The sequence below is a fragment of the Apibacter adventoris genome, from assembly GCF_002964965.1.
GTDB lineage: Bacteria > Bacteroidota > Bacteroidia > Flavobacteriales > Weeksellaceae > Apibacter > Apibacter adventoris.
In genome coordinates this window covers 1-57,671 of sequence record NZ_PSZN01000010.1, presented here as the reverse complement: position 1 = coordinate 57,671, position 57,671 = coordinate 1, and the positions used below count along the sequence as shown (strand labels likewise).

General features: G+C 29.0%; 58 protein-coding genes, 1 tRNA gene and 2 riboswitches (1 of these 61 running past the window's edge). Of the genes, 32 read left to right on the top strand and 27 right to left on the bottom strand.

From position 1 onward, the window contains the following. On the top strand, positions 1 to 857 hold the 3' portion of the coding sequence (locus tag C4S76_RS05510; RefSeq protein ID WP_105193451.1) for a S66 peptidase family protein. The gene continues 64 nt to the left of window position 1, outside the view; only the last 857 of its 921 coding nucleotides appear in the window; its start codon lies off the left edge, out of view; it ends in the stop codon at positions 855 to 857. A gap of 4 nt (positions 858 to 861) precedes the next feature. On the opposite strand, the gene C4S76_RS05505 is transcribed toward C4S76_RS05510, so the two are convergent. Continuing rightward, positions 862 to 1,320, bottom strand: coding sequence for a GtrA family protein (locus C4S76_RS05505; RefSeq protein ID WP_245915798.1), 459 nt, complete (start codon positions 1,318 to 1,320; stop codon positions 862 to 864). A gap of 131 nt (positions 1,321 to 1,451) precedes the next feature. Between C4S76_RS05505 and C4S76_RS05500 the strand changes: the two genes are divergently transcribed. Together C4S76_RS05500 and C4S76_RS05495 are read left to right on the top strand one after the other, a co-directional pair. Beyond that, positions 1,452 to 2,540 carry an agmatine deiminase family protein gene (locus C4S76_RS05500; protein ID WP_105193449.1) on the top strand — a complete coding sequence of 363 codons (1,089 nt, stop codon included), beginning with the start codon at positions 1,452 to 1,454 and terminating at the stop codon, positions 2,538 to 2,540. A gap of 18 nt (positions 2,541 to 2,558) precedes the next feature. Next, entirely contained in the window at positions 2,559 to 2,996 is a 438-nt protein-coding gene (locus C4S76_RS05495; RefSeq protein ID WP_105193447.1) for a GNAT family N-acetyltransferase, read from the top strand. Positions 2,997 to 3,353: 357 nt separating this feature from the next. Here the strand turns inward: C4S76_RS05495 and C4S76_RS05490 are convergent, their stop codons facing one another. The 3 genes from C4S76_RS05490 to C4S76_RS05480 form a co-directional block, all read right to left on the bottom strand. Then, entirely contained in the window at positions 3,354 to 4,754 is a 1,401-nt protein-coding gene (locus C4S76_RS05490) for an NADH-quinone oxidoreductase subunit N (protein ID WP_105193445.1), read from the bottom strand. 278 nt (positions 4,755 to 5,032) lie between these two features. Further along, complete coding sequence (locus tag C4S76_RS05485; protein ID WP_105193443.1) at positions 5,033 to 6,136, bottom strand: YncE family protein; 1,104 nt, start codon at positions 6,134 to 6,136, stop codon at positions 5,033 to 5,035. A gap of 11 nt (positions 6,137 to 6,147) precedes the next feature. Then, the gene (locus tag C4S76_RS05480) at positions 6,148 to 8,172 is read right to left on the bottom strand and encodes a TonB-dependent receptor (RefSeq protein WP_181044066.1); all 2,025 of its coding nucleotides are present in this window, start codon (positions 8,170 to 8,172) and stop codon (positions 6,148 to 6,150) included. Between the two features lie 127 nt (positions 8,173 to 8,299). Then, a riboswitch (cobalamin riboswitch) is annotated at positions 8,300 to 8,502 on the bottom strand. A gap of 89 nt (positions 8,503 to 8,591) precedes the next feature. On the opposite strand from C4S76_RS05480, the gene C4S76_RS05475 reads away from it, so the two are divergent. The 7 genes from C4S76_RS05475 to msrA all read left to right on the top strand — a co-directional run bounded on the left by C4S76_RS05475 (position 8,592) and on the right by msrA (position 12,888). Continuing rightward, positions 8,592 to 8,924 (top strand): MerR family transcriptional regulator, encoded by a 333-nt coding sequence (locus tag C4S76_RS05475; protein WP_105193440.1) that lies wholly within the window; start codon positions 8,592 to 8,594, stop codon positions 8,922 to 8,924. A 20-nt stretch (positions 8,925 to 8,944) separates the two neighbouring features. Further along, a complete protein-coding gene (locus C4S76_RS05470) occupies positions 8,945 to 9,178 on the top strand; it encodes a hypothetical protein (RefSeq protein ID WP_105193438.1) in 234 nt (77 codons plus the stop codon). A gap of 349 nt (positions 9,179 to 9,527) precedes the next feature. Next, positions 9,528 to 10,127, top strand: coding sequence for a hypothetical protein (locus C4S76_RS05465; RefSeq protein WP_105193436.1), 600 nt, complete (start codon positions 9,528 to 9,530; stop codon positions 10,125 to 10,127). A 14-nt stretch (positions 10,128 to 10,141) separates the two neighbouring features. Continuing rightward, entirely contained in the window at positions 10,142 to 10,444 is a 303-nt protein-coding gene (locus C4S76_RS05460; RefSeq protein WP_105193434.1) for a winged helix-turn-helix domain-containing protein, read from the top strand. 71 nt (positions 10,445 to 10,515) lie between these two features. Continuing rightward, positions 10,516 to 11,922: a cell envelope integrity protein CreD gene (creD, locus tag C4S76_RS05455; RefSeq protein ID WP_105193432.1), complete on the top strand. Its 1,407-nt coding sequence runs from the start codon at positions 10,516 to 10,518 to the stop codon at positions 11,920 to 11,922. 101 nt (positions 11,923 to 12,023) lie between these two features. After that, positions 12,024 to 12,398 carry a methionine-R-sulfoxide reductase gene (locus tag C4S76_RS05450; RefSeq protein WP_105193430.1) on the top strand — a complete coding sequence of 125 codons (375 nt, stop codon included), beginning with the start codon at positions 12,024 to 12,026 and terminating at the stop codon, positions 12,396 to 12,398. Further along, positions 12,391 to 12,888 (top strand): peptide-methionine (S)-S-oxide reductase MsrA, encoded by a 498-nt coding sequence (gene msrA, locus C4S76_RS05445; RefSeq protein WP_105193428.1) that lies wholly within the window; start codon positions 12,391 to 12,393, stop codon positions 12,886 to 12,888. The genes C4S76_RS05450 and msrA overlap by 8 nt, the downstream gene beginning before the upstream one ends. A 111-nt stretch (positions 12,889 to 12,999) precedes the next feature. On the opposite strand, the gene C4S76_RS05440 is transcribed toward msrA, so the two are convergent. The 3 genes from C4S76_RS05440 to C4S76_RS05430 form a co-directional block, all read right to left on the bottom strand. Next, positions 13,000 to 14,181, bottom strand: a complete 1,182-nt coding sequence (locus C4S76_RS05440) for a homoserine dehydrogenase (RefSeq protein ID WP_105193426.1) — start codon at positions 14,179 to 14,181, stop codon at positions 13,000 to 13,002. 25 nt (positions 14,182 to 14,206) lie between these two features. Beyond that, a complete protein-coding gene (locus C4S76_RS05435; protein ID WP_105193424.1) occupies positions 14,207 to 15,343 on the bottom strand; it encodes a trans-sulfuration enzyme family protein in 1,137 nt (378 codons plus the stop codon). Between the two features lie 160 nt (positions 15,344 to 15,503). Continuing rightward, a riboswitch (SAM riboswitch) is annotated at positions 15,504 to 15,604 on the bottom strand. 236 nt (positions 15,605 to 15,840) lie between these two features. Beyond that, the gene (locus C4S76_RS05430; protein ID WP_105193422.1) at positions 15,841 to 16,167 is read right to left on the bottom strand and encodes a MerR family transcriptional regulator; all 327 of its coding nucleotides are present in this window, start codon (positions 16,165 to 16,167) and stop codon (positions 15,841 to 15,843) included. A gap of 123 nt (positions 16,168 to 16,290) precedes the next feature. On the opposite strand from C4S76_RS05430, the gene C4S76_RS05425 reads away from it, so the two are divergent. Continuing rightward, positions 16,291 to 17,058: an SDR family NAD(P)-dependent oxidoreductase gene (locus C4S76_RS05425; RefSeq protein ID WP_105193420.1), complete on the top strand. Its 768-nt coding sequence runs from the start codon at positions 16,291 to 16,293 to the stop codon at positions 17,056 to 17,058. 72 nt (positions 17,059 to 17,130) lie between these two features. On the opposite strand, the gene leuS is transcribed toward C4S76_RS05425, so the two are convergent. From leuS to C4S76_RS05400, 5 genes are all read right to left on the bottom strand, one after another. Next, positions 17,131 to 19,986 carry a leucine--tRNA ligase gene (leuS, locus tag C4S76_RS05420; RefSeq protein ID WP_105193418.1) on the bottom strand — a complete coding sequence of 952 codons (2,856 nt, stop codon included), beginning with the start codon at positions 19,984 to 19,986 and terminating at the stop codon, positions 17,131 to 17,133. A gap of 311 nt (positions 19,987 to 20,297) precedes the next feature. After that, positions 20,298 to 20,933, bottom strand: a complete 636-nt coding sequence (locus tag C4S76_RS05415) for a DUF6348 family protein (RefSeq protein ID WP_105193416.1) — start codon at positions 20,931 to 20,933, stop codon at positions 20,298 to 20,300. A gap of 318 nt (positions 20,934 to 21,251) precedes the next feature. Further along, complete coding sequence (locus C4S76_RS05410; protein ID WP_317045838.1) at positions 21,252 to 22,517, bottom strand: Y-family DNA polymerase; 1,266 nt, start codon at positions 22,515 to 22,517, stop codon at positions 21,252 to 21,254. Further along, a complete protein-coding gene (locus tag C4S76_RS05405; RefSeq protein WP_105193414.1) occupies positions 22,517 to 22,984 on the bottom strand; it encodes a LexA family protein in 468 nt (155 codons plus the stop codon). The genes C4S76_RS05410 and C4S76_RS05405 overlap by 1 nt, the downstream gene beginning before the upstream one ends. Before the next feature lie 48 nt (positions 22,985 to 23,032). Further along, entirely contained in the window at positions 23,033 to 23,695 is a 663-nt protein-coding gene (locus tag C4S76_RS05400; protein WP_105193412.1) for a response regulator, read from the bottom strand. Between the two features lie 646 nt (positions 23,696 to 24,341). On the opposite strand from C4S76_RS05400, the gene C4S76_RS05395 reads away from it, so the two are divergent. Together C4S76_RS05395 and C4S76_RS05390 are read left to right on the top strand one after the other, a co-directional pair. Next, complete coding sequence (locus tag C4S76_RS05395; protein WP_105193410.1) at positions 24,342 to 24,536, top strand: hypothetical protein; 195 nt, start codon at positions 24,342 to 24,344, stop codon at positions 24,534 to 24,536. Positions 24,537 to 24,557: 21 nt separating this feature from the next. Beyond that, positions 24,558 to 25,466: a DUF5655 domain-containing protein gene (locus C4S76_RS05390; RefSeq protein ID WP_105193408.1), complete on the top strand. Its 909-nt coding sequence runs from the start codon at positions 24,558 to 24,560 to the stop codon at positions 25,464 to 25,466. A gap of 666 nt (positions 25,467 to 26,132) precedes the next feature. Here C4S76_RS05390 and C4S76_RS05385 read toward each other — a convergent pair. From C4S76_RS05385 to C4S76_RS05370, 4 genes are all read right to left on the bottom strand, one after another. Further along, entirely contained in the window at positions 26,133 to 26,480 is a 348-nt protein-coding gene (locus tag C4S76_RS05385) for a hypothetical protein (RefSeq protein WP_146105694.1), read from the bottom strand. 62 nt (positions 26,481 to 26,542) lie between these two features. Beyond that, on the bottom strand, positions 26,543 to 27,199 hold the full coding sequence (locus tag C4S76_RS05380; protein ID WP_146105693.1) for a hypothetical protein: 657 nt from the start codon (positions 27,197 to 27,199) through the stop codon (positions 26,543 to 26,545). A 473-nt stretch (positions 27,200 to 27,672) separates the two neighbouring features. Beyond that, a tRNA-Ile gene (locus tag C4S76_RS05375) sits at positions 27,673 to 27,746 on the bottom strand. Positions 27,747 to 27,869: 123 nt separating this feature from the next. Beyond that, positions 27,870 to 28,736, bottom strand: coding sequence for a sigma-70 family RNA polymerase sigma factor (locus C4S76_RS05370; protein WP_105193402.1), 867 nt, complete (start codon positions 28,734 to 28,736; stop codon positions 27,870 to 27,872). 206 nt (positions 28,737 to 28,942) lie between these two features. Here C4S76_RS05370 and C4S76_RS05365 point away from each other — a divergent pair, with 206 nt between their 5' ends. The 4 genes from C4S76_RS05365 to C4S76_RS05350 are packed head-to-tail and all read left to right on the top strand — an operon-like array spanning position 28,943 to position 32,099. Continuing rightward, positions 28,943 to 29,884, top strand: coding sequence for a LysR substrate-binding domain-containing protein (locus C4S76_RS05365; protein ID WP_105193401.1), 942 nt, complete (start codon positions 28,943 to 28,945; stop codon positions 29,882 to 29,884). Positions 29,885 to 29,907: 23 nt separating this feature from the next. Then, positions 29,908 to 30,960, top strand: coding sequence for an NAD(P)/FAD-dependent oxidoreductase (locus tag C4S76_RS05360; RefSeq protein ID WP_105193399.1), 1,053 nt, complete (start codon positions 29,908 to 29,910; stop codon positions 30,958 to 30,960). An 18-nt stretch (positions 30,961 to 30,978) separates the two neighbouring features. Beyond that, the gene (locus C4S76_RS05355) at positions 30,979 to 31,311 is read left to right on the top strand and encodes a 2Fe-2S iron-sulfur cluster-binding family protein (protein ID WP_105193397.1); all 333 of its coding nucleotides are present in this window, start codon (positions 30,979 to 30,981) and stop codon (positions 31,309 to 31,311) included. A gap of 17 nt (positions 31,312 to 31,328) precedes the next feature. Then, positions 31,329 to 32,099: a TIGR02757 family protein gene (locus tag C4S76_RS05350; RefSeq protein WP_105193395.1), complete on the top strand. Its 771-nt coding sequence runs from the start codon at positions 31,329 to 31,331 to the stop codon at positions 32,097 to 32,099. A gap of 9 nt (positions 32,100 to 32,108) precedes the next feature. Here C4S76_RS05350 and C4S76_RS05345 read toward each other — a convergent pair whose 3' ends face one another. Next, entirely contained in the window at positions 32,109 to 32,957 is an 849-nt protein-coding gene (locus C4S76_RS05345; protein WP_105193393.1) for an EamA family transporter, read from the bottom strand. 233 nt (positions 32,958 to 33,190) lie between these two features. Here C4S76_RS05345 and C4S76_RS05340 point away from each other — a divergent pair, with 233 nt between their 5' ends. Both C4S76_RS05340 and rsgA read left to right on the top strand, forming a co-directional pair. Beyond that, on the top strand, positions 33,191 to 34,270 hold the full coding sequence (locus tag C4S76_RS05340; protein ID WP_105193391.1) for a bifunctional 3-deoxy-7-phosphoheptulonate synthase/chorismate mutase type II: 1,080 nt from the start codon (positions 33,191 to 33,193) through the stop codon (positions 34,268 to 34,270). 65 nt (positions 34,271 to 34,335) lie between these two features. Continuing rightward, positions 34,336 to 35,256 (top strand): ribosome small subunit-dependent GTPase A, encoded by a 921-nt coding sequence (gene rsgA, locus C4S76_RS05335; RefSeq protein WP_105193389.1) that lies wholly within the window; start codon positions 34,336 to 34,338, stop codon positions 35,254 to 35,256. A gap of 64 nt (positions 35,257 to 35,320) precedes the next feature. On the opposite strand, the gene C4S76_RS05330 is transcribed toward rsgA, so the two are convergent. The 6 genes from C4S76_RS05330 to C4S76_RS05305 all read right to left on the bottom strand — a co-directional run bounded on the left by C4S76_RS05330 (position 35,321) and on the right by C4S76_RS05305 (position 43,206). After that, a complete protein-coding gene (locus C4S76_RS05330; protein ID WP_105193387.1) occupies positions 35,321 to 36,709 on the bottom strand; it encodes an efflux transporter outer membrane subunit in 1,389 nt (462 codons plus the stop codon). Positions 36,710 to 36,748: 39 nt separating this feature from the next. Continuing rightward, positions 36,749 to 39,910, bottom strand: coding sequence for an efflux RND transporter permease subunit (locus C4S76_RS05325; protein WP_105193385.1), 3,162 nt, complete (start codon positions 39,908 to 39,910; stop codon positions 36,749 to 36,751). Positions 39,911 to 39,956: 46 nt separating this feature from the next. Beyond that, positions 39,957 to 41,096: an efflux RND transporter periplasmic adaptor subunit gene (locus C4S76_RS05320; protein WP_105193383.1), complete on the bottom strand. Its 1,140-nt coding sequence runs from the start codon at positions 41,094 to 41,096 to the stop codon at positions 39,957 to 39,959. A gap of 22 nt (positions 41,097 to 41,118) precedes the next feature. After that, positions 41,119 to 41,652 carry a MarR family winged helix-turn-helix transcriptional regulator gene (locus C4S76_RS05315; RefSeq protein WP_105193381.1) on the bottom strand — a complete coding sequence of 178 codons (534 nt, stop codon included), beginning with the start codon at positions 41,650 to 41,652 and terminating at the stop codon, positions 41,119 to 41,121. A gap of 72 nt (positions 41,653 to 41,724) precedes the next feature. Beyond that, positions 41,725 to 42,204: a MarR family winged helix-turn-helix transcriptional regulator gene (locus C4S76_RS05310; RefSeq protein WP_105193379.1), complete on the bottom strand. Its 480-nt coding sequence runs from the start codon at positions 42,202 to 42,204 to the stop codon at positions 41,725 to 41,727. A gap of 126 nt (positions 42,205 to 42,330) precedes the next feature. Then, positions 42,331 to 43,206: a mechanosensitive ion channel family protein gene (locus C4S76_RS05305; RefSeq protein WP_105193377.1), complete on the bottom strand. Its 876-nt coding sequence runs from the start codon at positions 43,204 to 43,206 to the stop codon at positions 42,331 to 42,333. 239 nt (positions 43,207 to 43,445) lie between these two features. Between C4S76_RS05305 and rbfA the strand changes: the two genes are divergently transcribed. The 13 genes from rbfA (at position 43,446) to C4S76_RS05240 (ending at position 55,545) form a co-directional block, all read left to right on the top strand. Beyond that, positions 43,446 to 43,808 (top strand): 30S ribosome-binding factor RbfA, encoded by a 363-nt coding sequence (gene rbfA / locus C4S76_RS05300; protein ID WP_105193375.1) that lies wholly within the window; start codon positions 43,446 to 43,448, stop codon positions 43,806 to 43,808. A 3-nt stretch (positions 43,809 to 43,811) separates the two neighbouring features. Next, the gene (locus C4S76_RS05295) at positions 43,812 to 45,005 is read left to right on the top strand and encodes an ABC transporter permease (RefSeq protein WP_146105692.1); all 1,194 of its coding nucleotides are present in this window, start codon (positions 43,812 to 43,814) and stop codon (positions 45,003 to 45,005) included. Positions 45,006 to 45,435: 430 nt separating this feature from the next. Continuing rightward, entirely contained in the window at positions 45,436 to 46,755 is a 1,320-nt protein-coding gene (locus C4S76_RS05290; protein WP_105193372.1) for a glycerate kinase type-2 family protein, read from the top strand. A 204-nt stretch (positions 46,756 to 46,959) separates the two neighbouring features. Further along, positions 46,960 to 48,471 carry a YARHG domain-containing protein gene (locus C4S76_RS05285; RefSeq protein ID WP_105193370.1) on the top strand — a complete coding sequence of 504 codons (1,512 nt, stop codon included), beginning with the start codon at positions 46,960 to 46,962 and terminating at the stop codon, positions 48,469 to 48,471. Positions 48,472 to 48,546: 75 nt separating this feature from the next. Beyond that, a complete protein-coding gene (aroC, locus tag C4S76_RS05280) occupies positions 48,547 to 49,608 on the top strand; it encodes a chorismate synthase (protein ID WP_105193368.1) in 1,062 nt (353 codons plus the stop codon). Positions 49,609 to 49,626: 18 nt separating this feature from the next. Further along, positions 49,627 to 50,079 (top strand): cupin domain-containing protein, encoded by a 453-nt coding sequence (locus C4S76_RS05275; RefSeq protein ID WP_105193366.1) that lies wholly within the window; start codon positions 49,627 to 49,629, stop codon positions 50,077 to 50,079. A gap of 18 nt (positions 50,080 to 50,097) precedes the next feature. Then, the gene (locus C4S76_RS05270) at positions 50,098 to 50,709 is read left to right on the top strand and encodes a thioredoxin family protein (protein WP_105193364.1); all 612 of its coding nucleotides are present in this window, start codon (positions 50,098 to 50,100) and stop codon (positions 50,707 to 50,709) included. A 7-nt stretch (positions 50,710 to 50,716) separates the two neighbouring features. Continuing rightward, positions 50,717 to 51,241: a TlpA family protein disulfide reductase gene (locus C4S76_RS05265; RefSeq protein WP_105193362.1), complete on the top strand. Its 525-nt coding sequence runs from the start codon at positions 50,717 to 50,719 to the stop codon at positions 51,239 to 51,241. A 249-nt stretch (positions 51,242 to 51,490) separates the two neighbouring features. Then, positions 51,491 to 52,390: a hypothetical protein gene (locus C4S76_RS05260; protein ID WP_105193360.1), complete on the top strand. Its 900-nt coding sequence runs from the start codon at positions 51,491 to 51,493 to the stop codon at positions 52,388 to 52,390. A 159-nt stretch (positions 52,391 to 52,549) separates the two neighbouring features. Next, complete coding sequence (locus C4S76_RS05255) at positions 52,550 to 53,167, top strand: TetR family transcriptional regulator (RefSeq protein ID WP_105193358.1); 618 nt, start codon at positions 52,550 to 52,552, stop codon at positions 53,165 to 53,167. Between the two features lie 55 nt (positions 53,168 to 53,222). Next, positions 53,223 to 54,329 (top strand): MBL fold metallo-hydrolase, encoded by a 1,107-nt coding sequence (locus C4S76_RS05250; protein WP_146105691.1) that lies wholly within the window; start codon positions 53,223 to 53,225, stop codon positions 54,327 to 54,329. 41 nt (positions 54,330 to 54,370) lie between these two features. Further along, positions 54,371 to 54,772 (top strand): nuclear transport factor 2 family protein, encoded by a 402-nt coding sequence (locus tag C4S76_RS05245; protein ID WP_105193355.1) that lies wholly within the window; start codon positions 54,371 to 54,373, stop codon positions 54,770 to 54,772. 5 nt (positions 54,773 to 54,777) lie between these two features. Further along, on the top strand, positions 54,778 to 55,545 hold the full coding sequence (locus C4S76_RS05240) for an SDR family NAD(P)-dependent oxidoreductase (protein WP_245915797.1): 768 nt from the start codon (positions 54,778 to 54,780) through the stop codon (positions 55,543 to 55,545). A gap of 287 nt (positions 55,546 to 55,832) precedes the next feature. Here the strand turns inward: C4S76_RS05240 and C4S76_RS05235 are convergent, their stop codons facing one another. The 4 genes from C4S76_RS05235 to C4S76_RS11760 all read right to left on the bottom strand — a co-directional run. Beyond that, complete coding sequence (locus C4S76_RS05235; protein ID WP_105193353.1) at positions 55,833 to 56,303, bottom strand: hypothetical protein; 471 nt, start codon at positions 56,301 to 56,303, stop codon at positions 55,833 to 55,835. After that, positions 56,300 to 56,593 (bottom strand): hypothetical protein, encoded by a 294-nt coding sequence (locus tag C4S76_RS05230; protein WP_105193352.1) that lies wholly within the window; start codon positions 56,591 to 56,593, stop codon positions 56,300 to 56,302. The genes C4S76_RS05235 and C4S76_RS05230 overlap by 4 nt, the downstream gene beginning before the upstream one ends. Positions 56,594 to 56,670: 77 nt before the next feature. Then, positions 56,671 to 57,414: a hypothetical protein gene (locus tag C4S76_RS05225; RefSeq protein WP_105193351.1), complete on the bottom strand. Its 744-nt coding sequence runs from the start codon at positions 57,412 to 57,414 to the stop codon at positions 56,671 to 56,673. A 77-nt stretch (positions 57,415 to 57,491) separates the two neighbouring features. After that, the coding region (locus C4S76_RS11760) for a hypothetical protein (protein ID WP_181044065.1) at positions 57,492 to 57,671 on the bottom strand (180 nt) is incomplete at its 5' end.

Below are 57,671 nucleotides of genomic sequence, written 5' to 3'. Positions count from 1 at the left end.
AACAAATAAAATCTACAATAGACAAAATTCTCTCTAAAGGTTGGAACTACGAGATAGGCAAAAATACATTTAATCATTATACATTTGGATATAATTATTCAGGAACACCACAAGAAAGGGCAGAAGATATGCAATGGGCTCTAGATCATCCTAAGGCAAAAGCTATTTGGTGTGCCAGAGGCGGATATGGAGGCGTGCAAATTATAGATTCATTAAATTTTGATAAATTTAAAAAATATCCTAAATGGTTAATAGGATATTCTGATAATACAGTGTTTCATCAACATATGAATAGAAGAAAGATACAAACATTACATGCAACAGTATGCAAACCCCTTTCTCAGGGGCATTCTGAAGAGTCTTACCTTTCTATCTTTGATGTGTTGGAAGGGAAATCTCTACAATATAATATTCCACCTTCCATTTTTAATCAGATAGGAGAATGTAAGGGTATAATTACAGGAGGAAATTTATCTATTTTATATAGTTTGATCGGAAGTAAATCTCAAGATAACTATAAAAATAAAATACTTTTTATAGAAGATTGGTATGAGAATTATTATCATATAGACAGAATGCTTATAGCTATGGAAAGGGCAGGAATTTTTATGGGAATAAAAGGTTTAATTGTAGGAGCATTTACTAAAATGGATGATGAAAAAAATAATAAGAATTATCATGAATCATTTGATGAAGATGTTTATAAAATAATATCGGAAAGATTTAAAAAATATGATATACCAAAAATCTTTGGCTTTCCTTCCGGACATATATATGATAATAGAGCTATAATTTTAGGTGGAATGATAAATCTTCAAGTAGATAATTTAAAAGTAGTTTTGACTAATAAAATATGAAATTTTAGTTTGAAAATATAATTTTCTTTTTAATTATATAATTTACAGAAGAAACTAAAAATATTGCCATACCTTTACATAACACAATATCTCCTATAGTTATTATTCCAAAGTTTGCAGGTTTATAAATAAATGAATGGAAAAAACCAAAAATAGCCCAACTTAGAAACATTGTAATTATAGAAAGAATAAGAAATAATGAAAATTCCTTTTTCTTTGAATGTTTACCTCTTTCAAAAACAAAGTAAATACTAAAAAAATAATTACTGAGTATACCACTACCCGTAGATAAAATATTTGATAAAGGATAAGCATTTGTTTTATTTTCAAATGAAAATAAACGAGGAAGTATTTGGGGAAGGCTTAGTAACTTCATTAATGAAATTTCAATAATAGCACTTAATACTCCTGCAATAAAAAATAAAGTAATTTGTTTTTTATGTTTTTTTATAGATTGAATCACGTTTATTATTCTGATAAATGCTTACAAAATTAACTTTTTTAACTTAAAATCCTAGAAAACTAATGATAAAATTTTATATAAAAATAATTAAATTGCAGTTTTTTTAATGTTAAATAGACATTACATTTACTATGTCCATAAAAGATTATAAAAAATATACACCTGAAAATTTCATAGGAAAAACTCCTAAAGAACTAGGTTATTTTTTTCCAGCAGAATTTACAACTCATAAAGCTACATGGCTATCCTGGCCACATAAAGAATTATCTTGGCCCGGAAAAATAGAAAAAATATATTTACCTTATGCAAAATTTATTGCAGAATTAACAAAAGGTGAATTAGTAAACATTAATGTAGTAAGTGTTGAAATGAAGGAATTTGCACTTACATATATAAAGAAAACAACAGCTAATTTAGATAAAATTAATTTTTATATCCATCCTACCAATGATGCATGGTGTCGAGATCATGGGCCCGCATTTCTTATAAATCCAGGTGCTGTTAAATATAAAAAAGCAATAGTGAATTGGGAATATAATGCATGGGGAAATAAATACCCACCATATGATTTGGACAATCAAATACCACTATGTATAGCTAAAGAAAATAGATTACCTGTTTTTTCTCCGGGAATTATTATGGAAGGAGGAGCGGTGGAATTTAATGGGAAAGGTACCGTTTTAACTTCCAAATCCTGTTTATTAAATAAAAATAGAAATCCAAAATTGTCACAATCAGAAATTGAAAAATATCTGAAAGATTATTATGGAGTTGAACAAGTTTTATGGATTGAGGAAGGCATAATAGGAGATGATACAGACGGACATATAGATGATACTGTCCGATTTATTAATGAAGACACCGTTTTAACAGTAGTTGAAGCTAATCCTGAAGATGAAAATTATAATATTCTGCAAAATAATTTATCTCAGTTAAAAAGAATGAAATTACTTAATGGAAAATCTTTAAAAGTAATTGAATTACCAATGCCGGAACCTGTATTTTATCAAGGAGAAAGATTACCGGCTTCTTATGCTAATTTTTATATAGCTAACACAAGTGTTATCGTTCCTATTTATAATTGTGAAAATGATACAATAGCACTAGAAATCATTCAAGAACATTTTCCAGATAGAAAAGTAATAGGGATAGATTCTACTGATATTATATGGGGATTAGGCAGTTTCCATTGTTTGAGTCAGCAAGAACCAGCGATATAAATAAGAGAATTTATTATTATGAGTATTAGAAAGGCCTATATTTCTGATTATTATAATATTAAAAAATTATTAGATCAGTTAGATTATCCACAAACAGAATCTTTTGTGAAAAAGAAAATGGAAATCTTATTAAACCATCCCGACGCAGAGTTATTAGTTTACGAAGTAAACGAAAAAGTTGTGGCTTTTATATCTTTACATTACATACCTCAAATAGCAAGAGAAGGGGATTATTTAAGAATAAATTATTTTGCAGTAGATCAAGATTTCAGAAGTAGGGGTATCGGAAAAGAAATAGAAGAATATTGTGTGAAATTAGCTCAAGAAAAAAAGTGCGATAGAATTGAGCTACATACTCAGGAACGTAGAAAATTAGCGCAGAAATTTTATGCACGTCAGGGATATAAAGAAGATCCTAAATACTTAGTTAAGATTTTAAAAAATAAAAATACTTAAATATTAAAAAATATAACTTTATCATTTATATTATCAATATACCCCTATAATGTTATTTTAATAATAATTTTTCAATAATAAATTTACTATTCTCATTTCAATGGTTTTGTTTTAATAAAAGGAGGATGATAATATTAATAATGCGAAAAGTCATGTAATTTGTCTTTTTTATAAAAGAAGAAATCAATTAAAAATTCAGAGTATAATAAAACTCAAACATGGATATAAAAAAACGGCTACAATACCTATCGATAACTATAATTAAATATAGCCTAATTAAATGTAATATAAATGATATAATAATGCTATAAAATTTACATTTCGTTTTACCGCCTATAAATAAAATAAATTTTATACTTATCTTAAAGAGATAAGCTCTAAGCAATTAAATAAAGGTTCAGGATATACACCTAATGCGATAATTAAAACAATAACGATTATAGCAACTAGATTATAGGTAAAAGGAGCTTTTTTTGCCACTGTTAATTCTTTATATTCGGAATTAAAATACATGGCTATAATTATTTTTAGATAATAAGCAATACTTATAGCAGAACCTAAGATAGCAACAATAACCAAAATAGGTTGAGTTTTTAAAGTTTGAGTAAATAAACTAAATTTAGCAATAAATCCGGAAGTTAAAGGAATACCGGCCATTGATAAAAGAGAAATAGTTGTAGTTAATGCTAAAATAGGTTGTTTTTTAGCTAAACCATTAAACATACATATATCAGTCATACCATGTGATACTCTTTCAATATAAATTAAACTGGCAAATACCCCAACAGTAGATAAAGAGTATGCTAATAAATAGAAAGCTAAAATATATATAGAATTGGCATCCGAATTAAAATAAATAAGAAGTAAATATCCGGCATGAGATATACTTGAATAAGCCAACATCCTTTTAGCATTCCTTTGCAAAACACCAATAATATTGGCAGTAAGTAAAGTTATAATTGCTAAGTAGAATATAATGTATTGCCAATCGTTCAGTTGACCTACAAAAACAAATTCTAATAATTTATATAGAGCAACAAAACCGCATATTTTTATTACAGAAGCCATAAAAGCAGTAATTAGAGAAGGGGAACCTTCATAAACATCCGGTGCCCAGAAATGAAAAGGAGCAATAGATATTTTAAAAAGTAAACCTACTAACATAAGAATAATCCCTGTAATATATATTGTAGGAAAATGCAATGTATTGATACTATATTGTCTGATAGTAGAAATGTCAAAAGAACCGGTAGTACCATATATTAAAGCTATTCCAAATAACAAAAAACCTGTAGCAAAAGCCCCCATTAGAAAGTATTTAATTGAAGCTTCATTGGATCGTAAATCTATTTTATTACTTCCGGCTAAAACATATAGAGGAATAGATAAAATTTCTATTCCAAGGAATAAGGTTACAAGATTTTGAAAACTAAAGAGTATAATTCCTCCACAAAGGGAAAATAATAAAAGGCTGTAAATTTCTGCCTGATGGTGGTCTATCAATTTAAAAGCAAATCTCCCTAATGCAAAAATTAATAAAGTAGTGATAATTGAAATTTGTGTAAATATTTGAGCACTATGATCAAAATTGAACATAAACTTATATTGTTCAAAAAAAGAAAAATCTCCATAAAAAGTACCCATAAAAGCTATAATTAAACCCATAATGGATATCGGCTGAGAGTATTTTCCTGTCCCTAAAACTCCTGAATATAACGCTAAAATAGCTGTTATAAATAGTATAATAATAACACTCATTTAAATTACGATTTACTTTACCTAGTTTGTAGGAGGCAAAGTTAATATATTTCATTCAAAGTGCGAAATTTAAGTAATCAATTTTGTGCTAGTAAAAAAGAATAATTTATCAAATAAAATATATTCATTTACAGACTTTAATAAAGAACAAATCGGCATCAAATAATAATTGTGAATAACACTTTTAATTTATAATAAAGAAAAAATAATAATTTAGGGAAGTAAATAAAAATCTTCCACAAATAAGTTTGTGGAAGAATAGATACTTAATTTTAAATTTATTTTAAAAATTCAAAATGAGCTGGCATTACACCCGTTGTTTGCGAATTTTTTAAATTACCGTTTTTATCAAACCAAAATATTTTTCCGGGGTTGACGTAATTTGATGCATCTCCTATAAATATATCGCCATTCTCTTTATTAATAACTAAACCATAAGGAGACTCAATTTTATTTTTATCTGCTTCACTAATAAAACTTCCTGAAATTTTTTCTTTGGTAATAATATTGATTTTACCATAAGTACTTTTAGGTTGGTTTGTAGACCAGTCAACGCTATAATAATAAAGTTCATTTCCATAGAAATCAAAATTGCTTACCGGAATATTTATAGTTTTAATTACAGTATCCGTAGATGGATCAATAGCAGAAATACTTCCTGGTATTGTTTTATAATTTCCTAAGGAAGTTATCCATATTACATTATTCTTATCTTTTTTAACTTTGGAAAGATTAGTAGCCACTTCTATTTTTTTTATTTCTTTAAAACTATCGAGATCAATAATAGATACTCTATTATCATAGTTTGTAAGATATCCTCCAGAGTTAGCTACATAGAGTTTATTATTGGCAATCGTAAGCCCTTCCGGTTGATAACCTACAACAACCTTATCTTCCGTATTCTTTATATTTGCAGTGTCAATTCTATAGACATACCCTAATTGTTTAGTGCCAACCATAGGTCCCGCATAAGAAGTGATGTATGCATATTGATTGTGAAAAGTGATATTTCGTCCATTTGCTATACCCTCAATTTTTCCTATATGCTCTCCGGTTTTTAAATTGATAACCTCTACATAATTAGAAGCGTTTACAACAATATATAATCTGTTTCCATAAGCAGCAATATCATTCCCTGTATCTCCTAAACCTGCTTGTTGTGGATTTATTTGAGTAAAAAAAGATAAGGTATATTTGCCGGTATTAAAATTCCAAAAATCTAAAGTAGAATTATTTTGTCCATATACCCCTTCGTTTAAAATATAAATACCGGAAGATTGTTTGTTTATAACTGGAGGAGAATTGTTCCAATCATCATCATCATTACACCCTATTAAGCTAAAGAGTGGTAGTAAAAGAAAAAGTAATTTTTTTAGTTTCATATTATTAATTTTTATATGTTAATTTTAAGTGAAAGCCTGTAATTTCGTCCGGGCATAGGATAGTTTCTTACAATTGCGTATTGTTTATTAAAAATATTATTTATTTCGATTCCTGCTTTTAGGTTCATAATTTTTAAAGAAATATCATGTGTTAATGAGAAATCATGAGTATACCATTCTTTCTCATAATTAGCAGGAATATTAGCCGGCTGGTTATATCTTTCTCCTGTATAAATAAAACTGTAATTCAGATTCCATTTTTTATATAAAATACTTATCAATAAACTTCCACTATTCCATGGTATATATGGAATCTGATTTTTGTAATTATATAGAGTAGGGGAAGATATATCCTGAGCATCTTCATAGGTATATGTTGCTTTTAGATTTAGTAATAGGTTTTTGTATAGTTTGTAGGAGGTTAAGGCCGATATATCGATTCCGCGTATACGAACTTTTCCTAAATTTAACATAGTCCAGCGAAATTGTTGACCTTTAGGATATGCTATAATTTTATCTCTAACTTCGTTATAATAAACATCTGTTTCTAATTCTACCTGATAAAATATCCCAGAGTTAAAATATTTGCTATAATTAATGCCTGCATCATATTGGGTGGTATATTCAGGTCTTAAAAGAGAGTTTCCGAAATCTGTATAATATAAGTCGTTAAATGTAGGCATTCGGAATATTCGCTTATAAAATGCATGAACATCAAAATCTAAAGCTCTGAATGGTTTAAAATAAATAAAAACAGAAGGTGTATATTCCTTTTTGTTTGGAGATGCTTGAGATAAAGAAGTTTTTTTAATTTTTTCCTGAATATAAGTACCTAGCAAACTAGCCTGAAATTTAAATCTAGAAAAATGTAAAGAAGTAGCTGCGGCAATTAGTTCCGAATTTCTATCAGGGAATGCAAAAAAAGGAAGATCTGCATCTAAACTGTTATATTGATAATCTGCTGATAATGAGGCATCCCAAAATGAAAAAAACGAATATTGCTGAACCCATGAAAAATAAAATTCCTTCTGTTTGAAAGTATTGTTTATATATTTGCTTTTAATATCGTTTTGCAGGTAATGTGTATGATCATAGGCATATTTTGCATTAAAAGAAAATTTATATTTAGAAGTAATTTTTTTTTCTAAAGATCCTTGAATAAAAAAATTTCTGTCCCATTGTTTTTCATATCTATGGTATACATTTTTAACAATTGCTCCTGGAATTTGTCTTTCAGAATCATAATAATAAGCTTTGATATTCCATATTCCTTTAGATAATTTACCAAAAAGTCCAGCTTCTGCCCGAAAGGCGTTTATATTTCCATTTTGACGAATTGCTGTGGTATCCCATATGATCGATCCATTACTGGCTCTTTCACTTTGGCGGAATTTGTATTTTCCGTTGGAATTAACATATTCAAAATTTAAAGATGAATTTAGAGATTCAGATAATTTCTGTTCCCAATTAATAGAAGGATTTATTAAATTAAAGGACCCGGAACGGTAGTTCATACTTAAATTTGTTTTCTTCTGTTCTTTAAATTGAGGAATTTTGCTTTTTAAATAAATGCTGCTTGCAGATCCAAAATCTTTTGCAGGTTGGAATATTTCGCTTTTTTGTCCATTGTAAAGAGATATAGATTCTAGATTATCTAATGAAAATTTTCCTAAATCTACGGTCCCATTTTGAGCGTTACCTAGCTGAATACCATCATAAAAAACTCCCACATGTTGACTTCCCATTCCTCTGATATTTACGGTTTTCATTCCACCGACTCCTCCATAATCTTTGAGTTGAACCCCCGAAAAAAATTTAAGCGCATCAGCTACAGATAGGCTGTTTAAAGTTTCCAATTCTTTACCCTCTAATTTTTGATAAGGAATAATTGCATTTTTTTCAATTTTTCCGATAGAAATGACCTCGGGGATTTCAAGTATTTGTGTAGTATCTTTTTTTTCCTGAGAAAATACAATTAAACAAGGAATACAGATACACAGAAATATTAAAAAAATTGTAGAATTGTATTTAGTCATTTGTAAGCCAATCTGTTATAATATTAAGTAATATATTATTAAAGGCTAACATGAAATATAAACAGAAAAAGTAATCTGTAAAAAACTTTTAGATGTTTTAGCTTCATTCCACGAAAGCGTTTAACTTATATCATTTTCAGAATTGGCAGGTTTTCTGACTTACTTCATTTTAAGAAAACCTTCCCAAATATTAAGCTATTCAGTGGTTGTTTTTTTATTCTTAAAACTATTTAGAAGCTTACAGCAGCGGGCCTGTTTTGGATTTTCACCAAATTCCCTATTAAGTTTAATATTTTATATATAAAAAACACCAAAACTCAACAAATATAAAAAAATTATTTAAAAATGTATTTATTTTTCAATTCTTATAAATTTGTTAAATTAGCACATTGCAAAATTTAAAAATATAGATTTGTTGCATGAATATTCAACTTCCAGATAAATTATATTATTCTATAGGAGAAGTATCTAGAGCTTTTAACGTAAATACATCTCTAATTAGGTTCTGGGAAAAAGAATTTGATATAATTTCTCCTAAAAAAAATAAAAAAGGAGATCGTTTTTTTACGCCAAAAGATATAGATAACCTAAAAATTATTTATCATTTAGTTAAAGAAAAAGGTTATACTTTAGAGGGAGCAAGAACGGTTTTACAAACGGAAAAGAATTTAGAAAAAAAAATTGAAATTATAACAAGGCTGCAAGCAGTAAAATCCGAATTATTAAAACTTAAAAATTTACTTGAAGATTAACAATATAAATATAATAATTTATGAAATTACCAAAATTTTTAATGGCAGATAACTCTGATTTTCCTGATGATTTATATGTCGTTCACACCGAGTTTCCTAGGTTTATTTTAAATGTTGAAGAGGAAGAAGTTGAATGGTTTGATGAGTTAGAAGGTGAGGAAGAAGAAATAACTAATGAAGTAAATCATCTTATACAACAAGCATTTGACTTTTGTGATGATGAAATTGATAAATATGAAGAAGAAGAGGAATAATTTATTTTAATATATCCAATCAAAAAGCTGTATCTTATTGATACAGTTTTTTTGTAAATAAAAAATTATATTGCAATTTAATTATTTTACTTTAAATTAATTACACGAAATTTTGTTTTTGTTATAGTATAATCTCATGCTCATATAGATATTTATATAAGAAACAATTGTTTTAATTTCTTATATATTCATATATTATATTAAAAATTATTGTTAGTTATAATAATGATAACTCATTAGAATTCTGTTCTATAAATTTTACATTTTAAAGTTTAATAAATATTTTTCAATATAATTAAAAAAAATATAAAATATAATTTATAACTTTGTTTTTCAAAGTACTTTATATATGAATAGTAATTTAAACCCTTTAGAAAGTATTCAGGAGATTAGAACTTATATTAAGAAATCTTCTCAATTTTTAAGTATGAGTGGCTGGAGCGGGATTTGGATAGGTTCATGTGGCCTAATATCTGGTTTTATTGCTATTTATTTAGTAAAAACAACTTTCATTCCGCCATCCAAATCTAGTTCTTATAATGTTTTATTATATTTAGCATTGATCACCTTATTTTTAGCCGTTATCGGAGGAATTTATTTTTCAATAAGAAAAGTTATAAGAAAGGGAGAAAAACTAATAAACCATGTATTTAAAAGAATGTTTATAAATTTTTCTATACCCTTGTTTACTGGTGGGATGGCTTCTATTGCTCTTATAAATTATAATTGTACAATTTTAATACCTTCAGCTACTTTAATTTTTTATGGATTGTCTTTATTTACAGTATCTAGAGATACTTTAGATGAAGTAAGAATAGTCGGAATATTAGAAATAATGTTGGGTATATTATCCACTTTTTTCATCACTTATTCTTTAATATTTTGGATTATAGGTTTTGGGGTATTACATATAATTTATGGTATAATTTTGTGGAAAAAATATGATTGAAAAGAAAATATATAATGGAGCCTATTAATATAAATAGTTTAAATAAAATATTTGATAATCGTATTCGTGTTGGAATTATGAGTATACTTTCAGTAAATTCAGTCTTGGCATTTAATGATTTGAAAGAATTATTACAATTAACAGATGGAAATTTGGCCTCTCATTTGAAAAACTTAGAAGAAAATGAATATATATCTGTAAAAAAAGGATTTATAGGAAGGAAACCTCATACAACTTATAGTGCAACAAGTAAAGGTAAAGAAGCTTTTCTCAAACATTTAGATGCATTAGAAAAAATAATAAAAAAAATGAAATAATTTTTTTTGACTAAATACTTTGTAATTCAAAGTACTTTTATATATAATATTTAAAATTAATACTTATAACCATGGAAAATCAAAATCAACCAGAAGATCAAAAATTACAAACCAAAAATGAATTATTTGCTAATAAGAATTCAGAAACTAAAAAGACATTACAAAAAAAGAAACAAAAAATAAATGAAAATATATTGGTTAAAGGACTTATTGTTATAGTACTTATTTTAATCATGCTTATTCCTACTCCTTTTATACTCAATTTAATAAAAGAAAGAAAAGAAAGAAAAGAAATAGTAATAAATGAAGTAGGAGCAAAATTTGGCACAGAGCAAACGTTATATGGCCCATTTATAAAAGTTCCCTATAAAATTATAGACCCCGATAAAAAGATAAAAATAGATTATGTGTATCTTTCTCCTAATAAATTATCTATTATGGGTAATTTAGATGCATTGCCAAAATATAGAGGAATTTTTGATGTTATGCTTTACCAAGCGAAAATGAATATAAGTGCCGATTTTAATTATAAAAATTTAATAGAAGCAGACAATGATATAAATTATGAATGGGAAAAAGCAAAAATAGTATTTGGAATAAGTGACAGCAACGGATTGAATGAAAATTTGAATTTTATTATAAAAGGGAAAACATATTTAGCAGAAGTAGATGGCACTATAGATACTGGTGAAAAAATATCTTCAAAAGATTCAGAAGAGCCGATTCAAATTAAATGGATTGACGAATTTGCAGTTCCGGTAAATCTTGCAGATACTAATAATATTAAAATTGAGATACCTCTATCTGTAAAAGGAATGAACTCTCTGAATTTTTTACCTATCTCTAAAAATACAAAAATTAGTTTACAAACAGATATTAAAGATTTAAAATTTGATGGAAACGAATCTCCCATAGTAAAAAATATAAATAATAAAACTAAAAAAATAGAATGGACAGTTCCGGCTCGGAAATCAGAAGAAATTTTAAAAAGTACAAATAATCTTCAAAAAGCTAAGTTTTGGGTACAAATTATACAGCCTAATGATGAATATGGCAAAACAAATCGAGTAGCTAAATATTCAATACTCTTTATAGGATTAACCTTTGTAACCTTTTTCTTTATAGAAATTATTAATAAATTAAAAATACATCCTATACAATATATATTGGTAGGATTGGCCCTAACTGTATTTTATCTTTTGCTTCTTTCACTTTCAGAATATATAGGATTTAATAAATCTTACATTATTTCAGCAACAGCTACTGAATTGTTAATTTGTTGGTTTATAAAAGGAATTGTGAAAAATACAAAAATAATGGGAGGCGTTTTTATAGTGCTAACTTTATTGTATGGCTATATATTTATAATTATTCAATTAGATGAATTAGCTTTATTGGCAGGAAGTATAGGGCTCTTCATTATTATTGGTTTATTAATGTATTTTTCACGAAAAATAGAAATAAAAATAGTTGAATGACAGATATTTAAACAAACAAGATCTAAAAGCTATCCATTAACGGATAGCTTTTTTGGTTTAAATTTTGCAATTACATTAATCACATAAAAAGTTTTAATAAAATGAAAAAAGAATATAATATTTTAACTCCTGAAGAAGAAGCGGTTATATTACATAAAGGAACAGAATATCCTTTTACAGGAGAATATTTAAACAATAAGAGGAAAGGTACTTACGTATGCAGACGCTGTGGAACACCTTTATACAGATCTTCAGATAAATTTGATTCTCATTGTGGTTGGCCTTCTTTTGATGATGAAATACCCGGAGCTATAAAAAGAGTTTTAGATGCAGACGGACATAGAATAGAAATCGTTTGTAATAATTGTGGGGCTCATTTAGGGCATGTTTTTGAAGGTGAGAGACTTACTCCTAAAAATACACGCCACTGTGTGAATTCTATTTCTTTAAAATTTATTCCTGAAACAGATGAGTAACAACCTAAAAAAAGCATATTTTGCTTCCGGATGTTTTTGGGGAACAGAATATTATTTTATGAAAGCTTCTGGAGTGGTTCATACAGCAGTAGGATTTATGGGAGGATATGTAGATAACCCCACTTATGAACAAGTATGTAAAAAAAATACTGGGCATTTGGAGACGACGGAAGTTTCTTATGATCCTTATAATAAGACTTCTTATGAAGAATTAGTAAAATTATTTTTCGAAACCCATGATTTTACTCAAACCAATGGTCAAGGTCCAGATATTGGTCCACAATATCTTTCATGTATATTTTATTCAGATGAAAAGGAAAAAGAAATTGCAGAAAAATATATAAATATATTACTTAATAGAGGTTATAAAGTAGCAACTTTGTTAAAGCCGGCCAGTACGTTTTGGAAAGCAGAAGAATATCATCAACAATATTATGAACATAAAGGAAGCCTACCATATTGTCATAGATATAAGAAAATATTTGATTAATAAAGTAGGCGATATCTCTAATCTTTTTGTAAGAGAAGAAGCGAAGTATATTTAAATATTTCGCTTCTTTACTTCATTTATGGATAATTAAAAGAAATACTATTTCAAAAATTAACTTATAAAAATTATATTAATATTTTTATTTTTAATCCATTGAGATTTTGATAAAGTTTCAAGATTAATACTACCTATAAAATAGTTACCATAAGGACTGGTAAATTTTTCTTCAATAGAACTAAAGTCTTCAAAATTTGAGAAAGTATCATTATATCTTACATATACTTTATAAGTGCCATTATTAACAAGCTTCAGATTTTTATCAACATGTTTATATTTTTTATTTTCATATTTATAATCATAAGTTAAGGCAGATATATCTGATAAAACTGCAGAACCAGTAGGCTTATCACCAGCTCCTTTTCCTATCATAAGTTGATTTTCAGAAAAAGCACTCTCCAAAACCACTCCATTATATTCATATTTCACATGCGCCAAAGGATCTTCCTTTTCTATAAAAGTAGGAGCACAAAAGCCGGTTATTTCATTACCGTTTTTATTACATTTGGCTATTAATTTGATAGCATAATTCCTTTGTTGGGCAAAATTAAGATCAAAATCACTAATTCTGGAAATACCAAAATTGAAAATATCTTTGGGTTGAGTTATAAGTCCAAAAGCATGAAAAAGTATTATACATAATTTATATTTAGGATCAATTCCCTCAACATCCAATGTTGGATCAGATTCTGCAAATCCCTTTTCTTGGGCTTCTTTTAAAACAACCGGATAAGATACATGATCATTTATCATTTTAGTAAGAATGAAATTAGTTGATCCATTAAAAATACCGGATACAGAGGTTAATAAATCATTATCATAATATTCTTCAAGATTTCTTATGATGGGGATACTGGCACATACTGAGGCTTCATATAAAAAAGGAACCTTATAGGTTTGTTCCAGTTTTAATAACTCTGGCAGACGTTCCGCTATCATCTTTTTATTTGCTGAAACTACCGCTTTTCCGTTTTTCATAGCTTTAGAAACTATTTCAAAAGCAGCTTCAGCATCATCAATTAATTCTACAATCACATTAATTTCAGGGTCTAAAAGTAATTCTTTCTTATCGGTTGTAAAATATCTTTTATTTATTGGTCTGGGTTTATCGGCATGTTTAATACATATTTTTTTGATATTGGCTTCCACACTTCCGGCTTCTTCCAAAACTTTATATAAACCGGTACCCACACAACCAAAACCGAAAATGCCCAGTTTTAATCTTTTTTTTGTCATAATCTATAATTAGAACCTAAGTTTTTTAAGATAAGGCTTGTTTTAAATCTTCCAGTAAATCTTCTATATCTTCTATACCTACAGATAAACGAATAAGAGAATCTTGTATTCCTGAGGCTTTTCGCACTTCTATAGGGGTAGATTTATGAGTCATACTTACAGGGTGGCTTACTAAACTTCTTACATCACCTAAATTTTCCGCCAAAAGAAATATTTTTGTACGAGTTAAAAAATCTGTAGCAGCAGCAATAGTATCATCTTTCAAACTAAATGAAACCATACCTCCGAATGCTTTTTGTTGCTTTGCTGCAATTTCATGATTTTTATGTCCTTTTAAGCCCGGATAATATACTTTATCTACTTTAGGATGATTAACCAGAAATTCTGCTACTTTTAGCCCATTTTCAGAATGTTTTTTCATTCTTAAAGGAAGTGTTTGTATTCCCCTTAGGGTAAGCCAACTATCAAAAGGCGACAAAACTCCTCCGGTTGTGTTTTGTATATATTTTAGTTCTTCAGCTAGTTTGGGATCTTTTACAACTAGAAAACCACTTAAAACATCTCCATGTCCGGATAAATATTTGGTACCGCTGTGTACCACTATATCCGCACCTAATTCTATAGGGTTTTGGAGTACAGGAGATAAAAATGTATTATCTACTATCAGCAAAGCACCTACACTTTTTGCTAGTTTTGAAATTTCGGCAATATCTGAAATTTTTAAAGTCGGATTTGTAGGAGATTCCAACCATATAAAGCGGGTTTTAGAAGAAATCGCATTTTTAACATTTTCAATATCTGTAGTATCAATAAATTTAGAAGTGATTCCCAAACGATTATATATAGTAGTTAATACTCTGTAAGTACCCCCATAAACATCGTTTACAGCTACTACTTCATCTCCTTGTTTTAATAATTTCAACACGCAATCTGTTGCAGCTAATCCCGAGGCAAAAGCAAACCCGTTAGTACCCATTTCCAATTCAGCAATAGCCTCTTCTACTACTTTCCGAGTGGGGTTTCCGGTACGTGTATAAGCAAAACCTTTATTTACATCGGGTGCTTCCTGTACATAAGAAGATGTTTGGTAAATAGGAGTAGAGATTGCTCCCGTTAATTCATCTGGTTTAGAAATGTGTACAATTTTTGTTTCTAATTTCATGATGTGGTTGTTTTTTACAATTAATAAATTAAATTCATTAATCACAACAAAACAACTTATACAAGATTTTCCTATTTTTTTCAGAAGAAGCTAAAAAAAGCTTCTTCCGATAGGTCGAAAGAAGCTTAATATATTTAAATCGGGTTATAAAGCTATTCTCGACTTATCTTTCCCATAATGGGGTTGGATGCAGCACCTTCTCATATAAGAGGGTTGCTAAGGTATCATTGGGCCAATTCCCTCCACCTTTCTTGATAAGTAATTTTATTAATGATCCAGTTAATATGCAAATATAGATTTATTTTTTGAAATTTCAATAAAAAATAAGAGATAATATTATTATAGTTTTTTAAAAATAATTTAAATCTGCATTATTAACAAGGATATGAGTGCACAAACAAACTAACAAACTAACATAATAAAGCTTATGAACACTTAAAGCATCTATCTAAAGAATTTATCTATTGATAGAATTGGAAAATGAAAAGGATAATATTTTATTTTTCATCAGATTCTTCATCAAAATTCAGCTTTTTCAAAGCGCTTTCAATCATTTGCATTCTGCTTTCCAGTTTTTTAGCTGAAGCATCTAAAGTATATCCTTCTTCTAATAATTCTTTAATAAGTAATATTTTTTTGATGTTTTCATAATTATATCTCCTGTTTTTTCCTTCTTCTTCTGTAAGGCTTTTTATTATTCCTTTGTCTTCCCAATACCTGATTTGACGACAAGGGATTCCGGTTATTTGAGAAACCTCTCCAATACCTATAATTAATTTCTCTAAAAACTTAAAATCAAAAGAAAGATTTTTATTATCACTCATTTTGTAAATAATTTACAAATAATGTTGTAAATATAAAAAATAGTTTATTTCTTTGCAATTGTAGATTATTTACATTTTTTGTAAATAAATTAATATTATTAACCAAAAATTAAAATTTATAAGATGTTTACAAACAAAAATGTTATTATAACCGGCGGTACAGATGGTATAGGTTTAGGAATCGCTCATGCATTTGCCAGACAAAAGGCACATGTGGTTTTAATAGCCAGAGATATCCAGAAATTACAGAAAGTAAAAGAAGAACTAACTATTTATAATTCTCCGGTATCGGTGCTTTCGGCTGATTTATCTTTAATTAAAGAAATACCCGATTTAAGTATATCTATTTTAGGACAGGTTTCGGGAGTAGATGTTTTAGTAAATAATGCAGGAATCGGTCGTTTTATTTCTTTTGAGGAAACAACAGAAGATTTATTAGATATGCATATTAACCTTAATGTTAAAGCCCCTTATTTACTAACGCAAAGTTTGTATAAATCACTAAAAGAACGTAGGGGAAATGTCATAAATATATCTTCTTATTTTTCTCATCGTATGCTTCCCGGTCGGGAATCTACGGCTTATTCACTTACTAAAGGAGGATTAGATTCTTTTACCAAATCATTAGCATTTGAAGCTGGTAAACAAGGGGTAAGGGTAAATGCTATAGCCCCCGGAAGTGTAGATACCCCTCAGCTACGATATAATATAGAACAACTCCCGGAGCAGGGACGGTCACGTTTTTATGATATGATACAAACGATTTATCCGATGGGAAAAATTGGTTCTATAGAAGATATAGGAAATGCTGCTGTTTTTTTGGCATCAGAACAGGCTAAATGGATTACAGGAACTGTTTTATCCGTAGATGGAGGGCTTACAACCAATTAATAGTTAAAGGTATAATTGAATAGGTTATAGATGATAAAATTCCAATCCTTAAGGATTGGAATTTTATCATGTTTAAATAACAATATTGATAATCCGTTTAGGTACAACAATTATTTTTTTAGGAGTTTTACCTTCCAGGTAATTAGGCGTTTTTTCGTGAGCCATTACTGCTTCTTCTACTTCTTTAGGAGTGGCAGATGCAGGCATTTCTATTTTAAAACGTACTTTACCATTGAAACTTACCGGATATTCAAAGCTGTCTGAAACCAGATATTCCGCATGAAATTCAGGGAAAGGAATTTTTTCTATACTTTCCGTATGTCCTAATTTTTCCCAGAGCTCTTCTGCTATATGCGGAGCATAAGGAGAAAGTAAAACAATCAGAGGTTCCAGGATTTCCCTTTTATCGGTTTTTAGTTTAGCCAGTTCATTTACAGCAATCATAAAAGAACTTATGGAAGTGTTAAAAGAAAAGTTCTGAATATCTTCAGTAACTTTTTTAATTAATTGATGCAAGGTTTTCAGTTCTTCCTTAGTCGCTTTTTCTTCAGACACAGAAAAAGCTTCATTTTCTCCGCTAAAATATAATCGCCATAGTTTTTTCAGGAAACTGTGTACTCCGGTTAATCCCTGTGTATTCCAAGGCTTAGCCTGATCTATAGGACCTAAAAACATTTCATACATACGAAGAGTATCTGCTCCGTATTCCTCACATACATCATCTGGATTAATTACATTGTAATAGGATTTAGACATTTTTTCTATTTCCCTTCCTGAAATATATTTTCCCTCTTCCAGAATAAACTCAGCGTCTTTAAATTCTTCTCTCCATTGGCGTAATTTCTCTATATCCACTTCATCCGTAACACCTTTTAATAGTTTGATGGAAATACGAATAGGAGTAATCTCTAGATCATTTCTTATTAAATTATAGGAAATAAAGTTTTGTGAACCGTTAATTCTGTAAATATAAGCAGTTTGACCTAAAATCATTCCTTGATTAATCAGTTTTTGAAAGGGCTCTTCACGGTTTATATACCCGTAGTCTTTTAGGAATTTATTCCAGAAACGGGAATATAATAAATGTCCGGTAGCGTGTTCACTTCCTCCAATATATAGGTCAACATTTTCCCAGTATTTCACTTGGGTATCATCTGCAAACCGGGTATTATTTTTTGGATCAGTATAACGGAGATAATACCAGGAACTTCCGGCCCATCCCGGCATAGTGTTTAGTTCCAAAGGAAATACGGTTTGATCATCTATTAAATCTTTACTAACTATTTTTTGTTCCTTTTCATTCCACGCCCATTCTTTGGCTCTACCCAAAGGAGGCTCTCCATCTTCAGTAGGCAAGTATTTTTCTACTTTTGGAAGAATTAATGGTAAAGAAGATTCCGGTAGGGTATATGGGATATTATTTTTATAGTAGATAGGAATGGGTTCTCCCCAATATCGTTGACGGGAGAAAACGGCATCTCGTAACCGGTAGTTTATAGTTCCTTTTCCTATATTTTGGGTTTCCACTTCAGAAATAATCTTTTCCTGAGCTTCTTTTACCGACAATCCTTCAATAATTCCTGAATTTATACAAATCCCTTCTTTGGTAACATAAGCTTCGTTTTGTACATTTTCACCTCCTTGTATCACTTCTTTAATAGATAGGCTAAAATAAGAAGCAAAGCGATGATCTCGTTCATCATGGGCAGGAACCGCCATTATAGCTCCAGTGCCATATCCCATTAAAACATAATCGGCAATATATACCGGAATTTTTTCTTTAGAAAAAGGATTTATAGCATAGGCCCCGGTAAATTGTCCGGATACGGTTTTAGCATCAGCCATACGGTCACGTTCAGATCTTTTACTGCTATCTTCTTTATATTGGTTTACTTTCTCTATATATTCTCCTGTAGTTATTTCGTCTACTAATGGATGTTCAGGAGCCAATACCATAAATGTTACTCCATAAATAGTATCAGGACGAGTAGTAAATACTTTAATGGTAATGTTGGAGTTAGACAGTGAAAAATCTATTTCAGCGCCTTTGGATTTTCCAATCCAGTTCCGTTGGCTTTCTTTTATAGCTTCGCTCCAATCTATAGTCTCTAACCCCTGTAACAATCTTTCTGCATAGGCCGTAATACGCATAGACCATTGCATCATTTTTTGTTGATAAACCGGATGGCCTCCTCTTTCAGATACTCCGTTTACCACCTCGTCGTTGGCTAATACGGTGCCTAAAGCCGGACACCAATTTACTGTAGTTTCAGCCCGGTAAGTAAGGCGGTAATTAAGTAAAATTTCTTGTTTTTTTTCTTCGGTGAGTCCGTTCCAGTCATCAGCACTAAAAATTTCTTTTTGGGAAGTGGCTGCATGAATGTTGGAATTTCCTTCTTTTTGAAATATCTCTACTAATTCAGAGATAGGATATGCTTGTTGTTTATCATTATTATAATAGGAATGATAAAGCTGGATAAATAACCATTGGGTCCAATGATAAAAATCCGGGTTGGAAGTACGGACTTCACGGTTCCAATCATAAGAAAAGCCTAATTTTTTTAATTGATTTTCATAGCCGGCAATTGCATTACCCTGTTTGTCGATTCCTCCTTCAATATTTACCTGGGTAGTGGTAGCCGGATGCTGACCGGTTTGTATGGCATATTGTTCAGCGGGTAACCCGAAACTATCATATCCCATAGGATGTAAAACATTAAAACCTTGGTGGCGTTTAAATCTAGCATAAATATCAGAAGCAATATAGCCGAGTGGATGCCCTACATGAAGCCCTGCCCCTGAAGGATAAGGGAACATATCCAGTACGTAATATTTAGGTTTTGAAGTATCGGTTGATGCAGCAAAAGTTTGTTGGTCTTCCCATATTTTTTGCCATTTTTTTTCAATTTCCTGAAAATTATATTGCATGATATAAATGGTATATTTTAATTTGCAAATATAAGGCTTTATTAAAATATGAAAGTTTTATGTAAAATAGCAAGAACCTATAGACTTTTTTCAAATTTATTTTTATTTGATTTATAGTATTAATAAATTCTAAAATAATTAGTTTTTATATATAAAGAATTAAGTTATTTACGGGTTAATGCCAAAGTATTATGTTATATACACCCATTAAAAAATTTGTCCTATAATGGGGGTATTTACTAAAATAATCAAAATAAAGCAGTTATCAATGTAGATTTTTTTGCATATTCTAGCTTTATTAAAATTTTATTTTATTTTTTTTGCAGAATTATAAAATTTCGTAAACTATAAAATTTATCTGATTTTTCCCAATCTAAATTTTCTATTTTTTTTTCTAAAGTTTTCAAAGGCTCATTGTTAATAAGGGCTTCTGTCATATTATCTTTTTTATTTAGGTTGGCATAGTAAAAACGAAACCAGTATAAATTTTCAGTTAGTTTTTCATTTTTTATTCCTTCTTCAAGGGAAGGAAATAGAGAGATAGGTATATTAAAATCTCCCTTGCATCCAAAATTTCCAATAAATGCTTTCCAAAGTTTCCCATTAATTTCCCATTCTTCTATACCTATTTGCTCATTTTCTTCTATCTGCCAGAAAGCTGAAAGTAACACAGGTAATGAATTCATTGAAAAATTGTGAAATGCATTTTGAGTGGCGCTCAATTCATCTTTTCCAATTCCTGTAAAACTTTCTCCAATCACATTTTTATTTTCAAGCAATATGCGAATATCTAAACGGAGACTGATTCCATTTTCATGTATTTTTAAGTTTTGGATAGAGGCATGTAAGGCCGGAAGTTGTTCATTAACCAAAATCCAGTCTTTATATTCTAAAGCTTTTAAATCGTATGCTTGTAATAAATTGAATAAAATTTCCTGAGCAGTCATTAGTATGGGTGATTTAGGAGTTTACAAAAGTAGTAAAAAATAGTAGTTTATTTTACATGTAGTAATTTAAATCAAAATGGGTTTAGTACCATAAAATTCTGGTTAATCTTTACTTTTGTTAACTTAGGTAATATTATTTTATTTAAAATTATTAATCTTTTTATAGAGAGTAGTAGTAATTTCTGTATATATACCACTTTTTTACTTATAAAATTTTTTACATAATGGAAAGAAAATAAGATAATTTATTAATAATAATTTATAAGGAATCTTCATGTTATTAGGAAGTTTATGTTTTCCTTGATTTATCCGGTGAATTTATACTTTTACACAAATAATATCTTTTATATGGGTAGAAAAACGTTTAGAAAGGAAAGACTGTTTCATCTTCCAAGTTGTTTTTAGATCCTGGCAACCTAATTTTACTTTATCATTAAAGTATTTACGGTTTAGTATATCCATAGCTTGCATAATGGGCCTGTGCTTTAAAAAAGTATCTTCTTCAAATAAGGAGGTTTGTCTTTCAGTTTCCGGTATAATTCCCGAAACAATAACCCCTGCTTTTTTGTAGTAATAGCCTTTGCGGTATATTTGATTTAATACTTTATGAGCAGCCTTAACCAGTTCAATAGAAGAATTAGAAGGAGTAGGCAGAGTGTAGGTAAACGACGGATGATATTGCGAAAGATCATTGCGGAAGTAATTTGTATGAAGAAATACGGTTACCCAATTACAACAGCTTTGTTGTGCGCGTAGCCGTTCTGCGCATTTTATTGCAAAAGTTGCTATCCTTTCTTTAAGCGAATCTATACTATTTGTTTTAACATCCAACGTGCGGGTAGTAGCTATACTTTTCTTTTTTGACGGCATTTTTAGTTCTAATTGGGGAATTCCTTTTAATTCCCTAATTAAACGAATACCTATTACTCCCATTTCCTGACGTATGTAGGAATCGGGTAGATGAATCAGCTCCCATGCCTTTACAATTCCTTTTTCCTTGAATCGTTTGTTTAGTCTTCTTCCTATTCCCCATATATCTTTAATATCGAGCCATTTTAGGGCCTTTTCTATTTTTTCCTGAGAATCTAGCCAATAAACGGATTTTGTTTGCTCAGGATATTTTTTGGCTATTTTATTAGCAACTTTTGCTAATGTTTGAGTAGGGGCAATTCCTACCGAGGTAGGGATACCCACGCCTTTAAGAATATAGTTTCTCATTTCCAGACAGTGAGATTGCAAATCGTAATTTTCAAAACCTCTGAAATTTAGAAAAGATTCGTCAATAGAGTAAATTTCAACTTCATGGCTATAACGTTTAACTATATTCATTACCCGGTTGGATAAGTCTCCATACAAAACAAAATTTGCAGAGAAAACATATACATGGTTTTCTTTAAATTGTTTTTCGTATTGAAATGCCGGAGCTCCCATAGGAATCCCCAAAGCTTTTGCTTCATTAGATCTGGCTATTACGCAACCGTCATTGTTAGATAGTACACAAATAGGCATATTTCTAAGTGAAGGATTGAAAACTCTTTCACAGGAGGCATAAAAATTATTACAATCAATCAATGCAAACATCATTAAATAAATTTTATGATATTGTAGGTCAAGATTCCCCAGATAATGAAATCATTGTCAGGAGTAACATAGATTGGGGGGTAGTCCTTGTTTTCAGAAAGTAATATAATCTCTTTTACTTTACCTTTTTCTTGAATTACTTTAAGTCTTTTTAAGGTAAACTCTCCGTCTATATAACATACTGCAATATTCCCGTTATGGGGTTCTAAGGCTTTATCAATGATCATTAAATCACCATCAAAAATTCCTATGTCCTTCATAGAATCACCATTTACACGAGCCAGAAATGTGGTTTCCGGATCTCTGATTAACTCTTCATTCAGATCAATACGTTCAGCCGGAAAATCTGAGGCAGGAGAAGGAAATCCGGCTTTTATTCCGCCTTCAAAATAGGAAAGAGGTTGTTTAATAGATATATCTAGACTAAAAATATCTAAATTTTTTCCTTTATGTATCGTTTGGATTTTCATGTGTCAAAAAATAAGAACGAGACTTTTTTCTTTGTTTATATTTAAAACTTATTTTAAAAATCCTAATTGAGAGAATATAATAATTAGCTCTCCTATACTTTTTGCGTGAACTGTTTCTTTAAGGTATTTTATTCTCTGGTTAATAGAACTTATACTGCAAGCTTTAATATTCTGAGTTTTAAAGATTACCGATATTTCTTTTATTTTTTTAGAAGTTAGTAATCGTATAAGTTCAACATCTTTTGCAGTTATTTTATTCGCATAATTTTCTTGTTCAGTTTTCGAAATATAAGTGTTACCCTTATATATTTCAGTAATTGCGGTTTTTAATTCTTTCATATTATCTTTACCATCGGTTATAACTGCATCTATAGGGAAATTATCTTGTAAAAGTTTTTCTGCACAGTACTTACTGTCAGTAGATAAAACAATTATTTTCAAGGAAGGCTGCTCTTTTTTAAGAGCTCTTATAAGCTCTTTTTTCTCAATTAGTTTTTGCTCTTTATCTATATCTATAGGGGGAAAAGAGAGCCCGATGATTAATAAATCATAGGGAACTTGGTTAGCTTTTGCAGTTTGAATTTTAATGCGAGCCTCTTCATAATCAAAAGCCTGATCAATAATAGGTGTATACATTAGTTCTTTAGCAATAATTTTGATCGCTTTAACAAGGCTTTCAAAATCCTCTACAATAAGAATTTTAGTAAACATACAAATTTTTCAGTGTTAAAAATAATCACACAAATTTAATGTTTTTATTTTAATTATTGTATAAATGAGCAGAAAAAAAACGTTATTCTTTTGTTATATGTAAAAAAAAATGATTATCGAATGAATGTCAGAGTAATGTGGAAATAAAACATAAAAATTTTTTTTATGGAATTTTTATATTTTAAAGGGTCTAATTATAATATAATAGTTACCCCTCTTTAAGTATAATAAAATTTGATTTGATAGGCTCTTCTAAGTTACTTGTTATTAAAAATATACCTAGAATCATACAAATTTGCATCACGTTTATATATAAAATATTTTGATCAAGGAAAACAATTTAATTTAAAAGAAAATATTTTATGTTTTAAGTGGAAATATGTAAATATATAAGCATAACCAGTTAGGAGGGGAGTTTTATAAGTCTAGCTAATAAAAAGAAATTTCATAAGCTGAAAAAAATATTGCTGAAGTATGGGTACTAAATATTATAAGGGGAAATGGTTATGATGATAATTTTTCTAATGATTTAAAAAATAAGATTTCAGATAGGATAGTAAATCAATTTATTTCTCGTTATAAACTACCGGGTTACTATTGTTTAGCTAAGATTTTTAAACTACATTCGCTTAGAAAATTTTTTTATATGGAATTAGATTTAATTCAAAAAGGAATTAAAGAAAATCTCATCAAACTAGATGAAGAAGCACATACAATAACTTATATACATCAAAATAAAAAAAGGAACTATGCGAACCCGGAAGAAAAAATTCAGGCAGAAGCAACTCAGGTTTTGGAACAAGCAAAACAAGAGTTGGGAAAAATGATTTTAGGAGACTAATTTTTTAAAAAATTAATAATAATGTTAGTATTTACCCAAGATAAAAAACAACTTTCCGAGTTAAAAGAGAAATCTTTCAAACTGGAAAAAGATATACAAACCTTATTTGAGAACAATTTGGAAAATATTGCAGGATTACAATTTATAAAATCTGAATTTAAAATTAAAAACAGCCGCATAGATACTTTGGCTTTTGATAAGGAAACCCAAGCCTTTGTAATTATAGAATATAAAAGAGAAAAAAATGACGGAGTGGTAGATCAAGGGATTTCCTATCTTAATTTAATGCTGGAAAATAAGGCGGATTTTATTGTAGAATACAACGAAACACAGCCGAAACCCCTAAAAAGGAAAGAAATAGAGTGGACACAAAGCCGTGTGATCTTTGTATCGCCTTATTTTAATGAGTATCAAAAACAATCCTCCAACTTTAAAGACTTAGGGATTGAGCTTTGGGAAATTAAACAATACGAGAACGGGGTAGTAATAATAAATCCGATAAAAAAAACAAAATCGGCCCCTAGTATTAAACAAATTCAGACCAATGATAATTCCGAAATAAGCAAAGTAGCTCGCTCAATTGTTGTTTATACAGAAGAAGATCATTTGCAGGGCAAACCGGAGGAAATTAAAGAACTTTACGAAACCTACAAAAATGCGATACTAAACCTTGCTTTCAATATAGAAACGGAACCTAAAAAATTATATATTGCATTTAAAGAAAATAAAAAGAATATTGCCGATATAGTGATCTTAAAAAAGGGATTGAAAATTTTTATTAATAAGAAAAAAGAGGAGTTAGACGATCCTAAACACCTATTGAAAGATATTTCAGCCTTAGGCCATTGGGGAAACGGAGATTATGAGGTTATTGTAGACAATACCCAACACCTGGAATATATTATGAGTTTAGTTAAGCAGGCGTTGTAAATTGCTGACTTAGTTACTCCTTAAGCAACCAGTTCAAAAACTCAAACTCAGTATGGGGGAGGAGGTTTTTTTTGCTGTTTCCCACAGGTTATAAATATCTATCATAAATTCTTCCTTCTGTGCAGGCAAGAGGTTTTTATTTTCCTGAGAAAAATAAGTGTGTTTGGCAGCTGTTAAGAAACGAAATAATTGTAAATCAAAGTTGTTTATAATGGTTGGTTCCGTGATTCATAAAACGTATGCTCCGGTCTTTTTTCAATTCCTCTATCCAATTTAAGTTTCCGTATTAGGTTCTTTACTCATTTTTCATATCTATACGCGAGCAAAAAAAGGCTAAATTTATAAGATAAAATATTTTGTAAGGTAAAATACCATAACGGAAAAAGAATCTTATATTTTTATTGTATTAATTTTATTATTTATATTATAGAAAAAGATATTTTAGAGAAACTGGCACAGATTCTTAAAATTCCAGTGGAAACCATAAAAAATTCTATGGACGATGGGTCTTTAAATTTTGTAGTAAATACTTTCAATACTCATGATACTTTTCATAGGTCTTACAATCAAATTTTAATCTTATTAAAAAAAAATAGCTGAATATTTATTTACTAATACACTAAAATTCTATAAAAGGAATACCGATTAGTTCTTTTAAATAAAAAATTAAAATTCCGAATTCTTATCCCATATAAAAGAATCGATAAAAACCCACTGGTTCAATTCTTTTCTATACCAAATGGTATAATTGGTATTTTGATCTATTTCCCAGGTAATTTCTTTAATCGTTATAGGTTTTTTTCTTTCTTTTTCATCAAAAAAATTATATAACCCAATTCTAAACTCTGATATAATAGCTTCATTTAATAAAAAATCTTCTTCTTGTATAGGTTTATATTTCTCTTTGATTTGTTCAAGAGTCCAATTTTTTACTTCTTCTGGGTTTATATACTTCATCTGTTTAGCATGTATTTCTTTTTTTACTTTGGGCCGAGTGTTTGTGTCGGAATCCATAAGTAGTTTATGTTTAGTACAACTTAGGATTACTATTAAAAATAAACAAACATTAATAATTTTCATATAATATAAAATTGAGTATTAGCTAACATACTGTTGAGTTCTGATAAAATAAAATCTAAATGCCTTTTTCTCAAATCATTTCCAATATTCATGATACTCAAGTAATCTAATAAGAATCCTCCGTTTATTCTATTATCAGTATTATATTCATCTCCATGTATACTTTTTTTACCTTTTAAAGCGAAATAAGAATTGCCCATAGTATGTCCGAATTCATGAGCTATAGGATATTGTCTATAATTTTTTCCATTTTGAGGATGCACAACGATTTTAGTGTCTTCAGTATCTATATTTATGATCTTATCTGTCCAGTTTACATTACTTCTTTCAAATCCACCAGGAATAATTTTAGTCACATGAACATTCCAATGAGGTTTCTCTAATACCCATTTAATATCAAAATTTACAGTAAAAGTAGTATTCCTATGTTTTTGGGCAAAAGCAGAAGTTCCACTAACTTTTAATCTAAAAAATCCACTCCATTTTTTCCAGATCAAATTATCAGCCATTTGGTGGAATTTTCTTTTTTCAACCAGTGTCCAGGGCGTAACTTTAGTCAGCCAGTTATATTCCCATTTTTCTTGAATAAGAATGGTATTTCTGGCTTCTTCTATATAAATATCCATTCTGTCGGTTTGCTTTATAAATGACATAATTTATGGAATATTAAAAAGTTAAAAAAATATAAGATATAATCACACAAATATAATCATTTATTTGATTGAGATAAAAACAAAAGTAAAAAATATATTATACTATATTAATTATTGTATTGAAGGCTAAGGGGGATAAAAAATGAGTGAATTTAGCTTAAAACATTAAGCTATGCAATAGAGGGGGAAATATTATATTACCACATTTTGTTTGAAACAATATAAATAAAAAAGTAAATATAGAATTAATCTATAGAAAATAGTAAAAAGGAAACAAAGAAACGAATCGAAAGATACCAACAAATCAATTTAAAGAATATATAAAAAATGAAATAAATTCATTAATATATAAAAAATAGAGTATTGCAAAAAAAGTAAAGCAAAGATGAAGGTTAAGAAATCTAATTATCGTCTAAAAATAAAAAAACCTATATGTAATATAGGTTTTTTTCAATAAATTAATTTTCAAAAAGTGGTCCCACCTGGGCTCGAACCAGGGACCCCCTGATTATGAGTCAGGTGCTCTAACCAGCTGAGCTATAGGACCAGTTCTGATTAGCGATTGCAAATATACGGTTTTTATTTAAATCTCCAAATTATAAATCTAAAAAATAAAAGCCATTGAATTAACTAATGGCTTTTCTACTTTATAATCAGGAAAATAAATTTTTTATTTTCCTAAATAAGATTTTAAAATTTTACTTCTACTTGTATGTTTTAATCTTCGAATGGCTTTTTCTTTAATTTGTCTGACCCTTTCACGAGTAAGATCAAAAGTTTCTCCTATTTCCTCTAAGGTCATAGGGTGCTGGCCACTTAAACCGAAATATAAACGAATTAAATCAGCTTCTCGGGGCGTTAAAGTAGAAAGAGACCTTTCTATTTCGATTTGAAGTGATTCTAACATTAAATCTTTATCAGGGCTAGGAGATTCTCCTGAGCGTAATACATCATAAAGATTAGAGTCTTCACCTTCAACTAGTGGAGCATCCATAGATAAGTGTCGACCTGAGTTTTTCATAGATTCTTTAATATCATCTTCACTCATATCCAATACTTCACTTAACTCAGCAGCAGAAGGAGCCCTTTCATGTTCTTGTTCCAAATGAGCATAAGCTTTATTAATTTTATTAATAGAGCCAATTTTATTTAAAGGCAAACGTACAATTCTGGATTGTTCGGCTAAAGCTTGTAAAATAGATTGTCTAATCCACCATACAGCATAAGAAATAAATTTGAAACCTCGTGTTTCATCAAAACGTTTTGCAGCTTTAATCAATCCTAAATTTCCCTCATTTATCAAATCCGGTAAACTAAGTCCTTGATTTTGATACTGTTTTGCAACTGAAACAACAAACCTTAAATTTGCTTTTGTTAATTTTTCTAAAGCAACTCTATCACCGGCTTTAATACGTTGGGCTAAATCAACTTCCTCATCAGCCGTAATCAAATCTACTTTGCCAATTTCCTGCAAGTACTTATCCAATGAAGCAGTCTCTCTGTTAGTTACCTGTTTAGTAATCTTTAATTGTCTCATTTAAACCTAATGCTTTTTTAATTTTAAATCTTAATAATGTAATATAAGTTATGTGTATGAATAATAAAACTTTATTTAATCATATACATAACATATACGATAATTAGTAAAAAAGGGTTACAAATATTTTTATTCTTTTTTATTCAAATAATCTTAGTAAATTAGCACTATTAAAGTATAAAAAAAACAAAAAATTAGTTCTAATTATGACATTAATTCAATTACAGTATGTGTTAACAGTTGCAGAATATAAAAATTTTACTATTGCAGCCGAAAAAGCATTTGTAAGTCAGCCTACATTGAGTATGCAAATACAAAAGCTAGAAAAAACTTTAGGAGTTGAATTATTTGATAGAACTACTAATCCCATTAAAATTACCCCTATAGGGAAAAAAATAGTTGATCAAGCAAAAGTAATTCTTTTAGAAGCAAGTAAACTTTCTCAAATAGTAGAAGAAGATAAGCAAAGTATGAACGGGTCTGTAGTTATAGGAATCATTCCTACCATAACTCCTACACTCGTACCCCTTTTTTATAAAACCTTCAAAAATAAATATCCGGAATCAGATCTTGTTATTAAAGAAATGAAAACAGAAGATATATTGAGAGGTTTAAAAGAAGGTTATTTAGATTTTGGAATTGCCAGTACACCGTTAGGAGATACTCAAATAATTGAAAAACCAATTTATAAAGAGCCTTTGGTAGGGTATGTATCGCCTCAAAATGGTAATTTGTATAAAGAAAAATTAATAGATATAAACAAACTGAATTTTAATAATCTTTTAATGTTGGAAGAAGGTCATTGCTTTAGAGATGTAGTGTTAGATCTTTGTAAACATAAAGATACAATAAATTCAAATATTAAATTAGAAAGTGGAAGTTTCTCAACTTTAGTAAGTTTAGTTAATGAAGGTTTCGGTTTTACCATATTACCGCTTTTAGAAACAGAAAAGCTTTTAGAAGCGGATAAAAAAAATATTAGATATTTTACAACTTCCCCTACACGAGAGGTTTCTTTAATTTATTCTACAAATCAGATAAGAACGACTTTTGCTGAAAAATTAACCGAATTAATTAAAAGTATTTTACGAGGGCAATTATTTTTGGAAGAAAAAACAGAAAACAAACCTCAAATTAAAGTTTTATAAAATTAAAGTTTTCATTTTAAATTATGATAGAAACAGATATTTTAATCATAGGAGCCGGTCCTACAGGTTTATTTGCAGTATTTGAAGCAGGACTGTTAAAATTAAGATGTCATATTATAGATGCGCTTCCTAATATAGGAGGTCAGTTGACTCAATTATACCCTAAAAAACCTATTTTTGACATTCCAGGGTATCCTACTGTTCAGGCAGAGGAATTAGTAAATAATTTATATGAACAAATAAAGCAGTTTGAACCAGGCTTTACTTTAAATGAAATTGCGCAAACTATAGATAAACAAGAAGATGGTACTTTTATCGTCACTACCGATAAAGGAACAAAGCATCATGCCAATGCTGTGGCTATTGCTGCAGGATTAGGAAGCTTTGAACCTAGAAAACCCCCTATTGATACTCTTTCGAAATATGAAGAAAAAGGAGTTGAATATTTTATTAGAGAACCTGAGAAATTTAAAGGAAAAAAAGTATTAATTGCTGGAGGCGGAGACTCAGCTTTGGATTGGAGTATATTTTTAGCAGATATAGCAGCAGAAGTAACTTTAGTACATAGAAGAAATGAATTTAGAGGAGCGTTAGATTCTGTTGAAAAAGTACAAGAACTCAAAAATCAGGGGAAGATTAAATTAATTACACCTGCAGAAGTTATTGGCTTAGAAGGTAAAGATAAATTAGAAAAATTAATAATAGAAAAAGAAGGGAGCAAGCTTGAAAAAGAAGTAGATTATTTTATCCCTTTATTTGGTTTAACCCCTAAACTAGGTCCTATAGCTAATTGGGGATTAGATATTGAAAAAAATGCCATTAAAGTTAATAATGCTTTAGATTATCAAACTAATATTGAAGGTATTTATGCTATTGGCGATATAAATATTTATCCTGGAAAATTAAAATTAATATTATGTGGATTTCATGAGGCTACTTTAATGTGCCAAAGTATATATAATAGAATAAACCCTGATAAAAAATACGTTTTAAAATATACAACCGTTGGAGGAATACAAGGATTTGATGGAACTGTTAAAGAAGCAAAAAAAGCTGTAGTAAAGTCAATAGAGTAAAATAGTAGAATAGTTATCATGTCAGACGTTAATATTACTGTTATTGATAGAGAAGGTAGTAAACATACAGTTGCAGCACCAACAGATATGTCTATGAATTTAATGGAGTTAATTAGGGCATACGAACTGGCTCCTGAAGGGACTATAGGTATATGTGGAGGAATGGCTATGTGTGCTTCCTGCCAGATATATATCATAAATAAAGAAGATTCATTGCCAGAAAAAGGGGAGGAGGAAGAGGCTATGCTTTCAGAGGCATTTTATGTTAAAGATAACAGCCGTTTAGGATGCCAGATTCCCATAACTCAAGAAATGGACGGATTAGAATTTCAGATAGCTCCGGATAAATAAAAATGTAAAATAGATGGATGTTTATAAGTGATTTAAAATCTTTTTTAGAGGAAAAGGTAGAACAATATAATCATATAAAATTTATAGATACAGATCCTATTCAGATTCCCCATCGTTTTTCCCAAAAAGAAGATATTGAAATAGCAGGCTTTTTAACAGCTACTATTGCATGGGGAAATAGAAAGAGTATAATTAAAAACGCTAATAGAATTATTGAATTTATGGATAATTCTCCTTATGATTTTGTCTTAAATCATACCAATAAGGATTTATTGAAAATTAACGGAAATATTCATAGAACATTTAATTCAGTAGATTTACAGTTTTTCATAAAGTCTTTAAAAAATATTTATATAAACTATGGAGGTTTGGAAAATGTTTTTGCGGCAAGGCAACAAGAAAAAAATACATTTTACTTAATAGAACGGTTTAGGAATATATTTTTTGAACTTCAACATTTTAATAGGACTCAGAAGCATATCAGCAATCCGGTTAAAAATTCATCAGCTAAGAGAATAAATATGTTTCTTCGTTGGATGGTTAGAAAAGATAATAAAGGCGTTGATTTAGGTATTTGGAATAGTATTTCACCTTCTCAATTAGTATGCCCTTTAGATGTACATTCCGGAAATGTAGCAAGGAAATTAGATCTTATACAAAGAAAGCAAAATGATTGGAAAGCTGTTTCAGAGTTAATGGATAATTTATCTTTATTTGATTCTGAGGATCCTGTAAAATATGATTTTGCATTATTCGGGTTAGGAGCATTTGAAGATTTTACTCAATAAAAAACTAGTTTACAATAAAGTAATTATTAAAATAGAAAGCAAGGCAAGAGCTAAGCCAAAATAATTCAGTTTACTCATTTTTTCTTTAAAAAAGACTATACCAATTAAACTTCCTAAAATTATTACCCCTAAATTCATAGTTGCAAAAACAATAGATGGGTTATTTTTTAGAGCTACATGAGCCTTTAAATAAAAAATAACATTACCAAAGTTTAATATGCTTAATCCTAATCCCCAAAAAATATTAGTTATTTGAAATTTTTGTTTTTCAACAATGTTGAAAATAAGACTAAAAATAAAAGAACCTGAAAAAATAAATAAAGAAGAGGTTGTGAAAGTAAAATTCTGATTTGAAGAAATTAGTTTGTATAAAATATTTACCAGTCCGAGCCCTAAAAAAATTATAAGAGGTAAAAACCATTGATTGGATTGCTTATTATTTTTTTGTGAAGTATGGAATATAAAGAAAATAGAAAAGAAACCTATTGACAAACCCAGCAACTTTATTAAAGTATAATTTTCTTTAAAAAATAAAAAAGCAGATAAAATAGTAATTAGCAACGACATTCTTTGGGCAATATCTGTTTTGGCAATTCCTATAGATTTTATACATTTACCTATAATAATAAATAAAAAAGGCATTAAAAAACTCAAACTTATAAATATAAACCAAGGAGCGTTGCTATAATCTAAATTTTTAATATTGACAGGATAAAGACAATAGCAAAAAATGGCGGAAAATAAATAATTATAAGTTATAATTTGCATCAAATTATTATTATATCTTTTATTTCCTGATATTTTTAATAAAATGCTTACCCCAACATTAAAAATTATGCTTATAAAGACTTCTTTCATAAAAAGAATTAAAATGTAAAATTACTACTAATTACTTTTAATTTAAAAAATATAAGGAACCGAGACATTATTTAAAAAGGAAAAGAGTTTAAAAAATGGCATTAAATATAAGAAAAAATCTATTTTATTTTTAATACAAAATAAGTAAAAAATATCAACATTAGTAAGATAATAACAAAATAATTTATAGATTTACGAAGTCATTAGAAAATTTATATTATACAAATCTATATATGAATATACAGGATATAAAACAAGATTGGATTAGCCAATTTGAAAAACCATTAGTTATTACAGGACCCTGCAGTGCAGAAAGTGAAAAACAGGTAATGGATATAGCAGAAAGATTAGATAAAGAGTATATGCAGGTTTTTCGAGCAGGTATTTGGAAACCAAGGACTAAACCAGGAAGTTTTGAAGGAGTAGGAGCTATTGGCTTAAATTGGTTAAAAAAAGTTAAAGATGAGTATAAAATACCTATTGCAACGGAAATAGCCAATGCCTCTCATGCAAAATTAGCATTAGAATTTGATGTAGATTATTTATGGATAGGAGCCCGTTCTACAGTTAATCCATTCACAGTGCAAGAAATTGCTGAAGCTTTAAGAGATACAGATAAAATCGTATTAGTAAAAAACCCTGTAAATCCAGATTTAGATCTATGGATAGGAGCATTAGAAAGATTAGCAGCACAAGGAATTAAAAAATTAGGAGTAATCCATAGAGGTTTTTCTTCACACAATAAATCCAAATATAGAAATAATCCTCAATGGCAAATTGCTTTAGAATTGAAAGATCGTTTTCCGAATATACCTTTAATTTGTGATCCTTCTCATATTACAGGAAGAAGAGATTTAATTCAGGAAGTAGCCCAACAAGCATTTAATCTTGAGTATAATGGATTAATGGTAGAAACTCATTGTAATCCGGATGAGGCTTGGAGTGATGCAAAACAACAGATTACACCGGAAGAATTAAAAAAAATACTTGTAGATATAACATTAAGAAAGAAAAATGATACGTCTAATGATTTTTCTTCAAAATTAAACAGATATCGAGGGGAAATTGATGAATTAGATAATCAATTATTAGGTTTGTTAGCTTCAAGAATGGAAGTTGCAAAAAAAATAGGACAATTAAAGAAAGAACATAATGTAGCTATCTTTCAGCCAGATAGATGGAATGTACTAAAGAAATTAGCGATGAGAAATGGGGAAAGAATGGGGTTATCAAAAGAATTTTTAGAATATTTATTAGTGGCAATACATAAAGAATCCGTTGATTTACAAAATCAAATAATGGAAGATAAATAAAATAAAAATGTATTTTTAATCTTTTTTAATGCATCATATTTATGATGCATTTTATATTTTTTAGAATGAATAAGGCAACAGTAGTTAAATCCACAGGGAGTTGGTATATATTAAAAGATGTTTTAACACAAAATATATATGAAGCACGTATTAGAGGTAAATTTAAAAAAGAAAAAATAAGAAATACAAATCCTTTAGCTGTAGGGGATTTAGTTGATTATGAATTAGGAAATAATGATATTGCGTGGGTAACAAAAATATATCCAAGGAAAAATTATTTGATAAGAAAATCTGTCAATCTATCTAAAGAGACCCACATATTAGCTTCAAATGTAGATTTAGCATGTATACTGTTTACATTAAAAAAACCAATTACCTCTTTAGGTTTTCTTAACCGATTCTTGATTACCTGTGAAGCCTATCAAATTCCTGTTTTAATTCTTTTCAATAAAATAGATTTATTATCTGTTCAGGAAATGCTAAGTTTAAATGAAATAGATTTATTATATAAAAATATTGGATATGATACTTTGGAAATTTCTGCTGAAAAAAAAATCAATATTGATATATTAAAAGAAAAAATAAAGAATAAAACTGTAGTTTTTTCAGGTCATTCCGGAAGTGGTAAAACCTCAACAATAAATGCATTACAACCACAATTGAATTTAAAAACATCAGTTATTTCTGAATATGATGATAAAGGGAAACACACTACCACATTTGCTCAAATGTATGATTGGGATTTTGGAGGGCAAATTATTGATATTCCTGGAATAAAGGAATTTGAATTAGTAGATATTGATAGAGAAGAATTACAAGATTATTTTCCTGAGATTTTTAAGTACAGAGAATTTTGTAAGTTTAATAACTGTCTTCATATTAACGAACCAGGATGTGCGGTAGTAGAGGCAGTCAAAGATAATTTGATATCAAGCAAACGATATTTACATTATTTAAAACTAATGGAAGAATTGAATATAAAATAAATAGCAAAAAAGCAGACATATAAATGCCTGCTTTTTTATTTATAAGAGAGAAAAATTAAATTTTTTAATTAACTCCACCGCCTAAAGCTCTGTATAAATCTACAGAAGCTTTTAACTGTTGCAATTTATCATTAACTTGATTAAGTTGGGCACTTAATAAGTTTTCTTCAGCATCCAATACCTCTGTATAATTAGCATTACTATAAGCTAACAATTCTTTGGTATAATCAACAGATTTAATTAGTGATTCTACCTGTAATCCTCGATTCTTATCTTTACTTTTTGCAGAAGTATAAGCAAATAAAGCATTAGAAACTTCATTACCGGCATTTAAAACAGAGTTTTTAAAATTAATTAAAGCTTCCTCTTGTTTAGCCTGATTCATTTTTAGTTGATTTCTAAGCTTTTTCTGATTAAATATTGGTTGGGTTAACCCTCCAACTACATTTGCAAATAAACTGGAATAGTCAAAGAAATGATCTAAATTATTAAGAGTAGAATAACCTGCTGCTCCGGTTATAGTAAGAGAGGGATATAAGGAGGCTTTTGAAATATTTGTATTTTCAAAAGCGGCTCTATAAGCATATTCATACATTTGAACATCTGGTCTTTTAGAAAGCAATTGAGCAGGTACTCCATATTTTAGTTCAGTAGGAATAGGCTGTTGAGCTATAGTGGTTCTCTCTATTCTTCCAGGTTCTCTTCCTAATAATAAGCAAATAGAATTTTCCATTTCTCTAATACTTTTTTCCAAATCCGGAACTGTTACTTGTGTTGAATATAATAAAGCTTTACTCTGTTCAACAGCAGCACCTGTAGTAATATCAGCATCTTTAAGATATTGCATGGTAACCACATTTTCTTTCAATAGCTCTATTGTACTGTTAGTAATTTCCAATTGTTTATCCAATGCTAATAGAGAATAATAATTAGATGCAATATTAGCCACTAAAGAAGTTTGTACTACTCTTTTGTATGCTTCGCTCTGAAGATAAGTAGCTAATGCAGACTTTTTATTACTATTTAGTTTTCCCCATATATCTAATTCCCAGCTGGCGCTAGCACTTAACTGAAAAACATCGCTATGAGTTGTTATGCCATTTCCTTGTACATCATTTAATTTACTAGAAGAATATTGTGCTCCCAGATCCAAAGTAGGTAACTGACCTAATTTAGCAGATGATAAGTTTGCTTCTGTTTGCTTAATTCTTGCCGAAGCAATTTGCAAATCATAATTATTTTTTAAACCTTCATCAATCAAACTTTGAAGAGTTGCATCCTGAAAATAATTTTTCCAGGAAATATCAGCTATTGAAGTACTATCTGTTGAATTAGAATCCCGATATAATTTGTTGTCAATAATATTCGGGGTTTCATATTTAGAAGTGACACATGATGCTAATAACAGAGATAGCATTAAGGTCGATATATATTTTGTTGTTTGAATTTTCATTCTATTATTATCTTTTGGTTTTTACTCTGTATTCTGTCATTATTTTAATAAATCATCATCATCATCATCCGAAACAGTTATTTCTACAGGCTTAGATGTAAATCGTTCCTGTAAACTTTGGAATATAACAAATAACATCGGAGTAACAATAAGTCCTATTATAGTTCCTATCAACATTCCCCCAACAGCGGCTGTACCGATAGATCTATTTCCTGCAGCACCAGCACCTGAAGCCATCATAAGGGGTAATAAACCTAAAATAAATGCGAATGAAGTCATCAATATCGGTCTTAGACGTGCTTCTGCTCCATTAATCGCAGCTTCTGTAATAGACATTCCTTGCGCCCTTCTTTGTACGGCATATTCGACAATCAAAATGGAATTTTTAGCTAATAATCCAATTAACATAATTAAACTTATTTGCAGATATATATTATTTGTAATGTTAAATATTTTTGCAAAGATGAATGAGCCTGCTAATCCAATAGGTAATGATATAATTACAGATAAAGGTACGATGTAACTTTCGTATAATGCTGATAATAGAAAATAAACGAAAATTAAACAAAGAATAAAGATATATACCGTTTGAGAACCACTGTTTAAAACTTGTTCCCGAGTCATTCCAGAATAATCAAAAGAATAGCCTTCAGGCAATGTTTGAGCAGCAACTTCCTGTATGGCTTTAATTGCATCTCCCGGGCTATATCCGGCATTAGGTGCACCGTTTACTGGGATGGATTGATACATATTAAACCTTTCTAGTGCCTGAGGCCCATAAACTCTATCTAAAGTAATAAAAGCAGAGATAGGAGCCATTTCACCATTTGAATTTCTTACATACATTCCATTTAAATCAGTTAGATTTTTCCTGTATATAGGATCTGCTTGAATCATTACTTTATATTGTTTACCAAATTCATTGTAATTAGAAGCATATACACCTCCAATATAACCTTGAAGTGCATTAAGTATATTGTTAACTGTTAACCCAGCCTGTTTAACTTTAGCAACATTTACTGTGATTTGGTATTGAGGAAAATTAGGGTTAAAAGAGCTGGTTGCGTACATAATTTCAGGTCGTTGATTTAACGCTCCTAAAAACTTGTTACTTACTTCAAAGAATTTATTTATATTTCCACCTGTACGGTCTTGCAACTGAAATTCAAATCCATTAGATATACCAAATCCTTGTAAGGTAGGAGCTCCAAAGAATATGATTTTACCTCCCTGAATGGAAGCAGTTTTCATAAATAATTCTCCTACAACTTTATTAATTTCAATTCCTGGTCTTTCAGACCATGGTTTTAATTTAATAAGAACTGTAGAATAGTTATCTCCGGTACCACTTATGAAGCTAATACCATTAAGTTGAGCTATATGCTCAATGGTACCAATTCCGGAAGCAACATTAACTACCTGATTACCTATTTCTGTTGATCTTTCTAGAGAAGAAGCTGGTGGTAGAGCTATATCGCACATAATGAATCCACTATCTTCCTGAGGAACAAAATCTGTAGGAGTAGTTTTCATTAGAAAATATAACAAACCAACAAAAATTCCTATGATTACAAATACACTCCATTTTAAATGAGATGTCCAAGTTAAAATCGATTTATATTTAGCGGTCATACCATCAAAAGCCGTATTAAATCCATCTTTTAATTTTTGTACCACTCCTTTTTTCTTTTCATGTTCATCTTCTGCATGGGGTTTTAAGAAAACAGCACAAAGGGCAGGGCTTAACGTTAATGCATTAATAGCAGAAAGAATAATTGAGATAGCCAATGTAAGACCAAATTGTTTATAAAAAACTCCGGAAGTACCACTAATAAAACTTACTGGTATAAAAACCGCAGACATAACCAATGTAATAGAAACTATAGCTCCGGCTATTTCATCCATCGCATGTAAAGAAGCTTTTTTAGCATCCTTCATACCAGATTCAAGTTTGGCATGCACTGCCTCGACGACCACAATAGCATCGTCCACCACAATACCGATGGCTAGTACTAATGCAAATAAAGTTAGAATATTAATAGTAAATCCAAATAATGATAAGAAGAAGAATGTACCGACAATAGCTACAATAACGGATATTGCAGGAATTAATGTGGAACGGAAATCTTGTAAGAACACCAAAATCACAATAAATACTAAAATAAAGGCTTCTACCAGTGTATGGATTACTTTTTCTATAGAAGCATCCAAAAAGTCATTAGCGTTCATTAAATATACTGTTTCTATTCCTTTAGGATATAGTTTTTCAGCTTCTTTTAAAGTAGATTCTACGTTTTTTATGATTTCTTGCGCATTCGATCCGGCAGTCTGGGCAATACTTATTACAACAGAAGGTTTTCTGTCTATACTGGTAGTTATATTATACATTTCTGATCCTACCTCGACCTTGGCAATGTCTTTAACCCTAAGGACATCTCCATTAGGTAAAGATTTGATTACCATATTTTCAAATTGTTTAGCAGTAACTAATCTACCGGTATATTTTAGAGTATATTCAAAAGTTTGGTTACTATTTTGCCCTATAGTACCTGGCGCAGCCTCTAAGTTTTGCTCTGCAAGTACAGCACTTATATCATCTGGAGTAATACCATATGATGCCATTACATCAGGTTTTAGCCAGATTCTCATAGAATATGTATTAGCTCCTCTAGCCTGAGCATCACCAATACCAGAGATTCTTTTAATTTGAGGAAGGATATTTATATTGGCATAATTCTGCAAAAATTTAGAATCATATTCCGGTTTATTACTTATTAAACCAACATATAAAATGTTACTACTTTGTGTTTTTTGTACAATTACACCTTGTCGAGTTACTTCGGCAGGAAGTAAGCTGTTTGCACGGGCGGCTAAATTTTGAACGTTTACTGACGCAATATCTGCATTAGTACCAGACTTAAAGTTAATGGTAATTGTAGCACTCCCGTCATTACCTGCACGGGAAGTCATATAGGTCATATTTTCTACCCCGTTGATTTGCTCTTCTAAGGGAATAATTACACTTTTCATTACTACATCCGCATTTGCTCCCGGATAAGTGGTTGTTACCTGAACGGTAGGGGGAGCAATTTCCGGATATTGGGATACAGGTAGGGTTACGAGCCCTATAATTCCCAATATTACAATTATAATGGATATTACTGTAGAAAGTACAGGTCTTTCAATGAATGTCTTAAGCATTTTCTATTTTTTATTTTTATAATTATTGAAATAGGATTAATAATTATTATAGTTGAGGTTTAATTTGATCTCCATCTTTAAGATTTTGTATATTGTTTACAACAATTTTGTCATTTTCTTTTAATCCTGAATTTACTACGAATGACTGACCATCTGTAAGAGGAGTAACAGTAATACTAGTTTGTTTTACTTTATTATTACTTTGAACTACATAAGCAAATGTTTGTCCTTGTAATTCAAATGTAGCTTTTTGTGGAATTACCAATGCATTATTTATAGTTACAGGTATTCTTATAGACCCTGTTGAACCACTTCTTAGTAATCCTTGCGGATTTTCAAAGTTGGCTCTAAAATTAGCTGATCCGGTACCTGTATTGACTATACCGCTGATAGTTTCAATTTTACCTTTTTCTATATATTCAGTTCCATCTGAAAGAATAAGTTTTACAGGTTCTGCTCTTCGTATTTTTTCAGCTTGAGTAGATCCGGGTTTATCTTTCAAGAAATCCAATAGTTGTTTTTCATTCATTGAAAAATAAACATATACATTAGAAGTATTAGCTACTGTAGTTAATACATAGGAACTATTAACAAAGCTACCTAACCTTAAAGGAATAGAACCTACAACTCCATTGACAGGACTTGTTATATAAGTATAGTTTTGGTTAATGCGAGCATTAGCTAACTGAGTTTGTGCCTGATTTAAAGCAGCTCTTTTAACCTGGAGTGCATATTGAGCTGCCTGTAATTGATATTTACTAACAATTCCTTTTTGCACTAGAGGCTGTACTTTTTCCACTTCCATTTCAGCATTATTGACTTCTGCTACTGCTGTTTTTATAGCAGCTTCTGCATTTCGTATATTTTGAGTATATTGAGGAAAATCAAGGGTAAATAAAAGTTGACCTTTTCTCACAACAGAACCTTCATCTACCTCTATGGATTTAATAAATCCTTCTACCATAGGTCTTATTTCTATATCTTCTTTACCTTTTATGGTAGCAGGATAATCATTTTCCAAAACAGCAGTTTGAGAAGTAACAACTTTTACAGGATAGGGTAAAACTTGACTTTGCTTTCCGGCAGCAGCGGCAGCAGCTTTACTTTTTTCATCACCTCCACATGAACCTAAAATTATAGCTCCAGAGATTAATAGAGCAATAATTCGTATTTTGTTTAATTTCATATATCTCTTAATTATTTATTTTTTAATTATTATTTTCATTATTTTTCCAGCAATTATTATTTACTTGAAGCTTAGAGATTTCTTCATCATTGAGCTCATCTTTTGATAAAAGAATTAAATCATTTTGAAAATATTTTTGTTTATCTTCTAAAGGTTTAAAAAAAGAATTGTTAAACTCATGAATAATTTTACTAGCTTCTTCAATAATTTGTTTTCCGTTTTGTGTTATGGAAATGAGCTTGGTCCTAGAATCTTTTTTATTATATTTTCTATTTATCCATCCTTTTTTTTGAAGGGTTCTTAATACTGTAGAAGTGGTCATAGGATCTATGCCCGCCTTTACTGAGATATCTTTTTGTGTTACTTCTTTATTAAGACTGTTCATATGTAGTATTCCAAATAAAAGAAATAATTGACTGTGTGTAAGTTCTAGTTTTTCAAATTTTTTTTTAAATTCACGTTGCCAGTAGTTATTTACTTTCCATAGTAAAAAACCTGTTATATCATTTTCAGAAATGGTAAAAAAAATATCTTTATCAACCGTATTATTTGCCATCTGTTTTTGAATTGAAAGTGCAAATATATTAAGTACACTTATAAAAAAAAAATTTTTTTTATTTTTTATTTTTTAAATAGACTTAGTTTGAGTAATTTTATCTTCGTTTTTATAAATAATTAAATTCTGTTGAATAATTTTTAAACTTTTTAATAATTCCTCAATTTGATGGTTCGTTAATCTGGTTGTAGTTATTTCAATATGCTGTTTAGCTACTTTTTTAGCTTCTATATAAATTTCTTTTCCTTTTTCAGTGATAATAATAATTTTTTTTCTTCGATCTTTTAAAGCATTGATCCGTGATACATATTTTTTTTTCTCTAAGCAATCAATAGAGCGGGTAATAGAAGAATTATCCCTGTGAATTTTTTTTGAAATCCATTGCATTGATATTTCTTTATTTTCTTCTATTAATAGGTCTAAGATTAGAAACTGTTCAGGAGTAATATCTACATTAAATTCATTTAATCGAGCATTCAATACATTTCGTAATAAATTTTCAGTATAACTGATCTGATAGGAGATCGATGATTCTCTGTCGGATTTTATCATGAAAAAATTAATTCAATTGCATGTTAGTGCAAAATTTGATAGTGCAAATATATTACATTTAAATTAAAATAATCAAAACAAAATAGATTATTTTGAATAATTACCTAACTATAATAAAATATTTTATTATTTAGAATCGTCATTAGCCATGTGAATGGTCATTTGAGGGAAAGGAATATTGATTTTTTCTTCAGTAAACTTCTCATAAATTTTTTCATTTAAATAAAAGTAAACATTCCAATAATCTTTAGATTCAGTCCAAACTCTAATAACAAAATCAATTGAACTATCATTAAGTTTTATTAGTCCTATAAAGGGTTCAGGATCTCTTAAAACAGAAGAATTAGAATTTATGATATGAATAAGAATTTCTTTAACTTTTGTAAGAGGAGTTCCATAATCAACTCCTATAGTAATATCTACTCTTCTTTGTTTTTGTGTGGAGTAATTTAAAAGATTACCTGTTGATAATGGGCCATTAGGTATATAGATAGTTTTATTATCAGAAGTCGTTAAAATTGTATATAAAATCCCAATAGATTTTACAGTTCCTTCTTGGTTTTGTGCAGAAATATAATCTCCTATCTTTATAGATTTATTAAATAAAATCATTACACCTCCTGCAAAGTTTCCCAAATTATCTTTCATGGCCATACCTATAGCTAGTCCGGCTGAAGCAATCAATGCTGCAAAAGAAGTAGTTTGTATACCCAATACTCCAATAATAGACATAATTAAAAGAATAGTCAGAGTTATATTTACCAGATTACTTAAAAAAGATTTTAAAGAGTTATCTATTTTTTCCTTTTCTAAAATTCTATTTACAAATTTTTCTATCCACCGGATAATAAATTTGCCCACATAGTAAATAATAATACAGGTAATGATTTTAATACCTAATTCATAAAACAAATTAAGCAATTTGTCCATTAATTTTTCCAGTGTTAAAGAGTTAATAAATTTCTTTGCTTCTTCTCCGGTATTAATTTGATAGATATTCATATATTCTAGCCTAATTTTCTACTAATATAAGAATTGATTTCTAAAGGAAGAACAACAACAAGTAGAATTTTATGTTTTATTTTCATAAATATTATCTCTCAGGAATATATAAAAAAAGAGTGGCTAAAATCTTAGAAAAAAATTTTATTTATCATCTGATATTTTTCAGAGTTATACATAAAAGCTCTATTTTTTTCATAAAATGATTATTTTTGGTTAAAGTTGCATAAATTTGTAAAATGAAGGAAAATAATCGGCAAAAAAAAATTAACCAATTATTACAGGAAGAATTATCTATAATTTTTCAACGGCAGTCTTCTGCAATGGGAAAAGGAATATTAATAACGGTAACAGATGTAAAAATTACTGCAGATTTAAGTATATCAAAAGTATATTTAAGTATCTTTCCACAAGAATATAGAACTCCATTGATAAATGAAATCAATATTTTAAAACCTAAGATCAGAAAAATTTTAGGTACTAAACTTTCAAAACAGTTAAGACAAATTCCTCAATTATCCTTTTATTTAGAAACCTCTTTAGATGAAGTGGAAAAAATAGAAAAAGCCTTAAAAGGAGAAGATGAAAATCCTATAAGATAGTTAGTGAAAAATTTATCTTGGTATATAGCATTCAGATATTTTATATCTAAAAAGAGTACTCAAGCTGTTAGTATTATTATGTACACTTCTTTGGTAGCTATAGCTATAGCCACTTGTGCCATGTTTGTAATACTTTCGGTTTTCAGTGGTTTGGAAGGCTTTAATATTAAGTTATTTAGTGATATAAATCCTGATTTGAAAATTTTACCTGTTTCAGGTAAAACCATACAGAATTTAAATAAAGTTGAAAAGGTTTTATCTGCCAATGAAAATATAGAAGCCTATACCAAAGTTATAGAAGAGAAGGTATATGTAATGTACGATGATAAAGATGAAATAGCTTTTTTAAAAGGAGTGGATGAGAATTTTCTTAAGGTAGTTAAAATAGATACTTGTTTTCAAGTAGGAAAATTTCCGACAACTTCTCAAATCAAGAATATCTCTAAAGAAGCTGCATTTGGAAATGCACTTGCCTTTCGTTTAGGAATTCCTTTAGACAGTACTTCATTAGTCTCATTATATATGCCTAAACCTGGAAAAGGGCTTTTAACTATAGATAATGCTTTTGAGAAATGTAATGTCTATATGACAGGAGTGTTTGCATTAAATGATCAATATGAAAATTACATTTTTGTTCCTATAAGTACAGCTCAAAAATTATTAAATTTACCGATAGAGAGTGCTTTTTCTATAGAAATTAAATTAAAAAATAAACATATAGCCTCTACTCAATTACAAATAAAATCAGAATTAGGCGATGAATATCAGGTTTTAACAAGGCAAGAGCAAGATGCTCCATTCTTAAAAATGATGAAAATAGAACAGTTGTTTATTTATATGATTTTTATATTAGTTATTATAATTGCATCTTTTAACTTGGCAGGAGCTATTATTATAATTATTTTAGATAAGAAACATCAGTCAAAAGCTTTAATCTCATTAGGATATAGCATAAAAGGGCTGAAAAGATTATTTTTTACTATAGGAATAATTATAACTATTTCAGGAGTAATATTAGGAATAATTTTAGGAACAATACTTACCTGGATACAAGCTAATTTTGGCTTAGTAATGGCTAATTCTTATATGGCTTTTCCCATAAAATTTAGTATTTATAATTATCTTATAGTATTAAGTACTGTTTTATTTATTGGAGTTTTAATTTCATTTTTTTCATCTAGGAAATTGAATTTTTAATTTTTTTTATAAACTATAATCACATTATTTAAAATATATGTTTATTAGAGAATATTATTTCTGATATATTAAATATATGCTAAAAGTCATATAATAAAATGATTTAAAAACGATAATAGTATTTAATTTTGGGAAACTTTTACAAAACTATAAAAATAAAATACTAATTATTTATGTGTGCGTTTACGTTTACACCTTTACTGTCTGTATTATTTACTGTTATATTAATTGGAATTCTTTCGAACATTCTAAAGTTAGATACATTTATTTCTGTTTTAGAAATATTAATGTTTTCAATTTTAATGATTGTTTTAAAAAAAAGAATAGATATCCAAAATATTATTAAAATTTACTAAAAAAGTAATAAAGCACCTTCGAGTTTAAGATTTATAAGAGTGTTCTCTTTTATAACTTTTGAAGATGTAAAACAATGAATTCTATACAGATAGTTAAAAATATTTTTAAAGCAGGAGTAGAAAGTGTTCTACCGGATAAGTTAGTTCGTGAAAATGTAAAGCTTGAAAAAGATATTTTACATATTGCGAATATGCGCTATTCCCTATTGCAGATTGATAATATCTATGTTGTGGGAGCAGGAAAAGCTAGTGCTTTGATGGGGAAAGAACTGGAAACAATCCTGGGAAACCATATTACTGCAGGACATATTATAGTAAAATATGGACAAGCTTGTTCACTTACCTATATAAACATTACCGAAGCAGGTCATCCTATTCCTGATAAACAAGGATTTAAAGCAACCCAAGACATCATTACTCTGGCTAAAAAAGCTGAGGAAAGAGATTTGGTAATTTGCCTTTTTTCCGGAGGGGCATCTTCTTTATTAACTGACTTCCCAAATGAAGCTTCACCTGAAGACATTATAAAATTAAATGAAATTCTTCTAAAAAGTGGGGCTAACATAAATGAAATGAATGCCGTTCGTAAGCATGTATCAAAAGTAAAAGGAGGTCAGTTGGCTAAAGAAATATATCCCGCACAAACGGCAAGTCTTATATTGTCAGATGTTGTAGGTGATGGCTTGGATGTTATAGCTTCAGGTCCTACTACCTTTGATCAATCAACTTTTCTAGATGTAAAAAATATTATTTCAAAATATAATTTAGAAGACGAAATACCAGAAAATCTAAAAAAATATATAGAAAAAGGAGTAAAAGGAAATATTTCCGAAACACCGAAAATTAAAGATAAAATTTTCGATAAAGTGCATAATTTTATTATAGGCAGTAATTCAATAGCCTTGGAATATGCTCAAAAAAAAGCTAAAGATTTAGAAATTAATTCCATAATTATAACATCAAAATTAGAGGGTGATGCTTGTATAGTAGCAAAAAAAATAGTTGAAAGAGCATTAACAGAACAAAAGCAATTAAATATAGGGGAAAGTATCTGTTTATTGTTCGGTGGAGAAACTACGGTAAAAGTGGATGGGAAAGGATTGGGCGGAAGAAATCAACATTTAGCATTATGTGCAGCTCGTTTACTTTCAGGAAAAAAAGGAATTGTAATTCTTTCAGCAGGAACCGACGGCAATGATGGGCCTACCAATGCAGCCGGAGCTATAGTCACTGCAGATACAATAAAAGATGCAAAAAATAAAGGATTAGATATCAATTTATTTATAAATAAATTCGATTCTTATCATTTTTTTCAACAAGTAGGAGGACATTACATTACCGGTTCTACCTTAACCAATGTAATGGATCTTATAATAGTTTTGATAAAAAAATAATAAGTTAATTTAACTTATTTTTAATTATATTTTTTTAATTCTTAATTTATGTGTGAAGAACTATTTAATTTTTATAATTAAATAGTTCTTTTTTATGGTAAAAACAATATAAAAACCTTATTTGAGAATTAAATACATATAAAGTATAAAAAAAATTTTAGGATAAGATCATTTTAATTATTTTTGTGTAGTAAAGAACACATTATGAGAAATTTTTTTTTATTTATAATAATAACATTTCAGGCAATTGCTTTTGCACAAACTAAGAAAATATATAATAAATCAGGGAAAGAGATCGATGCCTCATTAATAGATGAAAATGTTGGAGATAATGCTAAGAAAGTAAATACAGTTTTTCTCTTTAAAAACGGAACCCGCAGTCATTTTATTAAAATTATGAACTTGGAGGGAAAAACTTACGCTCAAGGAATAAGTGAGTATGTTGTAATGGATTTTAATAGTAAAAAAGGAGGAGACCTCCATCGTAAAGTAGAAAAATTAACAAATTTAGTGATTGAAGATGGAAAATTAATTTCTGATCAGTTAAAAATTTCTTTTGTTTACCTTAAAGAAAAAGGGGTAAATTACGATAAAGAACAACCACCAATCAATATAATGGTTTGTACTCCAAATAAAAATAATACAGTCTCTACATGTAGACTAAATGATAGTCAAGAAGATATAATCCCTGAAGAAATACCTGGTAAGTATCCACAAACTTCTATCACACGTATAGGAGTTGAAGATTTAAAAAATAAGAAACCAAAAGAGCTGAATATTATGAAAAAAGAAATATATGCTCGGTATGGGTATAAGTTTTCAGATAAAAGTGATCAGGATTATTTTTTTGCTCAAAATTGGTATGAACCTGTTGTGGATAACAACTTAATACAATTAAATGAATTGGAAGAAGATAATGTAAATATGATATCACTTTATGAGAATAGTAACGAATATAAAAATCTAAATAACCCTTCATATAGTCATATTATACCGATAGAAACAACAAGTACTACACTTTTTGATAAAACCTATTTAAAAAGTATAAAAAATATAAAACAAGACACATTAGGCAATGGTAAATGTGAATTTACAGAATTTAATAGAAATGGAATTTCTACCTTTAAACATGACTGTATGATAAACAAATCTATATATGAAAATCTCTTTTATAATAATTTTTTAGTACAAAATATAGATCAGAATTATGACACTTATTTTTATTATAATAAAAATGGTCTTCCAATAAAAACAGTAAAATTAAATTATGAAAAAGGTACGACCAATGAAACTTATTATTATTATGATATAAACCAAAACATTAATAAAAAAGTAATCTATCAAAATAACTACTACAATAGTACCATCTATTATAACTACGATTACAATAATAACATGGTTAAAGAGTTTTATAAAGATGATGATGGCAATGAAGTTCAACCAATCGAATACTTCTATAATGAAGATAATATAAATACAGGGAATCTTACAAATAATGAACTGCAATGTGACTATACATTTAATGAAGCAAAAGATATTATAACAGAAATAGTATGCTATAAACATAAAGGGGAAGAAAAAGATATAAAATCAAAAAATGAAAGGAAAGTATTAGAAACAAAACGAGGAAAACATAAAAGGATAAGCTTTTTAAAATTATCAGAACTAGACGGAGCAAAATATGGAATATCTATAATAGAATTAAAATATTATTAAAAAAATTGGGTTTTCAATTCAGAAAATAAAAAAATAGAAATAAAAAAAGTGCATATTATTTCCTAAATTTGCTATATGTTCAACGAATTTGGAAAAGTTATAAAAATAACTACTTTTGGAGAAAGCCATGGTATTGCTATGGGGGGAATTATAGACGGATTTCCTGCTGGACTTACAGTTAATTTTGACCAGATACAAAAAGAATTGGATCGTAGGAAACCCGGTCAGTCCAAAATTGTAACACAAAGAAAAGAAGAAGATAAAGTAGAATTTCTTTCCGGCATATTTGAAGGAAAGACGACAGGTCAATCAATAGGGTATATTATTAAAAATACCAATCAAAAATCTAAAGATTACGAACATAATTTGCAGGTATTCAGACCTTCTCACGCAGATTATACCTATTTTTCAAAATATGGAATCAGAGATCATAGAGGAGGAGGGAGAACCTCAGCCAGAGAAACCGCTAATTGGGTAGTGGCTGGGGCCTTGTGTAAACAGTTGCTTCCAGATATTACTTTTCAGGCCTTTGTTTCATCCGTAGGAGATATAGAAACAAAAAAAGACATATATGATTTAGACCTTTCTCTTACAGAAAATAACATTGTAAGATGTCCAGATGAAGAAGTAGCCGAAAAAATGATTGAAAAAATAACTCAGATTAAAAAAAACGGAGACACAATAGGAGGAATTATTACCTGTGTAATAAAAAATGTTCCGGTAGGCTTGGGTGAACCCATTTTTGATAAATTATCATCACGTTTAGCTCAAGCAATGATGAGTATAAATGCCGCCAAAGGATTTGAAATAGGTAGTGGTTTTAAAGGAACCCGACTAACGGGTTCATTACATAATGATATTTTTGCAGAAGGCGGAAAAACGCTAACCAATCATTCAGGAGGTATTCAGGGAGGAATATCCAACGGTATGGATATTATATGTAGAGTAGCTTTCAAACCGGTAGCAACAATCATGAAAAAACAGGATACCATAGATGAGAACGGAAACAAAGCAGAAATACATGGGAAAGGTAGACACGATCCCTGTGTAGTTCCACGTGCAGTTCCTATTGTAGAAGCTTTGGCAGCAATGGTCATAGCAGATTTTTCATTACTCAATAAACTAAGAAAAATATAAAACTCATAAAAAAATACTATGGAAGCAAACGAACAAGCTGAAATACTTAAAAAAATTTCTCCTTATGTAGACTTAAAATTTTATCCCTTCGGAAAACAAGAAAATGGAGTTTGTGAAATCATAAAAAGAGAATCTATGTACAATGGAAAAGGAGTAGTATATATGATTTCTACCATACAATCGGGTGAATTGGTAAATAATCGTTTCGCACAATATATGGTACTTCTAAATAAAGGAGATGAAGGAGGTTTTCATGATCATGGAAGTAAAAAAGAACAAGAATTATATGTCATTGTACATGGAAAAGGAAAATATACCGAAAGGAGAGGAGAAAATGAAATAATAAAAGAAGTAGAGGTACAAAAAGGCAATATTACAGCTATTCAGGGTATAGGTAATTATCATTCTATCATAAATACAGGAGATGAGCCCTTGATTATATTTGTGGTGGCAACTAATGAAAAACCCTAAAAAAAATTACATTTTTAAATGATGGAACCGTCAATAGATTTACGATATTTTTGGAATAAGGGAGTTTCTTATGAAAAATATAAAGAAATAATAACCCTGCAGGAAAAACAAGAAATCCATTCTTCTAATGAAAATATTAAAAAATTAGCCGAATATACGCGTCTGAATCTTAGCCGAATTCATAGAAATGATAAAACTTTGGTATTGGAAGAATCTGTAATTAAGCAATTGGCTAGCCTTTCCCATAAAATAAATATACTGGTTATATCCGAAGGTTGGTGTGGAGATGCAAGTCAAATTGTACCTGTTATCAATAAAATGGTTAGGTGCACAGATAAATTAGATATAAGGTTAGTATTTAGAGATGAAAATGAAAGGCTTATAAACCAATATCTTACAAACGGAGGAAAAGCAATTCCTATTGTTATCCTTATAAATGCAGAAACTTTTCAGGAAATTGCCCATTGGGGGCCTCGCCCGCAACCATGTACCCCCTTTCTCCAAAAATATAAATCCGATCCGCAACATTATTCCCATGATGATTTTGCTATAGATATTCAAAACTTTTATAATCAAGATAAAGGTCATACTATATCCAAAGAATTGACGCGTCTTATAGTTAAAAGTTAAAAATGGTATGAAAGTAAGACCGGTTTATATATTAAATTTCACCTTAATAATTATTATTTTAGCCGTGTTATTTACTCCATTCAGGAAATTATTAGAAAAAATACAATCCAACGATGCTCAAAGTGAATATTTTATACCTAAAACATTATCAGAAAAACAATATGATATAGATTTAAAAGGAATCAATACTTCAGATATCAATCTTAGAGTATTTAAACGAAAAAAGATATTCCTGCATTTTTGGGGTACCTGGTGTCCCATATGTGTAAAGGAAATGCCGCAGATTCAGAAACTATATAATGAAAAAGGAAAAAAATATCAGTTTGTTTTAATTTATATGAAAGAACCAAAAGAAAATGTACTACGGTTTTTACAAGAGAATTCTTATACTTTTCCTGTTTATGATGCAAATAGTCCTATAGAAACTTCGCTTTTACCTACAGTTTTTCCCACTACCTTCCTCATTGATGAAAAAGGAAATATAACTGATAAAATTGAAGGAGAAAAAGATTGGAGTAATTTAGATTTTTAAAAACTATTTTAATTTATTTAAAAAACAAGTTGAAATAAATAGAATTCAGCTTCTACAAAAAAATAAGCTTGAGGTAGGCAAAACAAAATAAAGTTAGAATATAATTAAAATAAGGGTATAGATAAGTTTTATCTTCGTTTTACATTTTTTTTAAATAAAAATCCTCTTTTTTTAGTACATTTTATTTAATTATAAATATTGTTTAAATGTATATTTTTATGTAAATTTAGTTTTACCAATAAAAAGTTAATGGATGTAAAGACGGTTATACAAAGAAATTCTAAAGATATTGCTTTTATAGTAGGAAATGGAATAAATCGATACCCGAATAATCCCAAAGCTATATCTTGGGACGATTTACTGATTAAACTCTGGGATAAATTCTCATTCAGTACCATTTCAGAAGTACCTCAGGGAATATCGCTAACAGAATTTTATGATTTATTGGATATTGAAAACTCTACATCCCATACAAACAATGAAATACAAAAAGAAGCCTGTATATTACTGGAAAGCTGGAGTAATGAACCCCATCATAAATCTTTTTTAGAAAAAGCAAAGCAGCTTAAGGCACCGGTTCTCACTACAAATTTTGACTTAGTACTGCCCCAAGCCCTAAAACTGAAATCCTTTGATATTGAAAAAAAAGGATTTACCGATTTTTATCCTTGGAAAACTTATTACGGAGAAAGACAATGGACATTTCCTACCGATGGATTTGGCGTATGGTTTATAAACGGTTTTATTAAATATCATAGAAGTATTCGGTTGGGGCTATCCCAATATATGGGCTCGGTAGAAAGAGCCCGGTATTTAATACACAAAGGAGACGAGAATAATTTATTCACAGGGAAAAATATGAATAACTGGGAAGGAAATAAAACTTGGCTTCATATTATTTTCAACAAATCGCTTTGTATTTTTGGTTTAGGATTAGAAGAAAATGAAGTATTTTTAAGATGGCTGTTAATAGAGAGGGCAAAATATTTCAGGAAATTTCCTGAAAGGAAAAGAAAAGGATGGTACATTGTAAAACCCGACAACATTAACACACAATATAAAGGGAAAAAATATTTTTTAGAAAAATTAGGATTCGAAGTTATTGAGGCCGATAACTATGATGATATTTATAAAACTCCTTGGGAATAATAGACAATATAAAAAGGAAAAACAATTTAAGAAAACACAGGTCATACCTTTCTAAACCTTATTTTTCAATGCATTATATAAATTTTCACAAAGTTCATGAAGTATTATAAATAATATTTATATATTTACCGAGAATTAGTCATATGACTAAATTTAAAAATGAAAAAGGAAGTAGAAAAGAAAATAATAAATGCAGCTCGTGAGCTTTTTTATGAAAAAGGTTTTACAGGAACTACCGTGCGCGATATTTCCGGTAAGGCAGAAGTAAACCTTGCATTGTTACATTACTATTTCAGGACGAAAGATAAAATATTCGAAATTGTGTTTAGTGAAGCTTTTTCTTTATTATTCAAACGCTTAAATAAAGCTTTATCTTCAGATGTCGATATTTTTGAAAAGATCAAACTAATTATCTCCTCTTATATAAGTACATGTGCAAAATATCCTCAGCTTGCTTCCTTTATAATGCATGAATTGTCTGTAAATTCCGAGTTTGTTTGGACAATTATTACTTCCTATAAAGAAAAGCAAGATATAAATAATAATTATGCATTTTTTTTTGAAGAGATTAAAAAATTAGGAAAAGAAAAAAAGATACAAGAAATTGATCCTAAAGTATTATTTATAGATATTATGTCCCTATCCCTATTTCCTTTTATGGCAAATGAATTTATCTCTAATTTCCTTTACCCAAAAAAGAAAACAGAATTTAATAAAATGATTAAAGATAGAACCGTGCATGTATATAATCTGATTATAAACAGTATAACAATATAATTTTTTTTACTTTTAATTTAGTCATTTGACTAAATTAAAAAACCAAGACAAAGCTATGAAACTGTTAAAAACCAAGAAAAGAAAAAGAATATTACAATTAATTGGAATCGCTGTTTTGTTTTGTATAATAGGATATAACACTTTATTTAGAAGTCAGAATATGATAGAATATAGAATAAACCCGAGTCTGGTTTGTGTTAACCCGAATTGGAAAGGAAATGTATTTATAAATGGAAAATTCCAAAATGACACGATTCCCGAATCGGCTCCGTTATTAGAAGTACTAAAATGGAAATTTAGTAAAAATCCGCAGAAAAAAGAAAAAAAAGAGGAAAACTATAGGTTAACGGTCGAATCTATAGATAGTTTTTCAGATACTAAAAATAAAATTATATGGTTGGGACATGCTACATTTTTAATTCAATTAGATGGAGCTCGAATAATTACAGACCCGGTATTCGGAGATATTCCGACAAAAAAAAGAAAAGTGCAGCTTCCTTGCAATCCCGATTCCTTAAAGAATATAGATTATTTGCTTGTCTCGCACGACCATCGTGATCACTTTGATAAAAAATCAATAGAGCAATTACATCTAAATAATCCATTCATACAAGCATTAGCCCCTCTTGAAGCAAAAAGGCTATTTTCTACCAAAAAATTAAAAAAAATTCCTTTACAAGAAGCAGGATGGTATCAAGAGTACAATATAGAAAAAGATATACGAATTGTCTTTCTTCCTGCTAAGCATTGGGGCAGGCGTTCCTTAAATGATTTTAATAAAACCCTTTGGGGAAGTTTCTTGATAATTGGGAAGAAAACCAAGGTTTTTTTTGCAGGAGATAGCGCATATCATCCGCATATATATAAAGATATTTATAATCTGTTTGGAGCCATAGATATATGCATATTTCCAATAGGGGCTTATTCTCCTGAGTACATGATGGCTTCCTCACATATGAATCCGGAAGAAGCAGTAAACGCATTTAATGATTTAAAAGGAAAAATATTTATTCCTATGCATTATGGAACTTTTGATTTGTCCGACGAACCTTTAGGAGAACCCATAAAAAGGTTAATAACAGCAATTATAGAAAATAACCGGGCCAATAAGTTAACAGAACTTTCAATCGGCGGAACTTATTTAATTGACAACCTCAAATAAGAAAATAATAAATAAATGTTTAACTATTAAAATAAAAAGAAATGAACGAAAAAGAAGTCATTGAAGAATTAATAAGAAAAAGTTTTTTGAACGGAGCTTTAAACGAACTGAATGTGAATGATATGGATCAAGGATTTCATCCTGATTTCAACATATTGATTCCTCAACAAAATAACCTGTTTAAACTGCCTTTGGATATGTGGAAGAATGTGGTTATGGAGTATAAGACGAATCCTGAGAAAAATCAAACTAAATTAAGAGAGGTTGATTATAAACTTACGGTTCTGGATATAACCGACGCTGCCGCAGTTGTTAAAGTAGAATTGTTTAGAGATGACATACAACTCAGTACCGATTTTATTTCTTTAATAAAATTTCCAAATGGGTGGAAAGCAGTAGCAAAAGTATCTAATGAACATGTTCCTAACCCTTTTAATCTTTAATAATTATGTTAAAAAATAAATATGCTGTAATAACAGGAGGAAGCGATGGAATTGGTTTTGCTATCGCTGAAATGTTTGCAAAAAATGGGGCTGATATATGTATAGTGGCCCGGAATGAGGAAAAACTATTAGAAGCCAAAAATAATTTAAAAACTTATGGTACATCTATTTCTGTAATCAATGGAGATTTGTCAGACATATCGGCAATAAAAGATATTTCTGATAAAATTTTAGAAATTTCACCCGATATTGACATATTGGTCAATAATGCAGGGATAGGTCGTTTTATTCCTTTTGAGCAGATGGATAGCAATCTTTTCGATATGCATCTTAATTTAAATGTGAGAGCACCCTATTTTTTAAGCCAATATTTGTTAGGTTCCCTTATAAAAAATAAAGGCAATATTATAAATATTTCTTCTTATTTCTCTAAAAGAATGTTGGCAGGAAATTGTTCTACTGTATATTCCCTAACCAAAGGTGCATTAGAATCATTTACAAAATCACTGGCATTTGAAATTGGCAAAAAAGGAGTTCGCGTAAATGCCATTGCTCCGGGCTCAATAAATACCCCTCAATTAAGAACCAACCTATCATTAATGAATGACAATGAAAAACAAAAAATACAGAGTTTAATTCCCATGATATACCCATTGGGTCGAATCGGTTCAACAGAAGATATCGCTCATATGGCTACATTTTTAGCCTCCGAAAATGCAAATTGGATTACAGGTGCAATTATGTCTGTAGACGGAGGTTTAACCACAAATTAAATCATTAAATAAGTCATATGATTTTCTCTTAAAGAATTAGAAAAAAAACATATTCCATATAATATATTATAATATTTCGTGGGTATATTTAATAAAACTCAAAAGGATAATCGTATGTTTTTTTTCTAATTCAAGAGAAAACAATCCATGAGCCAAGGTTTAGCCTAAACTATTTTTGATTTTATATTTGCTGATTAGGGCTAGGTATCATAAAAGCTTAGTTTTTCAATATTTGCACAGATATAAAAAATAAAGATTTTATATTATTACCGTTTAAAGATTTAGTTTTATTTCTTTGTCTTAGGTCGTATTACATATAAACCACCTGAATGAGGTATTTTACTATAATTCTTATATATATATATAAATATATATCCTTTTTTATATAATTCTTCATTTCCAAAAAAATTAATATTTTTATTTAAATTACTATTAAATTTAAAATGGATTTTTTCCTTAGGCATTTGCAATTCTGCATAGAGTATATTATACCGTAATGAACGGGTTTCAATAACAGCTTGTTTTATTTCTTCCTTACTGTCTTTATATTCTTCTAATATTTTATTTTTCTTTTCTTCAGAAATTTCACTATAATATTCCTTATTAACAATTTTATAATATTTCTCTGCTTCAGGGAATTTAAAATCTACTAAATCATTTTTTTTCTTATAATTATCTTCAAAAATCAATTTGTATCTTTTAATACTATCCTCGTTATTAATGGTATCTTTTTTATTAGTTAGACAATTATATTTCATATAATAAGCAATAGAATTATCACGGTCATATATATAAAAAAAATCATATTTTTTTTATTAAAATATATCAAAGGCATTTGATTAATTTCCTCAGCATGAGAAAATCTTGGGTCAGCGGGATAACGTTCTCCAAAAATGGTTAATAATTCGACTTCTTTAGGAAAGATTGTACTTATTTCATATTTATCACTTTCTATTCCCTCATCAATATATGTATATTTAGAATAATCTTCTTTAGTTTTGCAGCTTATAAAAAGTAAAATACCTAATAATAAAATAGAGTTTTTCATAAAAGGTTAGTTTTTCAATATTTGCACAGATATAATAAAATAAAGACTTTATATTATTACCGTTTAAAGATTTAGTTTTATTTCTTTGTTTTAGGGCGTATTACATATAAACCGCCAGAATGTGGGAACATATCCAAATTATAAAAAATATATATAAACATATATCCTTTTTTATATAATTCTTCATTTCCAAAAAACTCTATTTTCTTTTTTAAATCACTATTAAATTTAAAATGGATTTTTTCCTTAGGCATTTGCAATTCTGCATAAAGGATATTATATCTTATTGAAAAAGTTTTTATGATATCTTGTTTTATTTCTTCCTTACTGTCTTTATATTCTTCTAATATTTTATTTTTCTTTTCTTCAGAAATTTCACTATAATATTCCTTATTAACAATGTTATAATATTTTTCTGCTTCAGGGAATTTAAAATTAACAAATTTATTTTCCTTATGAGCATAAGAATTACGTATAACATTCATGTCTTCAGTACTTAAAGTATCAATCATATTTTTTGACATATTATATTTGAAATCATTAGTTTTATTATTATTCTTATATCTAAAATACAAAAAATTAGACTGATCATATGCAATTAAAGGCATTTGATTGATTTCCTCAGCACGATAGGTTCTTGGGTCAGAAGCATAAGGGGGACCAAAAATGGTAAATAATTCCACTTCTTTAGGAAAGATTGTACTTATTTCATATTTATCACTTTCTATTCCCTCATCAATATATGTATATTTAGAATAATCTTCTTTAGTTTTACAGCTTGTAAAAAGTAAAATACCTAATAATAAAATATAGTTTTTCATAAAAGGTTAGTTTTTCAATATTTGCACAGATATAATAAAATAAAGACTTTATATTATTACCGTTTAAAGATTTAGTTTTATTTCTTTGTTTTAGGGCGTATTACATATAAACCGCCAGAATGTGGGAACATATCCAAATTATAAAAAATATATATAAACATATATCCTTTTTTATATAATTCTTCATTTCCAAAAAACTCTATTTTCTTTTTTAAATCACTATTAAATTTAAAATGGATTTTTTCCTTAGGCATTTG

What these genes read in the sequence shown, in the direction of transcription:
- C4S76_RS05500 (WP_105193449.1), top strand. Translation starts at nt 1,452, where the DNA reads ATGTCCATAAAAGATTATAAAAAATATACACCTGAAAATTTCATAGGA.
- C4S76_RS05495 (WP_105193447.1), top strand. Translation starts at nt 2,559, where the DNA reads ATGAGTATTAGAAAGGCCTATATTTCTGATTATTATAATATTAAAAAA.
- C4S76_RS05490 (WP_105193445.1), bottom strand. Translation starts at nt 4,754, where the DNA reads ATGAGTGTTATTATTATACTATTTATAACAGCTATTTTAGCGTTATAT.
- C4S76_RS05485 (WP_105193443.1), bottom strand. Translation starts at nt 6,136, where the DNA reads ATGAAACTAAAAAAATTACTTTTTCTTTTACTACCACTCTTTAGCTTA.
- C4S76_RS05480 (WP_181044066.1), bottom strand. Translation starts at nt 8,172, where the DNA reads ATGACTAAATACAATTCTACAATTTTTTTAATATTTCTGTGTATCTGT.
- C4S76_RS05475 (WP_105193440.1), top strand. Translation starts at nt 8,592, where the DNA reads ATGAATATTCAACTTCCAGATAAATTATATTATTCTATAGGAGAAGTA.
- C4S76_RS05470 (WP_105193438.1), top strand. Translation starts at nt 8,945, where the DNA reads ATGAAATTACCAAAATTTTTAATGGCAGATAACTCTGATTTTCCTGAT.
- C4S76_RS05465 (WP_105193436.1), top strand. Translation starts at nt 9,528, where the DNA reads ATGAATAGTAATTTAAACCCTTTAGAAAGTATTCAGGAGATTAGAACT.
- C4S76_RS05460 (WP_105193434.1), top strand. Translation starts at nt 10,142, where the DNA reads ATGGAGCCTATTAATATAAATAGTTTAAATAAAATATTTGATAATCGT.
- creD (WP_105193432.1), top strand. Translation starts at nt 10,516, where the DNA reads ATGGAAAATCAAAATCAACCAGAAGATCAAAAATTACAAACCAAAAAT.
- C4S76_RS05450 (WP_105193430.1), top strand. Translation starts at nt 12,024, where the DNA reads ATGAAAAAAGAATATAATATTTTAACTCCTGAAGAAGAAGCGGTTATA.
- msrA (WP_105193428.1), top strand. Translation starts at nt 12,391, where the DNA reads ATGAGTAACAACCTAAAAAAAGCATATTTTGCTTCCGGATGTTTTTGG.
- C4S76_RS05440 (WP_105193426.1), bottom strand. Translation starts at nt 14,181, where the DNA reads ATGACAAAAAAAAGATTAAAACTGGGCATTTTCGGTTTTGGTTGTGTG.
- C4S76_RS05435 (WP_105193424.1), bottom strand. Translation starts at nt 15,343, where the DNA reads ATGAAATTAGAAACAAAAATTGTACACATTTCTAAACCAGATGAATTA.
- C4S76_RS05430 (WP_105193422.1), bottom strand. Translation starts at nt 16,167, where the DNA reads ATGAGTGATAATAAAAATCTTTCTTTTGATTTTAAGTTTTTAGAGAAA.
- C4S76_RS05425 (WP_105193420.1), top strand. Translation starts at nt 16,291, where the DNA reads ATGTTTACAAACAAAAATGTTATTATAACCGGCGGTACAGATGGTATA.
- leuS (WP_105193418.1), bottom strand. Translation starts at nt 19,986, where the DNA reads ATGCAATATAATTTTCAGGAAATTGAAAAAAAATGGCAAAAAATATGG.
- C4S76_RS05415 (WP_105193416.1), bottom strand. Translation starts at nt 20,933, where the DNA reads ATGACTGCTCAGGAAATTTTATTCAATTTATTACAAGCATACGATTTA.
- C4S76_RS05410 (WP_317045838.1), bottom strand. Translation starts at nt 22,517, where the DNA reads ATGATGTTTGCATTGATTGATTGTAATAATTTTTATGCCTCCTGTGAA.
- C4S76_RS05405 (WP_105193414.1), bottom strand. Translation starts at nt 22,984, where the DNA reads ATGAAAATCCAAACGATACATAAAGGAAAAAATTTAGATATTTTTAGT.
- C4S76_RS05400 (WP_105193412.1), bottom strand. Translation starts at nt 23,695, where the DNA reads ATGTTTACTAAAATTCTTATTGTAGAGGATTTTGAAAGCCTTGTTAAA.
- C4S76_RS05395 (WP_105193410.1), top strand. Translation starts at nt 24,342, where the DNA reads ATGGAATTAGATTTAATTCAAAAAGGAATTAAAGAAAATCTCATCAAA.
- C4S76_RS05390 (WP_105193408.1), top strand. Translation starts at nt 24,558, where the DNA reads ATGTTAGTATTTACCCAAGATAAAAAACAACTTTCCGAGTTAAAAGAG.
- C4S76_RS05385 (WP_146105694.1), bottom strand. Translation starts at nt 26,480, where the DNA reads ATGGATTCCGACACAAACACTCGGCCCAAAGTAAAAAAAGAAATACAT.
- C4S76_RS05380 (WP_146105693.1), bottom strand. Translation starts at nt 27,199, where the DNA reads ATGTCATTTATAAAGCAAACCGACAGAATGGATATTTATATAGAAGAA.
- C4S76_RS05370 (WP_105193402.1), bottom strand. Translation starts at nt 28,736, where the DNA reads ATGAGACAATTAAAGATTACTAAACAGGTAACTAACAGAGAGACTGCT.
- C4S76_RS05365 (WP_105193401.1), top strand. Translation starts at nt 28,943, where the DNA reads ATGACATTAATTCAATTACAGTATGTGTTAACAGTTGCAGAATATAAA.
- C4S76_RS05360 (WP_105193399.1), top strand. Translation starts at nt 29,908, where the DNA reads ATGATAGAAACAGATATTTTAATCATAGGAGCCGGTCCTACAGGTTTA.
- C4S76_RS05355 (WP_105193397.1), top strand. Translation starts at nt 30,979, where the DNA reads ATGTCAGACGTTAATATTACTGTTATTGATAGAGAAGGTAGTAAACAT.
- C4S76_RS05350 (WP_105193395.1), top strand. Translation starts at nt 31,329, where the DNA reads ATGTTTATAAGTGATTTAAAATCTTTTTTAGAGGAAAAGGTAGAACAA.
- C4S76_RS05345 (WP_105193393.1), bottom strand. Translation starts at nt 32,957, where the DNA reads ATGAAAGAAGTCTTTATAAGCATAATTTTTAATGTTGGGGTAAGCATT.
- C4S76_RS05340 (WP_105193391.1), top strand. Translation starts at nt 33,191, where the DNA reads ATGAATATACAGGATATAAAACAAGATTGGATTAGCCAATTTGAAAAA.
- rsgA (WP_105193389.1), top strand. Translation starts at nt 34,336, where the DNA reads ATGAATAAGGCAACAGTAGTTAAATCCACAGGGAGTTGGTATATATTA.
- C4S76_RS05330 (WP_105193387.1), bottom strand. Translation starts at nt 36,709, where the DNA reads ATGAAAATTCAAACAACAAAATATATATCGACCTTAATGCTATCTCTG.
- C4S76_RS05325 (WP_105193385.1), bottom strand. Translation starts at nt 39,910, where the DNA reads ATGCTTAAGACATTCATTGAAAGACCTGTACTTTCTACAGTAATATCC.
- C4S76_RS05320 (WP_105193383.1), bottom strand. Translation starts at nt 41,096, where the DNA reads ATGAAATTAAACAAAATACGAATTATTGCTCTATTAATCTCTGGAGCT.
- C4S76_RS05315 (WP_105193381.1), bottom strand. Translation starts at nt 41,652, where the DNA reads ATGGCAAATAATACGGTTGATAAAGATATTTTTTTTACCATTTCTGAA.
- C4S76_RS05310 (WP_105193379.1), bottom strand. Translation starts at nt 42,204, where the DNA reads ATGATAAAATCCGACAGAGAATCATCGATCTCCTATCAGATCAGTTAT.
- C4S76_RS05305 (WP_105193377.1), bottom strand. Translation starts at nt 43,206, where the DNA reads ATGAATATCTATCAAATTAATACCGGAGAAGAAGCAAAGAAATTTATT.
- rbfA (WP_105193375.1), top strand. Translation starts at nt 43,446, where the DNA reads ATGAAGGAAAATAATCGGCAAAAAAAAATTAACCAATTATTACAGGAA.
- C4S76_RS05290 (WP_105193372.1), top strand. Translation starts at nt 45,436, where the DNA reads ATGAATTCTATACAGATAGTTAAAAATATTTTTAAAGCAGGAGTAGAA.
- C4S76_RS05285 (WP_105193370.1), top strand. Translation starts at nt 46,960, where the DNA reads ATGAGAAATTTTTTTTTATTTATAATAATAACATTTCAGGCAATTGCT.
- aroC (WP_105193368.1), top strand. Translation starts at nt 48,547, where the DNA reads ATGTTCAACGAATTTGGAAAAGTTATAAAAATAACTACTTTTGGAGAA.
- C4S76_RS05275 (WP_105193366.1), top strand. Translation starts at nt 49,627, where the DNA reads ATGGAAGCAAACGAACAAGCTGAAATACTTAAAAAAATTTCTCCTTAT.
- C4S76_RS05270 (WP_105193364.1), top strand. Translation starts at nt 50,098, where the DNA reads ATGATGGAACCGTCAATAGATTTACGATATTTTTGGAATAAGGGAGTT.
- C4S76_RS05265 (WP_105193362.1), top strand. Translation starts at nt 50,717, where the DNA reads ATGAAAGTAAGACCGGTTTATATATTAAATTTCACCTTAATAATTATT.
- C4S76_RS05260 (WP_105193360.1), top strand. Translation starts at nt 51,491, where the DNA reads ATGGATGTAAAGACGGTTATACAAAGAAATTCTAAAGATATTGCTTTT.
- C4S76_RS05255 (WP_105193358.1), top strand. Translation starts at nt 52,550, where the DNA reads ATGAAAAAGGAAGTAGAAAAGAAAATAATAAATGCAGCTCGTGAGCTT.
- C4S76_RS05250 (WP_146105691.1), top strand. Translation starts at nt 53,223, where the DNA reads ATGAAACTGTTAAAAACCAAGAAAAGAAAAAGAATATTACAATTAATT.
- C4S76_RS05245 (WP_105193355.1), top strand. Translation starts at nt 54,371, where the DNA reads ATGAACGAAAAAGAAGTCATTGAAGAATTAATAAGAAAAAGTTTTTTG.
- C4S76_RS05240 (WP_245915797.1), top strand. Translation starts at nt 54,778, where the DNA reads ATGTTAAAAAATAAATATGCTGTAATAACAGGAGGAAGCGATGGAATT.
- C4S76_RS05235 (WP_105193353.1), bottom strand. Translation starts at nt 56,303, where the DNA reads ATGAAATATAATTGTCTAACTAATAAAAAAGATACCATTAATAACGAG.
- C4S76_RS05230 (WP_105193352.1), bottom strand. Translation starts at nt 56,593, where the DNA reads ATGAAAAACTCTATTTTATTATTAGGTATTTTACTTTTTATAAGCTGC.
- C4S76_RS05225 (WP_105193351.1), bottom strand. Translation starts at nt 57,414, where the DNA reads ATGAAAAACTATATTTTATTATTAGGTATTTTACTTTTTACAAGCTGT.